The sequence below is a fragment of the Pseudomonas sp. P20 genome (assembly GCF_016463925.1).
Taxonomy (GTDB): Bacteria; Pseudomonadota; Gammaproteobacteria; order Pseudomonadales; family Pseudomonadaceae; genus Pseudomonas; species Pseudomonas aeruginosa.
In genome coordinates this window covers 634-58304 of record NZ_JAEMVM010000001.1, presented here as the reverse complement: position 1 = coordinate 58304, position 57671 = coordinate 634, and the positions used below count along the sequence as shown (strand labels likewise).

Genomic DNA, 57671 nt, shown 5'->3' with positions numbered 1-57671 from the left:
GCGTCGCCAGGCCGTAGACCACCAGCAGCAGCGGTACGGTCGAGGCGGAGAAGCCGCTGACCTCGGTGAGGATCGGCACGAAATAGGTGAAGCCGGCGAAGGTGGCGCCGATCAGCAGCAGACTGGTGGCGTAGACCCACCATAGATGGGCGTTCCTGAACACCTTCAGTTCCTCGCGCAGCGAGCCGCTGCCCGCCGACCCCGGGATCGCCGGCATCAGCTGCAACACCAGCAGGCCGACCAGCACCGCCACCAGCGCCACCGCGAAGAAGCTCGCGCGCCAGCCGTACCATTCGCCCAGCCAGGTGGCGACGGGCAGGCCGAGCACGGTGCCGACCATCAGGCCACCGAGCACCAGCGACGACGCGCGGCCGAACTGGTTGCCTTCGACCAGTTCGGCGCAGGCGGTCAGCGCCACGCCGAAGAAGGCCGCGGCGGCGACCGCGGTGACCAGTCGCGCCGCGACCATCACCGCATAGCCCGGCGCCAGGGCGCCGATGACCTGGCCGACCACGAACAGCGCGATCAGGCCGAGCAGGGCGTTCTTGCGCGGCACCCGGAGCAGGGCGGTGGTCAACAACGGGCCGCCGACGGCCATCGCGCCGGCGTAGAAGGTGACCAGGTAGCCGATCGCGGCGAAGGACACGCCGAATTCGGCGGCCAGCGCCGGCATCAGCCCGGCGACCATGTATTCGCTGGTGGTCAGGGCGAAGATCGCGGCACCGAGCACGTAGACAATCAAAGGCATGTTTCCAGCTCCCGAGCGGTTCAGACGACGATGAAGCGAGCCACGGCGAGCTGCCCGTGCCGTGGCCGCGCGATGAATGCACGACGGCGACTCATGCCGCCGACGAACCGAAGCCCTGGTCGGCGCCTTCGGGCAGCACCGTCACGCAGTGGGCGAACAGGTTCGAAGCGCTGCGCACCACGGTCAGCCCGCACTCGGCGAGCAGGGCGTGGAGGCAGGCGCGCGAATACGAGCGCGAGTAGAAGCCGTCGCTGCCGGTGAACACGGTGCCGTCGTCCCGCGCGTGCAGCTCCAGGCCCTGCACCCCGCAACGGCGGTAGTAGCTCTGGCGGACGCGGGTGGCCTCGGCGCTGTCGCCGAACACCGAAACCACCGCCGCCACGCTGCGCTCGGCGAGGGAGTCGAGCAGCCGTTTCGGCTCGCGGAAGTTGCCCAGCAGGTTGAACGGCAGCAGGTAGAGTGCGCGCGAGCCGACCGAGGCACCGCGCCTGGTGTGGTTGAGGATGTCGTCGACCACCGTGTCCGCGCGATCGCTCATGCCCTCGCGCTCGATCCGCGTGCGCAGCGTCTCGATCGCCCGCTGGTCGAGGTCGACGCCGAGATAGCGGGCATTGAGCAGGCGCGCGATTTCCAGCGCCCGGCCGTCGTAGCAGCCTAGCTCGACCAGTGCGTCGCAGCGCAGGTAGGCCATCGCCTCGAAGGTCATCAGGCTTTCCATTTGCAACAACGGCAGCACGTCGTCCGGAAAGTTGGCCAGGGTCATTATCGTCCTCGGTCCGAACTCCAGCTCGTAGAAAGCCGACTCCCGATGCGTCCCGATCGTGAGATCCATGTTCTGACTCACCTCTTCCTCCAGCGAATCTCGCTCTGGTGTTGGTTGATCGAAGGCGATGCGCGTTCCCATGTCCCGGCACCGCCTTCGCCTGGCAGAGAAGCGACGGAACGCCGGCGTTCGCTGGCCTCAGGCGGCGCGGTGCTTCTCGACCAGTTGGAACAGTTCGTCCACCGTTTCCAGCAGGTCGAGTTCGTCGTCGACCCCGGTGACGCCGAACTCCTTGCGCAGCTTCAGCGACAGCTCGCTGACCACCAGCGAATCGAAAGCCAGGTCTTCCATCCTGCTGTCCCGGCTGATTTCCTCCTTCGGCACGCCGCTGGCGACGCTGAGCACGGTGAGGAGATGGTCTTCCATGTCGTTGGGCATTGTTCTTCCCTCTTCAGTCCATTGTCGGAACGATCTTCGGCCAGCGCAGGGCGACCGAACCCCAGGTCAGTCCGGCACCGAAACCGGTGAGGACCATGTTGCCGCCGTCGCGCAGGATGCCTTGGCGCAGGCCGTGGGCCAGGGCCAGGGGAATCGAGGCGGCGACGGTATTGCCCACCTCGGCGATGTTGCTCACCACCCGCTCGACGGGAAGGTCGAGCTGGTCGGCGACCGCCGCGAGGATGCGTGTGTTGGCCTGGTGCGGGACCAGGTGATGAAGGTCCGAAGCTTGCCAGCCGACCCGGTCGAGCACCCGCCGCACCGAGTCGCTCATCTGCGTCACCGCCTGGCCGAACACTGCCTTGCCGTCCATCCGGAAGTAGTTGGAGGCCTGTCCGGAACTGCGTTCGGCGCGACTCACGGCGGGGGTCATCAGCAGGTCGAACTGGTGGCCGTCGCTGCCGAGGTCGAAGGCCAGCAGCGCGCCTTCTTCCTCAGCATCGCCGGCACGCAGCACCACCGCTCCGGCGCCGTCGCCGAACAGTGCGCGGGTCGAGCGATCGGCGGGGTCGAGGGTATGGCTGAAAGTGTCCACCCCGACCAGCAGCGCGCTGTCCGCCAGCCCGGCGCTGATCAGCGAGCCGACGCTGGCCAGGCCGTAGACGAAGCCGGTGCAGGCGGCGGACAGGTCGAACGCGAGCGCGCCGACCAACCCCAGGCGCGCTGCGACCCTGGGCGCGGTGGCCGGGCAGCAGAAGTCGCCGGTGCTGGTTGCCAGCACCACCGCATCGACTCGCTCCAGCCCCGCCGAGGCGAGCGCGGCGGAGGCCGCCCGCAGGGCCAGGTCGCCGCTGCCGAGGTCTCCGGCGATATGCCGCTGGCGCACGCCGGTGCGGCTGCTGATCCAGGCGTCGGAAGTGTCCAGCTCGGCGGCGAGCATGTCGTTGCTGAGTACGGCCTCGGGCAGGTAGCTGCCCAGGCCGCAGACCACGGCGGCGCGCGGCATGGCTCAGGCTCCCTGGACGATCTTGGCGGCGGCCTCGACCCCGCCCAGGGCCTCGAGGTGCCGCAGCGGATTCCAGAAGTCGCGGTAGAGCAGGATCTGTCCGTCGCGGGTGCGCAGCACCGAGATGTAGTCCTGCGCCAGCTTGCCGCCGGAAACGGTGGCCACGCCGTCGCCATGGAATTCGCCGATGGCCAGGTCGGGGTCGGCGGTCTCGTAGAACTGCACGTCGGTGAAGCGCACGGTCAGGTGCTCGGGAAACAGACGCATATGCGCCCAGATGGTTTCGCGGCCCTCGAAGCGGGTCTTCCAGCCTGGCGGGGCGTAGGGGAATTCGAGTACGCCTTCCGGATGGAACAGGTCGCACCAGCCACGGGCATCGCCGTTTTCCAGGAGGCGCAGGCTGTGGACGAGAATTTCCTTGGCATTCATTGGGCGATCCTCTCGATCGGGTTGGCGTGGGAGGCGGTGTTCGCCGGGGCGCTGCATCCGGTGCGCACCGGCACGCTGATCAGGGCGCGGAGGAAGGTGATCGGCAGCCACTGCAGCTCCGCGTGGGGCACCGCCAACTGGAGGTCGGGGAAGCGCGCGAGCAGGCGCTGGATGGCGATCCGCCCCTCCAGCCGGGCCAGCGAGGCGCCGACGCAGTAGTGCACGCCGAAGCCGTAGCCGAGATGGCCATCGGTGTTGCGGGTGAGGTCGAGGCGGTCGGGATCGTCGAAGCGCTCGGCATCGTGGTTGGCGGTCAGGTTGGAGACCAGGATGTATTCGCCGGCGGGAATGGTGACCCCGTCCAGTTCCACGTCTTCCACGGTGAAGCGCAACATTGAGGCGCGCACCGGACTGTCGTGGCGGACCAGTTCTTCCATGGCGTTGGGCAGGAGTTCCGGCTGCGCCCGCAGCAACGCCAGTTGCTCCGGGTTGACCAGCAGGGTGACCAGCGCGTTGCCGATCATGTTCATGGTGGTCTCGAAGCCGCTCATCATCAGCAGGTGGGCCATGGAGACGAGTTCCGCTTCGCTCAACTGGCCGCTCTCGTCGGCGGCCTGCACCAGCCCGCTGTAGACGTCGTCGGCCGGCTGCCGGCGCTTGGCCTCGAGCAGCACGCGCAGGTAGTCGACCTGCGCATCGGCCAGGGCCTGGGCCTCCTCCGGCGACAGCAGTTCCGCCTGGCGCTCCCAGGACTGGCGGGCGTGTTCGCGCTCGGCCTCGGGAATGCCCAGCAGCTCGAAGATCACCGCGATGGTCAGCGGGATCGCGAAGTCGGCCATCAGGTCGGCCTGTTCGCGGCCGGCCATGGCGTCCAGCAATGCCTCGGTGATCCGTTCTATATGCGGTTGCAGGCGCTCCACCTGGCGCGGGGTGAACGCGCGGCCAACCAGCGAGCGCAGGCGGGTATGGTCCGGCGGGTCGAGGTTGAGCATGTGGTGGCTGAGTCCCTCGCCGATCCCCGCGCGCGGGCTGCCGGTACGCTTCGCGTAGAGTTCGGCGGCCTGCCGGGCGTCGCGGCGGACGCCCGGATGGTTGAGGACCTTGCGCGCGTCGCGGTAGCGCGTCACCACCCACACCGGATGCTCGGCGGCGCGATGCGCGGGACGCGGCGCGCCGTCCACCTGCAGGCCGTCGTAGAGCGCGTGCAGTGGCGAGATCAGTTCCTCGCCCAGTCTCAGTTTGCGATCAGGCACGTTGCTCCTCCTTCGCCGCCGGGGCGGCGGTGACGATGGGGCGGAACATCCCGTCGATCACGCTATCGGGCAGCAGCCGCGCCAGCAGGGTACCGCGGCGCACGTCGGCGCCCACCCGGTAGCGGGTCCGCGGCTTGGCCGCGGTGAGCGCGGCATGCACCGCGGCGGCGACATCGGCGGGCTTGGTCGCGCTGTTGCGCGCGCCGTCCTCGTTGGCCTGGAGGAAGCGCAGGTAGGTATCGCGATAGAGGTCGGCGACGGCGTCGGGGGCGTCGGCCAGGGCGCGCTCGCCCTCGCTGGCGATCTTGCCCCAGATCGGCGTCCAGATCGCCCCGGGGCTGACCACCGAGACCTGGATGCCCATGGGTGCCAGCTCGCGGCGCAGGGCGTCGCTCACTCCCTCCTTGGCGAACTGCGCGGCGGAGTAGGCGCCCAGGTAGGGAATGGCGACCGAGCCGAGGCCCGAGGTGACGTTCACCAGGCGCGCCGCGCCGCCACGGCGCAGCAGCGGCAGGATCGCCCGGGTCACCGCGAGCTGGCCGATCAGGTTGACTTCCAGCTGGCGCCGCAGCAGGTCGCTGGAGACGCATTCCAGCGGCGCGGAAATGCAGATCCCGGCGTTGTTCACCAGGCCCCAGAGCCCGGTATCGCCGACTTTCTCCGCCACCTGCGCGGCGGCCCGGCCAATGGATTCCTCGTCGGTGACATCGATCAGCAGCGTGCTGATCCGGCCGGACGGGCAGGCGTTCGCCAGGCGCTCGCCATCCTCCTGGCGGCGCACCCCGGCGATCACCTGGAAACCCTGTTCGGCCAGGTGCAGCGCGGTTTCCCGGCCGAGGCCGCTGGAGGCGCCGGTGATCAGTACGTGGCGGCCCTGGGGCGAGAGAGGTTTGCTGGTGAATAACATGTCATTGCTCCTCGAGGGCGGATCGTTGGGGGGCGTGGATCGCCGACAGCAGGGTGCCCAGGCAATCTTCGGCCAGGCGTTCGGCGCGTTCGCCGGGGACCGCTTCGTCGATATAGGTGAAGTTCCAGAACAGCCGGCCATGGCTGGAGTTGATGGCGGCCACGAAGTAGCCGTTCACCGAGATGCCGGTGAGGAACTGCGCGTCGGAGAGGCGCAAGGCGCCGATCCGCTCGGGGAACGGATAGCGACCGATGTTGGAGGAGCACAGGTTGATCGGCCCTTCGGCTTCCATGAAGGCCATGAATGGCCGCGCGTCGGCCATGCAGCGCGGCGCAGCGCTGGCGACCAGGGTGACCAGGTTGAAATGATGGCCCTGGCGACGGCGTTCGCCGAGGTCGTCGGTGAGCGCGCGGGCGATCTCCCAGAACGGCCGGGCGATGTCCAGCACCACCGGTACCGTGGCGACGTAGGTGCCTACTTCGTCGGGGCGCACCGGCGGCTCCAGTTCGTCGCGGAAGTCGATCGGCGAGCCGATGGCGATGTGGCTAGGGCGGCGCTGGTGGTCGTGGCCGGCGGCGATGGCCAGCGCCGCGGTCAGCGCGCCGTGTACCGTGGTGCCGTGTTCGCGGGCGCGTCGTTGCAGCTGTTCCAGCTGCGCGCCGTCCAGCTCCCGGTGCAGCAGGCGGGTACGCCGCGCTTCCAGCGGCACCGGGTTGCTCGGCTCGATCCGGCCCGGGCGGTGGCGGCCGACCAGCGCTTCGTCCCGGGCGGTCTGCTCGGCCAGGCGCGCCGCGCCTTCGTCGCCGGTGAAGCGGCGCGGACGCAGATCCTCCGCCGGCGGCAGGGCGCTGGCGGTCCAGGGTTGCGCGGCGGGGTCGGCGGCCAGGGTCAGCCATTGTTCGGCGAGGGTCAGCACGGTAGTGCCGTCGGCGATGATGTGCGGTACCACGACCAGCAGGTCGTGGGCGCCGGCGTCGGTGGCGATCGCCACGGTACGGATCAGTGGCCCGCTGTCCGGATCGATGCGTTCCGGCAATTCGCGCTCGTTGATTTCCCGCAGCCATTGCTCCTCGCCGCCGCCGCGCACCTCGCGCAGCGGGATGGGCCGCTCGCAGGGCACCCAGCGCGGATCGAGCCCGGCATCGTGCTCGATCCGCGCGCGCAGCAGCGGATGCCGCGCCTGCAGCGCGTCGAGGCCGCGGCGCAGGTCGTCGATGGACAACCGGCCATGGACCCGCACCCGGGAAATCACGTTCAGCGCGGAGAACTGGTCGCTGAGCCAGTACCAGCGTTCCACCGCGGACAGCGGGCGTCGTATCTCGGCCATCATTCGACTCCTGGGAAGGTCAGTGCCAGTTCGTTCTGCCGGGCGAAGGTTCGCTCCGGAGCGAAGCGGAAGTAGAGATCGCGGGCGACGGTGCGCAGCGGATGCTCCAACTGCTCGATGCGGCTCAGCGCCCGCGAGGTCTCGACCATCGCCCTGGCGCGGTCGCGACGGCGGTTCTCGTAGGCGCGCAGGGCGGCTTGCGGGTCGTCGATGGTGGCCAGGCAGTGGGCCAGCACCGCGGCGTCTTCGATGGCGATGGCGGCGCCCTGGCCGAGGCTGGTCAGCATCGGATGCGCGGCATCGCCGAGCAGGGTCACCGGGCCGTCGCCCCAGCGCTCCAGGAACGGTCGGTCCTGGGCCGGCAGGCTGCTGATGTCGGCCTCCGGGGTCGCCTCGATGACCGCCTGCACTTCGTCGGCCCAGCCGGCGTAGAGGCGCTGGATGCCCGCCTTGCCGCCGCGCCAGTCCTTCGCCTGTTCGGCCGGCATGTTGCGGGTGCCCCACCAATAGACGTTGCCTTCGCCGATGTCGGCGAGACCGAAGCGCTGCCCACGGCCCCAGTAATGGGCGACGTAGCCCGGCGTCACCTTCGGATGGCGGAACGCCGGCGTGGCGCGCCAGATCACGTAGTGCCAGTCGGTGGGACGCTCCGGGCCGGTCATGGTGGCGCGGATCGCCGAGTTGAAGCCGTCGGCGCCGATCAGCACGTCGGCGTGCACTTCGCGGCCGTCGCTGCAGAGCACGGTGACGCCTTCGCCGTCGGCGTGGCGCAGGTAGCCGGTGGCGCTCACGCCCAGTTCGATGCGGCAGTCGCGGGCCTGTTCCAGCAGCGCCTGCTGCAGGCTCGCGCGGTGGATCGCCAGGCTCGGCTGGCCGAGCTGACGGGCCAGGCCGCCGAAGTCGATGGCGCGGATCGGTCGCCCGCGCCGGGTGAGGAACCGCAGCGAGTCGAAGGCCTGGGCGCGGGTAAGGTCAGGGCGCACGCCGACCCTCTCCAGGGCGGTCAGCGCGTTGGGCATCAGCGACAGCGCCGAGCCGACCGCGCGCAGCTCCCTGGCCCGCTCGTAGAGTTCGACCTCGAAGCCGGCGGCCTTCAGGCAGGCGGCCGCGGCGAGCCCGCCGATGCCGGCGCCGGCGATGACGATCTTCAGGGGGTGTCTGCTCATGGGCGGGTCCGTTCGCTGGAGGTGGAGGGTTCGAGCAACGCGGCGATCTCTGCCGCGACCGTCTCGACATAGGGTTCTTTCATCAGCACCAGGTGGTCGCCGGGGACGTCGATCACATCGAGGCGGCCACTAGTCCAGTGCTGCCAGCCGTTCTTCGGGTCGCCGTAGTGGGTGCCGGCGGCGTCGTGCATCGGCTTCAGCGCCAGCGGCAGCGGGCCGTCCGCGCGCAGCAGGGTCATGTCCTGGTCGCTGACTTCCGGGCGATAGCCGATGAGTGCCTGCCAGCTCGCCCGGAACAGCTCGTAGAGCCGCTGCACGGTGGCGCGCGGGGTGCCGGCGGGAAGTACGCCGGCCTCGATGGCGCGTTCGACGATGTGGTCGAGCTTCTGCTCCAGGCTCGCGCCTTCAGGCAGCGGCTCGACCTCCTCGTCGCTGCGCTCGAACCAGACCAGTTCCCAGTAGAAGAACAGCAGCAGGGCTTCGTCGCTGGCGCTGCCGGCGTGGTTGCGGTCGACGGTGATGGAGTCGAGCACGATCAGTTGGGCGACCGCCTGCGGGTCGAGCGCGCGCAGTTGCCGGGCCATCTCGTAGGCGACGAAGCCGCCGAACGACCAGCCGCCGAGGTAATAGGGGCCTTCCGGCTGCACCCGGCGGATCGCCGCGAGGTAACTGGCGGCGATGTCCTCGAGGACCGCCAGCGGCGTACTGCCCTGGCCGGTGCCGGCCGCCTGCAGGGCATATACCGGCTGGTCCGGCGGCAGTGCGCGGACCAGCGGCAGGTAGCAGAGCACGTGGCCGCCGAGCGGGTGGACGAGGAACAGTGGCGGGCGGCTGCCGCCGGCACGGATCGGTACCAGCGGGTCGAAGGCGCGCACCGCCGAGCGTTCCCGCAGGCGTTCGGCCAGGCCCTCCACGGTCGGCGTCTCGATCAGCGCGGCCATCGGCAAGTCGACGCCATAGCGCTTCTCGATCAGCAGCATGAAGCGCATCGCGCTGAGCGAGGTGCCGCCGAGGTCGAAGAAGCTGTCGCGGATGCCTACCCGGGGACGATCCAGCAACTCGCCGAGGAGTCCGGCCAGGGTGCGCTCGTAGTCGTCGCGCGGGGCCAGGTACTCGATGTTCGTCCCGTGCTCCAGCGGCAGTGCGCGCAGGGCGGCGTCGTCGCGCTTGCCGCTGGGGGTGAGGGCGAAGCCGTCGACCCAGGCGAAGTGTGCCGGCACCATGTGTTCCGGCAGTTCGCTGCGCAGTGCCTGCTTCAGTTCGGCGAGATCCACCGCCTCGGGCTCGCCGAGCAGGAAGGCAGCGAGGAATGCATCGTTGCCCTGGCGCTCGCGAGCCACCACCGCCGCGCCGCGCAGGCCCGGCTGGCGCTCGGCCTGGCGCATGATCGCCAGCTCGACCTCGGCCGGCTCGATGCGGAAGCCGCGGACCTTGACCTGGGTATCGGCGCGGCCGAGCCAGACGATCTCGCCGTTGCCGAGGATGCGCCCGAGGTCGCCGGTGCGGTAGAGCCTGGCGCCGGGGCGCCAGGGATGTTCGACGAAGCGCTCGGCGGTGAGTTCGGGGGCGCGGTGGTAGCCGCGCGCGAGGCAGTCGCCGCCGAAGTACAGCTCGCCGGTAACGCCGACCGGTACCGGGCGCAGCGCGGCGTCGAGCACCTGCACCTCGACCCCGTCCAGCGGCCGGCCGATCGGCGGCAGGTCCGGGTAGTGCGCCGGATCGCCGCTCAGCGAGTGGTAGGTGACCTGGTGCGTCTCGGTGGGACCGTACTGGTTCTCCAGCAGCAGCCCGGGCATCGCCGCGCAGAACGCGCGGACGTCTTCGGTGATGCGCAACTGCTCGCCGGAGGACACCACCACGCGCAGGGAGCCGGGGCGCACGCCCAGCGCGTTGGAGGCCTCGGCGAGGCGTTGCAGGGCGACGAAGGGCAACAGCACGCGCTGGACCTGGCGGCGTTCGAGGACATGCAGCAGCGCGGAGGGGTCCATCCGCTCGCGGTTGGAGATGAGTTGCAGCTCGCCGCCGCCGCACAGCGTGGAGAAGATCTCCTGGAAGGCCATGTCGAAGCTCAGCGGCGCGAACTGCAGGGTGCGCAGCCCCGGTACGCCGCTGGCGACGCGCAATTGCCACTGGGTGTAGTTGGCCCACATCCGGTGGCTAAGCTCGACGCCCTTCGGCCGCCCGGTGGAACCGGAGGTGAACAGCAGCATGGCCAGCTCGTCGAGCTGCGGCGCGGTGAAGGTCTCGGGCTCGATGTCGGCGACCAGTTCCTCTACCGGCAGCACCCGTTCCGCCGCGGCGACATGGGCGTGCTCGGGATGCGCGACCACCCGGAACGGCTGTGCGGTCTCCAGGATCAGTGCCAGGCGCTGCGCGGGATAGCTGACGTCCAGCGGCACGCAGACCAGGCCGGCGCGCAGGATGCCCCAGATCGTCGCGATCATCTCCGGCGAACGGTTCAGCGCCACTCCGATCGCATCGCCGCGGCGCGCGCCGGCGCGGACCAGGCGGGTGGCCACGCAGCGCGCCACATGGTCGAGGTCGCGATAGGTCCAGCGTTGCTCCTCGAAGGCCAGCGCGGCGCTGCCCGGCAGCGCCTCGACCTGGCGTTCGAACAGGCTGACGACGTCGACCAGCGGCTCGGGCTGGGAAGCGGCGTCGCGGCGAGGGGCGAGGAAGGCGAAGTCGGCGGCTTCGTCGGGATGCTCGGCGAGGCGCCACAGGAGCTCGACGAAGGTCGCGCCGATCAGCGCGGCCTGGCTGCGGCTGATGCCGCGGCCGTCGCTGTCGATGCGCAGGTACATGCCGTCGCTGGGCGTGGCGATCACGTTGACCAGCAGGGCGAAGTTGGTTTCTTCCCAGACGCGGAAGTCGCGCAGTTGCCACAGCGGTTCGAGGACATGCAGGTTGACGTAGTTGAAGGCGCTGCTCAGTTCGTCGCCGACGATCTGCTGGATGGCGCTGAGCGGATAGCGGCGATGGGCGTGTCCGTCGCGCTCCTGGCGGAACAGTGCATCGGCTACCTCGATCCAGCTATGCCCGGCAATCTCCGAGCGGACCGGCACGGTATTCAGGAACAGGCCGACCATGCGGTCGGCGTCGGGCAGTTCGGGGCGGCCGTTGCTGATCGCGCCGGTGACCACGCTGTCGCTGCGGGAGAACAGATGCAGGGTCAGGCAATGGGCGGCGAGCAGCAGCGATTTCAACGGCAGTCCGCGTTGCGCCGCAGTGGCCTTGAGTCGTTCGAGCAGCCCGTCCGGCAGCGTTTCGCGATGGCTGGCCGGACCTTGCGCGGCTTGCGGCTCGTGGGCGCCGAAGCCGTCGAGGCGGGTCATCCTCGCGCCCTCCAGCAGCCCGGTCCAGTACCCCACGGCGGCCGGCGAAGCCAGCGCGGCCAGCTCCTCGCGGACATGGCAGGCCAGCGCCGGCGCGGGGCCCGGCAGCGGCTCGCCACGGTAGGCGGCGACCAGCGCGACGATCAGGTTGGCCACGCTCCAGCCGTCGAGGATCGCATGGTGGAAGCTGAACACCAGGTCCAGGCCGTCCTCGCGGACGAACGCGGCGAACAGGAACAGCCCGGGCTGTTGCAGCGAATAGCGATGGAAGCGGCGTTGGCGGATGTGCTCGTCGAGCACCGTCCCGGCCTCCGGGTTGCCGCGCAGGTCCAGGATCAGCGGTTCGCTGCGCGCCTGGGTATGCACCAGTTGCAGCGGTTCGGATGCACCGCTGAGGTCGAACGACGAACGCAGCGCGGGATAGGCGGCGACCACCCGGTCCAGCGCGTGGCGGAACGCGGCTTCGTCCCAGGCCAGGTCGAAGCGGTAGTGGAACACGTCGTGGTAGACCGACGAGTCGGGGCGCTGGCGGCTATGGAAGAGCAGGCCGAGACTCAGCCGGCTGGTCGGGAAGGCGTCCTCCAGCCCTTCCAGGCGCGGCTTGTCGACTTCGGAAACCAGTTCGAAGGGCTGGTAGCTTCGCTCCGCGAGCGGACGCACCAGGCGCCCGGCGAGGCCCGCCACCGTCGGGTTGCGCATCAGGTCGGCGAGTTCGAAGCCCAGGCCGCGCCGCTGTGCGGCGGCGCGGATGCGCAGCATCAGGATCGAGTCGCCGCCGAGGGCGTAGAAGTCGTCGTGCACGCCGACCTCCGCCACGCCGAGGATATCGGCCCACACCGCCGCCAGTTCGGCCTCGGTCGCCGTGCGCGGCGCAACCGCCGCCACCTGTTCCGGCGGTGCCGGCAGTTGCCGGCGGTCGAGCTTGCCGTTGGCGCTGAGCGGGAGGCTGTCGATGCGCACGAAGAAGGCCGGCAGCATGAAGTCCGGCAGCGTCGCCGAAAGTCCGGCGCGCAATTGACCGGGGTCGAGTTCCGCCGCAGCCACGTAGTAGCCGACCAGGTGCGTGCCGCGTACCGCCGAATCGCGTGCCACGACCGCGGCGTCGCGTACGCCGGGAAGCGCGGCGAGGCGGTCGCGTACTTCGTCGGGTTCGACCCGGTTGCCGCGGATCTTCACCTGGTCGTCGGCGCGGCCGAGGTATTCGAGGTTGCCGTCGGCCAGCCAGCGGGCCAGGTCGCCGGTACGGTAGAGACGGCCGCCGGCGACGAAGGGGTCGGCGAGGAAGCGCTCGGCGTTCAGCTCCGGCCGGTTCAGGTAGCCGCGGGCGACGCCGACGCCTCCTATATATAGCTCGCCGACGGCGCCGAGGGGCTGCGGCCTGAGCGCGCGGTCGAGGACGTACAGGCGCAGGTTGTCGATCGGCCGGCCGATCGGGACCCGCGTGGGGTTGTCGCTGGCGCATTCATGGTCGGACACGTCGACGGTGGCCTCGGTCGGTCCGTACAGGTTGACCAGTCGCACGGCGTCGCCGAACAGCCGGCGGAAGCGCGCGACCTGCAACGGCGCGAGGGCTTCGCCGCTGCAGAACACCAGGCGCAGCGAGCTTGCCGCCGTGCGGGCGGTCGGGTCGCCGTCGAGCAGGTCGAGGAACGGCGTCAGCATCGACGGCACGAAGTGGATGACCGTGACCGCGTCGCGCTGGATGCTTCGCAGCATTTCCCGCGGGTCCTTCTCGGCGCCGGGCGGCAACAGCGACAGGCGGGCGCCGGTGAAGCTCCACCAGAACAGTTCCCAGACGGATACGTCGAACGTCACCGGAGTCTTTTGCAGAAGCACGTCGCGTTCGCCGATCGGATAACGACGCTGCATCCAGTTCAGGCGGTTGACCACCGAGCGGTGTTCGACCATCACGCCCTTGGGCACGCCGGTCGAACCGGAGGTATAGATGACATAGGCCAGGTCGTTGGGCGCCACGTTGGCCGCCGGCAGGTCGCCATTGCTCTGCGGCAGGCGTTCGAGGTGCAGCACGCGCGTCTCGCCGAGGCTCTCGCCGAGTGTCGCCGCGCGTTCGTCCACCAGCACCACGCGGGCGCCGCAGTCTTCCAGCAGCAGGCGGACGCGCTCCAGGGGATGGTCGGGATTGATCGGCACATAGGCGCCGCCGGCGCGCTGCACGCCGAGGATAGCCGGCAGCAGGTGGGGACCGCGGGCGACCAGTAGCGCTACCCGCTCGTCGGCGCTAACACCCGCTGCGCGCAGGGCGTCGGCCACGGCCTGGACCTTGGCGTCCAGCTCGGCATAGCTGAGCGTGCCGCCGTCGGCTTCCAGCAGTGCGGTGCGTTGCGGGGTACGCGCCACCTGCTCGGTGAACAGCGTGGGCAGGGTAGCCTGCTCGGGGAATGCCTGGTCGGTGGCGTTGCGGGTGTGGATCAGTTCCTCGCGCTCGGCGGCCGACAGCGGGTCGAGTTCGCCGAGGTGGCGCTCGCCGCCCTCCACCAGGGCGCGCAGGAAGGTTTCGATATGCCGCGCCGCGGCGTCCATGGGGAAGTCGGCGTCGAACACATCGCAGGCGTATTCGAAATCCACCTGCGCGTCGCTGTGCCCGTCGAACTCGGAGACCCAGATGGCCAACGCGTCCGGGTCATGGGCGTGGGTCTGCGCCACGGTCTCGACGCTGGCGTTCGGGATCGCCTGGGCGGCGGGCCAGCGCATGTAGGAAAGGGTGGTGTCGAACAGTGGCGAGGCGCCGCGCAACAGGTCGCCGAGGGGCATCTTCTGGTGGCGCAGCAGCGTCCGGGTCGCCTCGCGCAACTGCGCCAGGAATTCGTCGACGGTCTGTTCCGGCGCGGTGCGGATGCGTAGCGGCAGGGTATTGGCGAAGTGCCCGACCACTTGCTTGGCCGCGCGGTCGGCGCGGTTCAGCACCGGTACGCCGAGGACCACGTCGTCGTTCTGGTGGATCCGCGCCAGGTACAGCGCCACGGCGGCGGAGAGGAACAGGAAGGGCGATTCGCCGCGATCGCGGATCGCGTCGAGCAGCGCGCGTTCCAGCGTCAGCCTGTGGCGCGCGGTGCGGCGCAGCCCGGCCGGGCGCCTGCGGGTGAAGAGGGCCGGCTCCAGGCCCTCCAGGGCCTCGGCGAAATAGGCGCGGTCGCCGCGGTACTGTTCCGAACCGGAGTAGTCGTCGGTCTCGAACTGCGCCAGGAGGGAAGCCGTCGGCATCTGCGCCTGCGGCACGCCTAGCTCGCCCAGGTAGCCGGCGCGCACCCGGCTGAGGAATAGCTGCAGGCCCCAGGCGTCGCTGACGATATGGTGGGTGCGCACGTAGACGTAGAGCGCCTGGTCGCTATGCAGCAGGGCCAGGTCCACCAGGCTGCGGCCGTCCAGCGGGTAGGCGTGACGGAAGGCGTCGCGCAGCCAGGATCGCACGGCGGCCTCGGGGTCGCGGTCGGCGCGCAGGTCGACGTGGCGCGCCTCGAACTCGGCATCCGTGTCCAGCCACTGGTACGGCGTACCGTCCGTCTCGCCGAGGCGCAGGCGGAACGCCTCGGTGTCTCGCGCCGCCTGCAGCAGCGCCCGTTCCAGGGCCTGGGTATCGACCTCGCCGGTGAAGCGGTCGTAGCTGAAGATGGTGTACTGGTCGAGTTCCGGAAACTGCGCGGCGGCGACCCAGATGTCCCGTTGGTAGGGCGATAGCGGCAAGCGAGCGAAACGAACCATCCCTGCGTCCTCTTCAACAATCCATCGATTCGGCGAACACGGGCACCGCACGCCTCGCCGGACAGGTTCCACCCGTCGACGTTTCAGCGCGCCGTAGCCAGCGTGGTTGGCAGGGAAGCGGCGGCACCCGAAGCAAGAGCGGGGTGTACTATTACTTTTGGCAGGCTCGAAGAAATAGCTGTTAATTCTTGCAGGGTAATCGCGTTGTTAACTGTTAATTCTGGTAGGTATTTACGAGGCAACTTACAAATCTGTTAGGTTCCGGGAAACGTGCGTCGCGGCCCTGCATGGCTATGCTTCACGAGATTACCTTCGCCGGTCTTTTCGAAGTTGAAGCAAGCCTTTCGAAAGTGTCTGGCTGATGCATAATGGGCCGCTCGGAAGAGGCGCATTAACGGATATATATCCGCGCCCTGGCGAACAACGAACGCATGCCCTGAAAGGTTTGCCGGATGGATTACCAACAGTTCCAGGAGGTTGCATGAAAACCGATGACAAGGACCGCGAAGGCGGCGACTCCCACGGCGCCATCGGCGCCAAGCTGATGGAGTACGCGCTCAAGGTCAGGAAGGTGTTCGTCACCGGCGGGGTCGACGAGAAGATGGCCAAGGACGTCGTCCAGCAGCTGCACATCCTCGCCTCGATCAGCGACGATCCGATCTACATGTTCGTCAATTCCCCGGGTGGCCACGTCGAATCCGGCGACATGATCTTCGACGCGATCCGCTTCATCACACCGAAGGTCATCATGATCGGTTCCGGCAGCGTTGCCAGCGCCGGCGCGCTGATCTATGCCGCGGCGGACAAGGAAAACCGCTATTCGCTGCCCAATACCCGCTTCCTCCTGCACCAGCCGTCGGGTGGCATCCAGGGGCCGGCGAGCAACATCGAGATCTACCGCCGCGAGATCGTGCGGATGAAGGAACGCCTCGACCGGATCTTCGCCGAAGCCACCGGGCAGACGCCGGAAAAGATCAGTGCCGACACCGAGCGCGACTTCTGGCTGAACGCGGAGGAGGCCGTGCAGTACGGCCTGGTCAACAAGATCATCGTTTCGGAACGGGAGATCACGCTGCCTGGCCAGTGAGTTTCCGCAGGCCGGATAAATACGAAGGCGGGCGCGAAGAGCGTATTTCCCGATTCTCTTCTCGCTCGCTTTTCTTTCTTTAATTTCCGATCGATAGGGTAACTTTTCTTACTTTTATTTTGCTTGTTCTCAAAATGCCATCAGCAAGAATGGCTGGCTTTTGCAAAGTCTCACGTCGCGCGCCCGTTATTTTCAATCATTCTATCGAGCGACATTTTTCAGGCTTACGGAAATTACCTTCCATCTGCCGGCCTTGTTTGACTCGACCTGACGTAACAATGGACAAGCGCCGGGAAAGTTCCAGCTTCCGCGGCGCTTGCCGGTATTTCCAGTGAATTGTTTTCAGGCGTTCGCCGCGCGCCGGGCCGCCGGCGAGTTGGCCAGGTATTCCAGGGCTTCCTGGGTATTCGCCTCGTGCTCGGGGTGGTACCAGGGATTGAAGTAACGGGCGACGTCGCGGAAGGTGCGCGCGAGGTTCGGCAGCAGGCCCTGCTTGCCGAGCCGCCACCAGGTTCGTAGGAATCCCTGGCGCTTGGCGCCGCGCAGGCTCGGGTCCTGGTCGAGGAGGGTGCGGGTGCCGTCGGCGAGCAGGTAGACCAGTATCGCGATGACCAACAGCATGGTCAGTTGCCGGGTGACGAAGCTGCCGCCCAGATGCACGTGCAGGTCGTGGGCGACGCTGCGGTGCTCGACTTCCTCGGCGCCGTGCCAGCGCAGCAGGTCGAGCATCACCGGGTCGCTGCCGCGGCGATCCAGCTCCCGGGCCTCCAGCACCCACTTGCCTAGCACGCAGGTGAAATGTTCCACCGCGGCGATGATCGCGCAGCGCTGGCGCAGCCACCAGCCGTCGAGGGCGCGGGTCAGGCGGTTCTGCCCCAGCGGGTAGTCGCAGAGCAGGCGTTCGAAAAGGAAATCCATCTTGTCGGTGAACGGCTTGGAGTCGATGTCGAACCTGCTCAGGTAGCGCTGGATCGCGCCGTCGTGGGCCCGCGAATGCATCGCTTCCTGGCGGATGAAACCCTGCACGTCGTCGCGCAGGCGGGCGTCGCTAACCAGCGGCAGGGCCTTGTTGTAGAGGCGGCAGAACCACAGTTCGCCGGAAGGCAGGAGCATGTGCAGGACGTTCATCACCTGGGACGCTTCCGCTTCGCCGGGAACCCAGTGCAGGGGGGTATCGCTGAAGTCGAAGCGGACCTTGCGCTGGACCAGCTTGTGGTGGAATTCGCTCATGGCAGGCTCTCAGGAAGTCAGGTCGAAGCGCGCGAGAAACCGCGTGGCCCAGGGCGCGAAGCGCCATTGCAGGGCGCCGAGGTGCACCTCGCTGCCCACCGAGACCACCGCCTTGTTGCGCTCCACGGCGCGCACCAGCTTTTCCCCGACGGTGTCCGGGCTGAGCCGGCGTCGCTTGTAGAAGCGCTGGATCTTCGCCTGGCGCCGTGCCTGGCGTTCGGCGTCCATGCCGACGAAGCGGGTGGCATGGACAATGCCGGTATCGACGAAGCCCGGGCACACCGCGGTGACTCCGATCGAACGTCCGGCCAGTTCCGCCCGCAGGCATTCGCTGAGCATCAGTACCGCGGCCTTGCTGGTGGCGTAGGCGGGGTAGTTGCGCGACGGCGCGAAGGCCACGCCGGAGGCGACATTGACCAGGTGCCCCGGCTTGTTCGCCGCGATCATCTGCCGGCCGAACAGGCGGCAGCCGTCGATCACGCTCCACAGGTTGACCCGCAGCAGGCGCTCCCATTCCGCGGGCGAGGTGTCGAGCATCGGTCCGGCCATGCCGATGCCGGCATTGCTGACTACCACATCCGGGACTCCGAGGGTGTCGCGCACCCACTCGGCGAAGGTCTCCATGGCCTGGGTATCGCCGACGTCGACCTGGTAGACATGGGCCGTGGCGCCAAGGGCGCGGGCCAGTTCGGCGCTGCGTTCGGCGGCTTCCAGATCGAGATCGGCGGCGAGCAGGCTGGCGCCGCGCTCGGCGAAGCTGAGCAGGGTCGAACGGCCGATGCCGCCGCCGGCGCCGGTGACCACCACCAGCTTGCCGCTCATCGAGCGCGCGTCGGGCCGGACCTGGGCGCGTTGCAGGGCCGGCGACGACTCGCCGGTTTCCTGGGCGTCGATGAACTCGCCGAGCCAGCCGGCCAGTTGCTCCGGCTCGGCCAGCAGTTGCCAATGGCCGACGCTCGCCTCGCGCCGCCACAGGCGTGGCGCCCACAGGCTGAGGTGCTGGAACAGCTGGGCGCCGACGTAACGGTCGCGGGTCGGTACGATCAGTTGCACCGGCACTTCGGTGTGGCGCTTGCGCGGACGGAACAGGCTGCGGATGAAGTTGCCGCGGTACAGCTTGACCCCGTGCCGGCCGTCGCTGGCCTGGGTCGGGTTGACCTGCGGATGGCGGACGCCTTCGGCGTGCTTCAGGAACTGCGGCCAGAGCCGGGCCAGGCCGGCGCTCCAGAGCAGCTCGGGTACGACGGGGGTATGGAAGAAGGCGATGTACCAGGAGTGGAGCAACTGGCCGAATACCGCTTTCAGGGCCTTCGGACTGCGCTGCCTGAGGTGTTCGCGCATCCAGAAACCGACATGGTCCAGGCAGGGCCCGGAGATCGAGGTATAGGACGCGATCAGCGGTCGGCACTGCGGATCGGTGACGCTTTCCCAGGTCTGGATCGAGCCCCAGTCATGGGCCAGCAGGTGCACCGGGCGATCCGGGCTGGTGGCGCGAATCACCGCCTGCAGGTCTTCGCTGAGCCGTTGCAGGTGGTAGTCGCGGCTCCAGCGTGGCTTGTCCGAAGCGCCGGCGCCACGCACGTCGTAGGCGACGATGCGGTAGCGCCCAGCCAGTTGGCGGATCAGCGGCAGCCAGGTCTCGTGGTTGTCCGGGTAGCCATGCACCATCAGCAGCGTCGGCTTGTCGTTGTCCGGCGCGCCCCAGCAATGAACCGCCAGGCGCACGTCGCCGGACTGCACGAACAGCCGTTCCGGCTGCAGGTCGGGGAGGGCGAGGAGCGCGTTCATGCGGCCTCCCGTGCTTGCGGCAGCAGGCCGCGCGCCTGCCAGCGGCGGACGTGCGGCAGGTCGTCGTCGAGCCAGTAGGCGTCGTCTTCGGTGACCACCAGCAGTTCCTCGAACTTGGCGCCCACCCCGCGTAGCCCCAGGTGCGGTTCCACCGCCCAGAGACCGGGCGTCGGCGGGTGCTCGGAGCGCTTGCCGCTGGACCACAGCGGCGACCAGCCTTCGCGCTTGCCGGTGACCAGTGCGTTGCGCGTCAGGGTGTACAGGTTGCGCACGCCGAAGCGCGCCACCGAGGGACCGCGGCGGTTGCCGAGCTTTTCCACGCGATGGGCGAGCACTTCGAAGGGATAGGCCTTGTGCCGTGGCAGGGTGCCCTGGATCACGCAGAGCCGGTCGACCGCCTGGCTGACTTCGGCCAGGGGGCGCCGTTCGCGGACCAGGTCAAGGATGGTGCGTCGGTGTATCAGCAGGTCGTCCATCAGCCGCTCCTGCAACAGGTTGTGGCCTAGTGCGCCGGAGTAGCCGACATCGGCGGTATAGGCGCCGAGGGTCGGCGCGCAGTCGAGGATGAACGGCATGCCTTCCTCCAGGCGCTGCTTGCCGGGGTAGAAGGCCAGGTTGAAGCCACCGAGATGACGCAGGCCGTCGAAGCCCTTGAACGAGGTGCGGCTGCCGAACCAGGCGAAGGGCTGGTGGAACCAGTCGTCGACGCCATGATCCTGCAGCCAGGTCTTCATCAGCGCCGCGGCTTCCCTCTCGCTGATGCCGGCGCGCAGTTCGCCGTGGATGGTTTCGCAGCAGGTATAGGCCAGTCGCTGGACCTGGCGGAAGTGATCGAGATCGTCGGGAGTGGGTACCCAGGCGCCTTGGGACATGGCTCTCTCCAGGCTGGCTTGTCGTTATTGTGACATTGATTGATGTCATGGTTGATGCTGGCCCATAAGCAGGCGTTGCGCCAGCCCTGGGAAGTCTCTTCACGCCGGTGTTACGGCACTTGCTACCGGCGCCGGAAGGCCCGGGGCAGAAGGCTCGGGACGTTTCCCCCGGGTTTTGGCGGTGGTGCCGGAGAAGCGGCTGACCGACGAGTCCAGTCTTTGGTTGGCGCCCGCGCATCCGGACGCCGGCAAAGAGCGTTGCGCCCCCGGAGGTTGTGGCCGTTCGGCGGGCCTCGTTATGATCCGCCTCCATGAGCACACCCCTGACCCTCCTGCAGCGCCTGCTGCAACGTGGCGAGCAGCCGTCCGCCGAGGATGCCCGCGAATACAGCGTCGACGAACTGGCTCGCGCGGCCGGCAGCAGCGTGCGCAACGTACGCGCCTACCAGGACCGCGGCCTGCTGCCGCCGCCGGAGCGGCGCGGCCGGGTCGGCGTGTATTTCGACAGTCATCTCAAGCGCCTGCGGCTGATCAGCCAGTTGCTCGAGCGCGGCTATTCCAGCGCCAACATCAAGGAACTGCTGGAAGCCTGGGAACAGGGCCGCGACCTCGACCATGTGCTCGGCCTGGACCAGGCGATCATCGGCGAGTGGAACCTGGAGACGCCCGGCAGCATCGGCTTCGACGAACTCCAGGCGATCTTCGGCGACGAACTGAACGACCGGGTGATCGACAAGGCCCAGGCGCTGGGCCTGCTGCTGTTCGACGGCGAGCGCATGAAGATCCCCAGTCCACGGCTGTTCCAGGCCGGGCTGGAACTGTACCGCAGCGGCATCCCGCTGGAGGCGCTGCTCGATCAACTCGGCGAGTTGCGCAGCGACACCGAGCATCTGGCGGCGGGAATCGTCCGCCTGATCGTCACCCACCTGGTGGACGGCCGCGGCACCGACCTGCTGCCCGGGGCGCCGGACCTGCAGGAGCTGGCCAAGGTGTTCCTGCGCCTGCGCCCGCTGGCGGAACACGTGGTCCAGGTGGAACTGGCGCGCGGCCTCAAGCTGTCGGCCAACGAAATGCTCGGCGAGCGTGTCGGCGAGATGCTGCGCAAGCTGGAAAAGCCTTCCTGACTCTTCTTCAGATCTTCCGCGCCGCCGCCTGGATCTGTTCCCGCAGCCAGGCGCCGGCCGCTTCGCGCTCGGCGTCGCCGCGCCAGATCTGCACATAGTCGAAGCGCGGGATCGCCAGCGGCGGCTCGCAGAGCGCCAGTTCCTCGGGTAGCCGCAACCTTTCGAGGGTGCGTTCGGCGATGGTCAGTACCAGGTCGGTGCCGGCCAGCAGCGCCGGGGCCACGGTGAAGTGCGGCAGGGTCAGCGCCACCTGCCGGCGCAGGCCGCGTTTTTCCAGGGCGCTGTCGACTTCCTCGGCCGGGTTGTCCTGTAGCGAGACGCGCACGTGGCGGGCCGCCAGGTAGCGGTCGAGGGACAGGCCGTCGGGGCGGTCGAACAGGCTGCGCCGACAGACGCAGACGAAACGCTCCTCGAACAGGCGCCTGGCGCGCACGCCCTCCGGAAGCAGGGGGAATACCCCCAGCGCGCAGTCCAGCTGTCCTTCGGCGACCTGACGGGCGGTTTCCAGGCGCGGTTCCTGGACTATCCCGAAGCTCACCCCGGGCGCCAGCGCCTGTTGCTGGCGCAGCAGCGCCGGCAGCACCACCCAGGCGCCGTAGTCGGACATGCCCAGGCGGAAGTGGCGCCGGCTGCGCACCGGCTCGAAGGTCGGCCCGCCGATCACCCCGCGTACCTGGTCGAGGCTGGCCTGGAGCTTCGGCGCCAGCTCCAGCGCCAGGCTGGTCAACTGCATGCGGCTTTTCACCCGCACCAGCAGTGGATCGCCGAACAGTTCGCGGAGACGCCCGAGGGCGTGGCTGACCGCCGGCTGCGACATGGCCAGGCGCTGCGCCGCGCGGGACACGTGGCGCTCGCTGAGGAGCGCGTCGAGCACCACCAGCAGGTTGAGGTCGATACGGCGTAGGTCATGAATCTGCTGCATGGAAGGTGTACCAACTATCGATTTCCATTCGCGAAGTGGATAGCAAAAACTCTGCTCCAGAGGCAAGGGCCGGAGGAGGAGAATCAGCATGCCCAATTATCTGATGGTACTGATGGCAGTTTCGGTGGGCGGCATGGTGGTGCTGCAGGCCGGCAGCAACGCCTTGCTCGGGCGCCTGCTCGGCCATCCGCTGAGCGCCAGCCTGACTTCGCTGGGCGTCAGCCTCGGGGTGGTCAGCCTGGGCCTGCTGCTGGTGCGGGTGCCGCTGCCGGCTATCGCCAGCCTCGGCGGCGCGCCCTGGTGGAGCTGGCTCGGCGGGCTGTTCGGCGCGGCCTACCTGACGGTGGCGATCCTGGTCGCGCCGCGCCTGGGTGCCGCCACTTTCATCGCGTGCGTGGTGGCCGGGCAGATGCTGGTCTCGGCGCTCTGCGACCAGTTCGGCTGGGCCGGTTTCCCGGTGCGCCGTTTGTCCTGGGAGGGCTATCTCGGCCTGGCGCTGGTGGTGGCGGGGGTATTGCTCCTGCAATGGCGGGGAAGAGCGTGAGGAGAGTGCCGGCGAAGGCTGTCAAGTGGAATCTGGCCTAGACCAAAATCTTGATCTCAAATTGTGATGAAGTTGGCGTGAGTAGTTGTTGCAAAGCGTGTTGAAACCAAAGCGTCTTTTTCCCTCACTAGCGTCGTCGGGGTTCGAACAGCTTGCTGCCGAGTGAGCCTGCGGGCGTCATGGATGCGCTCGGCAGCCCTGTGCCACACCCTGACCTGGTGAGTCCCCCGATGATTTCGAAAAGCAGAAGAAGCTTCATCCGCCTGGCCGCCGGTACGGTCGGCGCCACCGTCGCCACCAGCATGCTGCCGTCGAGCATCCAGGCGGCCCTGGCGATTCCCGCGCACCGCCGGCATGGCAACCTCAAGGACGTCGAGCACGTGGTGATCCTGATGCAGGAGAACCGCTCCTTCGACCACTATTTCGGCACCCTCAAGGGCGTCCGCGGCTTCGGCGACCGCATGGCGATCCCGCTGCCCGATGGCCAGCGGGTCTGGCACCAGAAGGGCAGCAAGGGCGAGATCCTGCCCTACCACTTCGACACCAGCACCACCAGCGCCCAGCGCGTCGACGGCACCCCGCACACCTGGCCGGACGCCCAGCAGGCCTGGAACGAAGGGCGCATGGACAAGTGGCTGCCGGCCAAGACCGAGCGTTCCCTGGGCTACTACAAGGAGCAGGACATCGCCTTCCAGTTCGCGATGGCCAACGCCTTCACCATCTGCGACGCCTATCACTGCTCGTTCCAGGGCGGCACCAACCCCAACCGGCTGTTCCTCTGGACCGGCACCAACGACCCGCTCGGCCAGCACGGTGGTCCGGTAACCACCAACGACCACGACAGCAACGGCCCGGTGGAGCAGGGCTACACCTGGACCACCTATCCCGAGCGCCTGCAGGCTGCCGGCATCACCTGGCGGGTCTACCAGGACATGGCCGACAACTTCTCCGACAACCCGCTGATCGGCTTCCGCCAGTACCGCGCCGCGGCGCCTGACTCGCCGCTGATCGTCAACGGCCTGAGCACCTGGAAGCTCGATGCGCTGAAGCGCGACGTGCTGGCCAATAGCCTGCCGCAGGTGTCCTGGATCGTCGCCCCGGCCAAGTACTCCGAACACCCCGGCCCGTCCAGCCCGATCTGGGGGGCCGAGTACACTTCCTGGGTACTCGACGCGCTGACCGCCAACCCGGAGGTCTGGAGCAAGACCGCGCTGCTGGTGATGTTCGACGAGAACGACGGCTTCTTCGACCACGTCGCCCCGCCGGCCGCGCCGAGCCTGAACAAGGACGGCACGCTGCGTGGCAAGACCACCGCCGACGCCACCCTCGAATGGCACACCAAGGGCGATATCCGTTATCGCAACCAGCCCTACGGCCTCGGCCCGCGGGTGCCGATGTACGTGATCTCGCCGTGGAGCAAGGGCGGCTGGGTCAACTCCCAGGTGTTCGACCACACCTCGGTGATCCGCTTCCTGGAGCAGCGCTTCGGGGTCATGGAGCCGAATATCAGTCCCTGGCGTCGTGCCGTCTGCGGCGACCTGACCTCGGCGTTCAACTTCGCCAACCCGAACAACGAGCCGTTCCCCGAACTGCCCGACACCAGCCAGGCCGACGCCATCGTCGCCAGCCAGATCAAGCTGCCGAAGCCGAAGCCGCCGGCGGTGGCCGCCATGCCCAAGCAGGAAATGGGCATCCGTCCGGCCCGCGCCTTGCCCTACGAGCTGGGCGTGCATGCGCGCTACCGCAGCGGCGGAGATGCGCTGAGCCTGACCTTCGCCAACACCGGCAAGGCCGGCGCGGTGTTCCAGGTGTTCGACCTGCTCGACAGCGAGAACCCGCCGAAACGCTACACCGTCGGCGCGCGCAAGCGCCTGCACGACAGCTTCCAGGGCGACGCCAGCGGCGACTACCACCTGGAAGTGCACGGTCCGAACGGTTTCCTCCGGGTCTTTCGCGGCAACCTGCGGCGCGACCTGGCGGAGCGCAAGGCGCCGCTGCCGGAAGTGCGGATCGACTACGAGCCGCTGTTCGGCAACCTGCGCGTGCAACTGATCAACCGTGGCCGCCATCCGGTCAAGCTGACGGTCAAGGACAACGTCTATCGCCAGGGCGAGCGGCGTACCGTCAACGTGCCGCCGGGACAGCGCCGGGAAGTCCGCTATTCGCTGCGCAGCAGCGGCAACTGGTACGACTTCAGCGTCAGCGCGCAGGGGGCGGACAGCTTCCTGCGGCGTTTCAGCGGTCGCATGGAAGATGGTCGCTCCGGCTTCAGCGACCCGGGCATGGGCCTGGGCACGCTGACCTTCTGACCCGGACGGCCGCGCCGGCTCCCTGCAATGGGGCGGCCGGCGCGGACGGCCTGCGCCCTAGTCGAGGGGAACCGGGTAGAGGGTATTGAGGATCCACTTGCCGTCCTTCAGGACGAAACCGTACGAAATCTCCTTGGCCATGTACGTATCCCAGCGCGTGCAGACGCCCTGGCCGTCGGCCTGCTTGCAGGAGTAGGCATCGATCTTGCCCATGTGCAGCTTCTCCAGGGAAACCACCTGGAACTTGCTGTTGCCGCTGCAGGCCACCGGATTGTCGATGTATCCGTACTGGCGCCAGGCCGCGTCGTAGTTGCCTCTCGACTTGAACAGGGTCTTGTCTTTCTGCGACGAGCCGGACGGCGGCGTCATCCCGTAGATGTGCTGGGTCACGTGGCCGCCCATCGAGGTATTGCGCGTGGCGTCGGCGCTTTGCTGCACGCTGGTGATGTCGCGGCAGGCGGCGGCGTTGGCCGAGGAGGCCAGCAGCAGAAGGGCGGAGAAACCCAGGCCGGCGACGCACTGGCGTGCGTCGGGGCGGGGCAGTGAAAAGCGGTTCATCGGCGGCTCCTGTGAGATGGATTGCTTATGAAGGAACGCCGCCGCGCAGTTTTCGTGAAGATGCCTCAGTCGCGATAGCGTGGTGGCGGCGCGTAGCCGCCGCCGTTCCGGGCGTCGGCGGGAAATGCCTGCGGTCCGTCGGCCGGCACCGCGCGACCGCTGGCCGGAGCGTCCAGCTCGAACAGGGCCACGCCGATCACGCCGAGGTTGCGGCTGTCGCCGGCCGCGCTGTTGCTGGCGTAGGCATCGTCGGGGCTGGCGAAGCGGAACGCCGCGACTTCCCGTTCGTTCTTGCGGAAGCCCTCGATCACCAGGCTCTCGCCCGGTTCCAGCACATAGCCGCGGTTCTTCAGGCTGCCCGGCTGGCCGTTGAGCACGTCCAGGCCGTCTACCGTGGAGACCACCTCGTAGGTCGCGCTGCCGAGGTTGTTCAGCCACAGTCGGTAGCGCTGGCCTTCACGACCCTGCAATTGCAGGGTGCTGCGGTGCTGCACGAGGTCGAACTTGCCGCCATCCTCGTCGAGTACGGCGAAGCCCACCCTGCCCTTGGCCAGGGGCAGTTCCTTGATGGCACGTCCATCGAAGCGGCTCGCGCTGTAGAACACCTGGCGGCGATCGACCGGTTGCTCCGATAGACGTCGCAGGGCCACCGAGGTGACCGGCGAGGCGACGCCTTCGCCCCATTGGGTGCCGAGCCGCTGCTCGGTCGGCGCGCCGGCCTGCTGTTGGGGCAGGCTGCAGCCGCCGAGGGCCAGCAGGCCCAGCAGTAATGCGGATAGCAGTGGTTTGCGCATGGTTCCTTCCTCTCCCTGGACACCTGGAGGCGGGGTGCCTCCCTGATGGCTCCGAGCACCGATGATGCCCGATCTTCGGCGGGCTTCATAAATTTCCTCGAACGGGCGCGGCGGCGCGTTTTCCTATTGGCTGACCCAGCGCTGCCGCGCCCAGGCGCTCAGGCTGTCGACCCCGAGCACCAGGACCAGCATGGCCAGGATCACCGTGGCGGCCTGGGCCTGCTGGAACAGGCTCAGGCTGAAATAGAGCATCTGCCCGAGCCCGCCGGCACCGACGAAGCCGAGCACGCTGGCCATGCGGATATTGTTCTCCCAGCGGTACAGGGTATAGGCCACCAGTTGCGGCCAGACCCCCGGCAGGGTGCCATAGGCGAATGCCGCGAGGCGTCCGCTGCCGGCCAGGCGCAAGGCCTCGGCGGGCTGCGCCGGGGTGTTCTCCAGGGCTTCGGCGAACAGCCGGCCGAGCACGCCGCCGGTGTGCAGCGCCAGGGCGAGGGTCCCGGCGTTCGGCCCGAGCCCGGCCGCCAGCACCATCAGCGCGCCCCAGACCAGCTCCGGCACCGCGCGCAGCGCATTGAGCAGGAGTCGCGCCAGGCTCTGCGCCGGCACGCCGAAGCGACCTGCCGCCGGCAGCGCGAAGAGCAGGCCGAGCAGCGCCGCCAGCAGGGTGCCGATGGCCGACATGGCCAGGGTTTCCAGCAGCCCCCGGCCAATCGCCCGCAGGTGCGGAGCGGACAGGTCGGGCGGGAAGAACTCGCTGGCGTAGGCGGCCATCTGGCCCAGTCCCTTGCCGCTGAAAAGACCTGCGGTGTCCATGTCCAGATAGGCGAACGAGGCGCCCACCGCGGCCACCACCAGCAGCGGCCAGAGCAGCAGGCGCCAGGTCCGGCTCATGCCAGCCTCCCGCGCAGGAAGCGGCTCAGCAGGTCGGCGAGGAGGACCAGCAGGAGGAAGGTCAGCAGGATGCTGGCAACCTCGCCGCCGGCGAACATCCGCAGCGACAGGTCGATCTGCTGGCCGAGGCCGCCGGCGCCGACGAAGCCCATCACCACCGAAGCACGGATCGCGCACTCCCAGCGATAGACAGTGTAGGAAATCATTTCCCCGGCGGCGTTCGGCAGCACCCCGTAGGCGAACGCCGCCAGCCGCGATCCGCCGCCCAGCAGCAGGGCGCGGGTGGGGCGCGGATCCACCGACTCGAAGATTTCCGCGTAGACCTTGCCGAGCATGCCGGCATAGGTGATGGCGATGGCCAACACCCCGGCGGTGGGGCCCAGGCCCACGGCGCGGACGAACAGCAGCGCCCAGACGATTTCCGGCACGCTGCGCAGGAGGATCAGCAGGCCGCGCACCGGCCAGCGCAGTGCCCGTGCCCACCAGGCCGGCAGGCCGCCGCGCGGCAGTGCCGAGAGCGACAGGGCGCGGGTCGCCAGCAGTGCGGCGGGAAACGCCAGGAGCCAGGCCAGGGCCATGCCGGCGGTGGCGATGGCGAGGGTTTCCAGGGTGGCGCGGCCGAGCAGGGCGAGGAACCCGGGATCGTGTGCCGGCGGCCAGAAGCCGGCGAGGAAACCGCCCATGGTGCGCGCGTTGTCGCCGCTGAACAGGCCGGGGATATCCAGTTCGCTGAGGCGCAGCCCCGGCCAGAGCAGCAGCAACGCGGCCAGGGTCAGCAGCAGGCGCGGCAGGGCGGCGGGGTCGCGCGGCGGAGAAGCGGCGTTCAGCATCGTGGGATGTGCACCACGGCGGGTTCGCCGGCCGGGCTGGCGCGCTCGGCCTGCAGTTGTTCGTTGGCGTAGAGGGCGTCCAGCGCGGCGCGGTCGACTTCGCCGGCGGGCAGGTCGAAGGCGATGCGTCCGGCGCGCAGGCCGATCACCCGGGGGAAGTGTTGCAGCGCCAGGTCCACCGCGTGCAGGCTGGCCAGCAGGGTGCTGCCGCGCGCGGCGGCCTCGCGGTTGAGCAGGGCCAGGGTATGGCCGGCGAGCACCGGGTCCATGGCCGAGACCGGTTCGTCGGCGAGGATCAGCTCGGCGCGCTGGTAGAGCACCCGGGCGATGCCGACCCGCTGCAACTGGCCGCCGGAAAGCTGGTCGCAGCGCTGGAACAGCTTGTCGCCGAGATCCAGGCGTTGCAGTGCGTCGTGGGCGCCGGCGCGGTCCAGCGGATAGACCAGGCTGACCAGGCTCTTCCATAGCGGCCACTGGCCGAGGCGCCCGGCCAGTACCGCGCTGACCACCCGCTGCCGTGGCGGCAGCGGTGGTGCCTGGTGGACCAGGCCGATGCGCGCGCGCAGGCGTTGGCGGGCGGCGGCGGATAGCGCCCAGGGCTCCTCGCCGAGCAGTTCGACACGGCCGGCGCTGGGCCGCCATTGGCTGGCGAGCACCCGCAGCAGGCTGGTCTTGCCGGCGCCGGAAGGTCCGATCAGGGCTACCCGTTCGCCAGCGGCCAGGCGCAGGCGGATGTCGGCAAGGGCGCGTTGGCCGTCGGCGTGGACCAGGTCCACGCCGTCGAGGCTCAGGCTCACTTCAGCAGGCCGGCGGCGCGTGCGGACTCCTCGATGCCCTTGTAGTTGTCCGGATTGGTCTCGATGAAGCGGCTGGCGGCCTGCAGGTCGAGGATCTCCTTGTCGGCCGGTTTCGCCGGGTCGAGGGCGAGGAAGGCCTGCTTGATCTTCTCGGCCAGGGCCGGGTCGAGGTTGCCGCGCACGGTCCAGTTGTAGTCGTAGTAGGTCGGCGTGGTGGCGAAGACCTTGACCTTGGCGGTATCGACCTTGCCGCTGTCCACCAGCTTCTGCCAGACCGAGGCGTTCAGCACGCCGGCGTCGACCTTGCCGGCCTGGACCCAGGCTACGGTGGCGTCGTGGGCGCCGGAGTAGGCGACGCGGGAGAAGAACTGCTCGGGGACGATGCCGTCCTTCTGCATGAAGTAGCGCGGCATCAGGCTGCCCGAGGTGGAGGAGACCGAGCCGAAGGCGAAGGTCTTGCCCTTCAGGTCCTGCAGGGATTTCACCTGGGGATCGGCCGTGATGAATTTGCTGGTGAACTGCTGGTCCTGCTCGCGCTGCACCAGGGGAATGGCGTTGCCGGTCTTCAGCCGCGCCTGGACGAAGGTGAAGCCGCCCAGCCAGGCCATGTCCAGGCGGTCGGCGGCCAGCGCCTCGACCACCCCGGCGTAGTCGGCCACCGGGACGAACTTCACCGGCATGCCGAGTTGCTTCTCCAGATAGGCGCCGAGCGGCTTGAATTTGCGCAGTAGCTCGGTGGGCGCCTCGTCGGGGATCGCCGAGACCTTGAGTTCTTTCAGGGTTTCGGCGTGGGCGAGCGCGGCGGACAGGGACAGGGCGATGCCGGCGGCGAGCGCCAGGGAGCGTTTCAACATGGGAGAGTTCTCCGGTTCAATGGCGGAAAAAACCCGGGGAGTATAGTGGTGCGCGGCCCGCTTGGGCAGCCGTCGCGGCGTTGCTCGCCGGCGCCTCGCGGGTAATATGGCGCTCCCCGTGCCCATTCGCTGCGTATTGGAGTTCGCCATGTCCGCTTCCCTGCCTTCCCTTGCCTTCGCCGGTCTCGGCCTGATGGGCGTGCCCATGTGCCGCCGGCTGCTGGCCGCCGGCTATCCGCTGGCGGTGTGGAACCGTTCGCCGGGCAAACGCGAGTTGCTCGCGGCCGAGGGCGCGAAAGCCGTCGAGGTCCCGGCCGAGCTGGCCGCCGACGCGGAAATCCTGATGCTTTGCCTGGCCGATACCGCGGCGGTGCGCGAAGTGGTGTTCGGCGCCGGCGGCATCGTCGAGAACGCCAGGCCCGGGCAGTTGCTGGTGGACTTCTCCAGCGCCGAGCCGGCCGCCACCCGCGAGATGGCCGCCGAGCTGGAGGCGCGCTGCGGCGTGCGCTGGGTCGACGCGCCGGTCTCCGGCGGCACGCCGGGCGCGGAAAGCGGCAGCCTGGCGATCATGGCCGGCGGACGCGCAGCGGATATCGAACGCCTGCGGCCGGTCCTCTCCCGGCTTGGCCAGCGCCTGACGCGCATGGGCGAGGTGGGCGCCGGGCAGGTGACCAAGGTCTGCAACCAGATGATCGTTGCCTGCAACGCCCTGGTGATCGCCGAAGTGGTGGCGCTGGCGGAGCGGGCCGGGGTCGACGCCAGCCTGGTCGCTCCGGCGCTGGCGGGCGGCTTCGCCGACTCGAAGCCGTTGCAGATCCTCGCCCCGCAAATGGCCGAGAGCCGTTACGAGCCGGTCAAGTGGCACGTACGGACCCTGCTCAAGGATCTCGATACCGCGGTGAAGCTGTCCCGCGAGCAAGGCGCGGCCACCCCGATGAGCGGGTTGGCCGCGCAGTTGATGCGTCTGCACGGCAGCCAGGGCTATCTCGAACGCGATCCGGCGACCCTGGTGGAGCAATACCGGACCGCCGTCGAGTGAACCTCAGGCCTGGTTCAGGCTGCGCAGCGGCGGCGCGGCGTCGAAGCGGTAGGCGCGGAGGAACTCTTCCAGGGCCGCCAGCGGCAGCGGCCGGCTGAACAGGTAGCCCTGCACCAGCTCGCAATGGTTCTCCCGCAGGAACGCCAGTTGCTGCGGGGTCTCCACGCCCTCGGCGACGACTTTCAGATGGAGCTTCTGGGCCATCGCGATGATCGCCTGGGCGATTTCCATGTCCCGCTGCGAGGCGGGGATGTCCATGATGAACGAGCGATCCACCTTCAGCGCGTCCAGCGGCAGGCGCCGCAGGTAGGCGAGCGACGAATAGCCGGTGCCGAAGTCGTCGATCGACAGGCTGACGCCCAGCTCGCGGAGGCGTTCGAGCAGCGGGATGGTCTGGTCGATGTTGTACATCAGCGCGTCCTCGGTCACCTCCAGTTCGAGGAAGCACGCCGCCAGCCCGGCCTGCTCCAGCGCATGACGGACTTCGTCGACCAGGCTGGCCCGGCCGAGATTGCTGGCGCAGCAGTTGACCGCCACCCGCAGCCGTTCGTGGCCGGCCAGGTGCAGGCTGCGCAGGTCGCGGCAGGCGCGTCGCAGCACCCAGTCGTCGAGCTGGTCGATCATGCCGTTGGCTTCGGCCAGGCCGATGAAGCGGTCCGGACCGAGCAGGCCCTGGGTCGGATGGCGCCAGCGCACCAATGCCTCCAACTGGTGTACCTCGCCGTCGGCGAGGGCGAGGATCGGCTGGTAGTGCAGCTCCAGTTGGTCGTCGCGCAGGGCTTGGCGCAGTTCCTCCTCCATCTGCAGTTCCTGGGTCGCCCGCACCAGCAGTTGCCGGCTGAAGAACTGCGCGTTGTTGCGCCCGCAGGCCTTGGACTGGTGCAGGGCCAGGCCGGCGTTCTTCAGCAGCTCCTCGCACTGCTCGCCGTCGTTCGGGTAGAGGCTGACGCCGACGCTGGCGGTCATCACCAGGGTGCGCCCGTCCAGGGCGATGGGTTCCTTCATCTTCTGCATCAGGCGTTGCGAGAGGATGTGCGCCTCGTGGTCCTGGGTGAGGTCGGCGAGCACGCAGAACTCGTCGCCGGCGAAGCGCGCCACCACGTCGCTATCGCGCAACACGCTGCGGATGCGTTCGGAGACGATCTTCAGCAGTTGGTCGCCAGAGTCGTGGCCGAGGGAATCGTTGATCCGCTTGAAGTGATCGAGGTCGAGGAACATCACCGCCAGGCCCTTGCCTCTCAGGCGACAGTTCTCCAGGTGCTGGACGAACACTTCGTTGAATGCCGTGCGGTTCTGCAGGCCGGTCAGGCTGTCGTAGCGAGCCATCTGGCGCAGCGAGGCGTGGGCGTGGTCGAGCTGGTTGAGCAGGGCGTTGACCCGGCTGTTTTCGCTGAGCCGGCGCTCCCGTTGTTTCTCCGACCATGCGGCCCAGATGCCGCAGGCGGCGATGGCGCTGGCGAGCACTCCGGTGAGCCAGCCCAGGCGCAGCGAGTCGGCGCTGGCTTGCAGTTCCAGCGGCGTGCCGGCGGGTACGCTGAGCACCAGCGCGGCCATCCCGGTGAAATGCATGGCGGCGATGGCGCCGGCCAGCAGCAGGCTGGCGATCAGTTTCATGTAGCGGTAGCGCGCGCTGCGCCGGCCGCGCAGGTAGGGGACCGCGGCGAGGGCGGTGAAGGCGGCGCCGATGGCGATCAGTACCGAAAGGGCGAACAGCGATGGCTGGTAGTACTGGGTGGCCACCGAGCGCATCGCCGCCATCCCGGTGTAGTGCATGGCAGCGATGCCCAGGCCGATGCAGCAGGCGGCGAGCAGGCAGGGCAGCAGGCCGAAGCGCGGGCGGGCGGTCATGTACATCGCCAGGTACGAGGCGGCGACGGCGATCAGCAGCGACAGGCCGGTGATCGGCAGGTCGTAGCGCAGGGCGATCGGCGCGTGGAACGCGAGCATGGCGACGAAATGCGTGGCCCAGATGCCGCTGCCCAGGCAGAACGCCCCGATCCATTGCCAGAGGCGCGGGTGGCTCAGGCTGTTGCCGACCCGCTCGACCATGTCCAGTGCCGTGTACCCGGCGAGGCAGGCGACGAGGAAGGCGAGCGCCACCAGCGACGGCGAATAGGTGCAGTTCTGCAGCACGTAGCCGTCGATGGGAGACTCTCCGAGGAAGCGCAGGCCTTGCCAATCCATAGCGGTGTCTCCCTGGACACGGAAAACCCGCGGACGGCGCGGGTGCGGGCTGGGGGTGGCATTGTGCTTCCAGTATAGATAGCGGGAGCCACCTGCAAGGTCGGCATGGAAGGAAGTCGCTGGCCGCCGACATACGGCCGGTTTCGGCATTTTCCCGGGGAGAAAAGGCATAGCTGAGCTTGTTCCGGCTCCATCGCCACGGGCATGATCGCTGCGCCCGCGAGGGCTCGCGAGGCTTCACGAAATTTTGACCAGGCGCCCGATAGAGTTCGGCCGCCCCGCCACGGGGGGTGGCGGCGGTCCGTTACGTTTCAGGAGTTGCTTCAATGGGTGGGGGTATCAAGCGTTTCTTGCCGGCTATCGGTTCGACCCGGCTGGTGATGCTGTTCGCGCTGGTTCTGGTGGTGTTCTACAACGCGGCGACCTGGAAGGCCCTGCATGGCCTGGTGCCGCTGCAAGGCTTGAAGGGCTTCGCGTTCTTCGCCTCGTTCGCGGCGTTCCTGTGGGCCGCCTTCACGCTCCTGCTGACCCTGGTTTCCTTCCGCCCGCTGCTCAAGCCGGCCTTGACCCTGGTCGCCCTGTGCTCGGCCGGCGCGACCTACTTCATGGGCAGCTACGGCATCAGCATCGACACGGTGATGGTGCAGAACGTCTTCGAGACCAACGCCACCGAGGCCGGCGACCTGGTCAACCCGACCCTGCTCGGCTATCTGCTGTTGCTCGGTGTCCTGCCTTCGCTGCTGATCTGGCTCTGGCCGGTACGCTACCGGCCGTTCTTCCGCGGCCTGCTGAACAAGATCCTGACGCTGCTCGGCTGCCTGCTGATCGTCGCGGTAATGGTAGGCAGCTTCTATTCCACCTACGCCCCGATCTTCCGCGAGGAAGACAAGCTGACCCACTTCATCAACCCGACCAACTACATCTATGCGGTGGGCAAGTACGCCAAGCAGCGCCTGGTGATCAAGGAGCACCTGGTGGTCGAGCCGATCGGCCTGGACGCCCGCCAGGCGCCGGCTGCGCTGCAGCGACAGAAGAAATCGCTGCTGGTGTTCGTGGTCGGCGAGACCGCCCGTGCCGATCATTTCTCGCTGAACGGCTACGCCCGCGAGACCAACCCGGAGCTGAGCAAGCAGGACATCGTCAACTTCACCCAGGTCCGTTCCTGCGGCACTTCCACCGCGGTCTCGGTGCCCTGCATGTTCTCCCAGTACCCGCGCGAGGACTACAGCGACAAGAAGGCCAAGACCCACGAAGGCCTGCTGGACATTCTCCAGCGTGCCGGCGTGCAGGTGTTGTGGCTGGAGAACAACAGCGACTGCAAGGGCACCTGCCTGCGGGTGCCCAACCGGGACATCCCGAAGACCCAGCCGAGTCCGTTCTGCGACGGCAAGAACTGCCTGGACGAGTCGCTGCTGGTAGGCCTGCAGGAGTACATCGACGGGCTGCAGGACGACGCCATCATCGTCCTGCACTCCGATGGCAGCCACGGTCCCGAGTACTACGAGCGCTACCCGAAGGAGATGGAGCGCTTCCAGCCGGTATGCCGGACCAACCAGCTCGGCAGTTGCAGCAAGGAAGAGCTGGTGAACGTCTACGACAACACCATCCTCTATACCGACCACTTCCTGACGAAGGTGATCGAATTGCTCAAGCGGAATGCCGACAAGCGCGATACGGCGATGATCTACGTGTCCGACCACGGCGAGTCGCTGGGCGAGAATGGCGTCTACCTGCACGCGGCGCCCTATTCGATCGCGCCCCAGGCGCAGATCCACGTGCCGATGGTCATGTGGTTCGCCCCGCAGGCGCTGGGCAACTGGGGCATCCAGCGCAGTTGCCTGGACGGCAAGCGCGACGACAAGGACCTGAGCCACGACAACCTGTTCCACTCGGTGCTCGGCCTGCTGGACGTACAGACTTCGTTGTACCAGCCGGCGCTGGACATCTTCGCCAGTTGCCGCGCGCCCAGGGCAGCCCAGTGAGCGACGGGGGCTGAAAGAAAAAAGGCCGTGGAGGATTCCCCCCACGGCCTTTTTCGTCGGCTTTCGCCTTATTTGTCGCGGACCAGCAGGACCGGACGCGAAGCCACGCGGATCAGGCCTTCCGCCACGCTGCCGAGCATCAGGCGGCGCATGCCGCGACGACCATGGGTGCCCATGACCACCACGTCGGCATCGCTGGCCTGGGCCTCGAGCTCGATGCGCTCGGCGATTTCCTCGCTGGCGCGCTCCTGGCAGACGCGATCGAAGGTGGCGCCTTCGACGTTGCTCGCCTCGACCTTCTCGCGGGCCTTGGCCAGGACGTCATCGGCGGCTTTCAGCGCGGCTTCGCGCAGCGGCTCGGGGTTGTAGTACACCGCGTAGTCGGGAAGGTGGCGCAGCGGGCTGTCGACGATGGTGATGACGCGCAGCTTGCCGCCGCTGAGGCCGGCCAGCTTGATGGCCTCTTCCAGGGCGCGGTCGGAGACCGGGCTGCCGTCCACGGCTACCAGAATGCGATCGTACATAAGGTGTCCCTCCAGAGTGAGTGTCCGCCCGCCGGGCGTTCTTGAAACTTCAAGGACACTGTAGACCCTCGCGGCCGGCGGACCTTTGCCGGAGGTCAATAAGTCGCAGGGCGACCGTCGCGATTCCGCTGCGACGCCTGGCTCGCGGCCCGGCGGGGGCCGGGGAACGGGGCGAACGGTCGCCGCGCGGCCATTCGCCGTTGCGGCCTTCGCTGGAAATGAAATGAAAGAAGCCATGGGGGATGCCCATGGCTTCTCGTTTCGCGCAGCCGTTGCCGGGCGTCAGCCGGCGACCAGGATGCGGATCGCCTCGAGGCGCAGGGAGGCCTTGTCGAGCAGGGCCAGGCCTTCCTCGCGCTGGGTGCGCAGGCTGTCCAGCTCGCTGTCGCGGACGCTCGGGTTGACCGCCTTGAGCGCGGTCAGGCGCGCCAGTTCCTCGTCCATGGCGGCGGCGAACTGCTGTTTGGCCCTGGCCACGCGTTCCTCGTGGCGCGGGACGATCTTGCCCTCGGCCACGTCGAACTGCTTGGCCAGCACATCGCGCTGGGCCTGGACGAACTTGTTGGCGCTGACCCGTGGCACGCTTTCCAGCTGGTCGTTGAGGGTTTCCAGGGACACCCGGCCGGCCAGGTCGTTGCCGTTGGCGTCGAGCAGGCAGCGCAGGGCCTGCGGCGGCAGCCAGCGGCCGAGCTGGAGGGCGCGCGGTGCCACGGCCTCGCTGACGAACAGGAGTTCGAGCAGCACGGTGCCAGGCTTCAGCGCCTTGTTCTTGATCAGCGCCACCGAGGTGTTGCCCATCGAGCCGGACAGCACCAGGTCCATGCCGCCCTGAACCATCGGATGTTCCCAGGTGAGGAACTGCATGTCCTCGCGGGCCAGCGCCTGGGCACGGTCGTAGGTGATGGTCACGCCTTCGTCGTCGCCGAGGGGGAAGCCGGCGTCGAGCATCTTCTCGCTTGGCTTGAGGATCAGGGCATTTTCCGAATGGTCTTCGCTGTGGATGCCGTAGGCGTCGAACAGGCGCTCCATGTAGATCGGCAGGGCGAAGTCGTCGTCCTGTTCCTCGATGGCCTCCACCAGCGCCTCGCCTTCGCCGGCGCCGCCGGAGTTCAGCTCGAGCAGGCGGTCGCGACCGCTGTGCAGCTCCGCTTCGAGGGCTTCGCGACGGGCGCGGCCTTCGGCGAGCAGCGCGTCCCAGGCCTTGTCCTCGCCGCCGTCGAGCAGCGGCAGCAGGCGCGGGCCGAACTCGTGTTGCAGGGCGTTGCCGGTGGGGCAGGTATTGAGGAAGGCGTTCAGCGCCTGGTGGTACCACTGGAACAGGCGCTGCTGGGCGCTGTTCTCCAGGTGCGGTACGTGCAACTGGATGGTGTGTCGCTGGCCGATCCGGTCGAGGCGGCCGATGCGCTGCTCGAGCAGGTCCGGGTGGGCCGGCAGGTCGAACAGCACCAGATGGTGGGCGAACTGGAAGTTGCGGCCTTCGCTGCCGATTTCCGAGCAGATCAGCACCTGGGCGCCGAACTCTTCGTCGGCGAAGTAGGCGGCGGCGCGGTCGCGCTCGAGAATGCTCATGCCTTCGTGGAACACCGTGGCGGAGATGCCCGAACGCAGGCGCAGGGCGTCTTCCAGGTCGAGGGCCGTCTCGGCGTGGGCACAGATGACCAGGACCTTGAACTGCTTGAGCATCTTCAGGGTATCGATCAGCCACTCGACGCGCGGGTCGAAGCGCCACCAGCGGTTGTTGTCGTCGCCGTCTTCCCACTGCTGCTGGAAATTCACTTCCGGATACAGGTCCGGGTGTTCGCCGGCCGGCAATTCCTCGTACTGGCTCGGCATCGGCAACGGATAGGCGTGCAGTTCGCGCTGGGGGAAGCCCTGCACGGCGGCACGGGTGTTGCGGAACAGCACGCGACCGGTGCCGTGGCGGTCGAGCAGCTCGCGGACCAGGCGCGAGCGAGCTTCTTCATCGCCGCCCTCGACGCTGGCCAGCAGCTCGTCGCCCTCGCTGCCGAGGAAGCCGTGGATGGCCTTGCGCGCGCCGGCGGAAAGACTGCCGTGGTCGAGCAGTTCCTGCACCGCTTCGGCGACCGGGCGATATTGCTCGCTCTCCCGGCGGAACGCTTCGAGGTCGTGGAAACGATTCGGATCGAGCAGGCGCAGGCGCGCGAAGTGGCTGTCCTGGCCGAGTTGCTCCGGGGTCGCGGTGAGCAACAGGACGCCGGGAATGATCTCCGCCAGTTGCTCGACCAGCGCGTATTCGGCGCTGACCTGGTCCTGGTGCCAGACCAGGTGGTGGGCTTCGTCGACCACCAGCAGGTCCCAGCCGGCGGCGAACAGGGCGTCCTGGGCGCGTTCGTCTTCCTTCAGCCACTCCAGGGCGACCAGGGCCAACTGGGTGTCCTCGAAGGGATTGCTGGCATCGCTTTCGGCGAAGCGCTCCTTGTCGAACAGGGCCACCTGCAGGTTGAAGCGCCGGCGCATCTCCACCAACCACTGGTGCTGGAGGTTTTCCGGGACCAGGATCAGCACCCGCCCGGCGCGGCCGGAGAGCAACTGGCGATGGATGATCAGGCCGGCCTCGATGGTCTTGCCCAGGCCCACTTCGTCGGCCAGCAGGACGCGCGGCGCCATGCGGTCGGCGACTTCGCGGGCGATGTGCAACTGGTGGGCGATCGGCTGGGCGCGGGCGCCGCCGAGGCCCCAGAGCGAGGACTGGAGCAGTTGGCTGCGGCGTTCGAGAGTGTGGTAGCGCAGGGAGAACCAGGGCAGGGGATCGATCTGTCCGGCGAACAGACGGTCGCTGGCGAGGCGGAACTGGATGAAGTTGGAGAGCTGGGTTTCCGGCAGGGTGCGCTGCTCGTTCTGCGCGGTGAGGCCGTGGTACACCAATAGGCCCTCGCTTTCCTCGACCTCGCGAACGGTCATCTTCCAGCCTTCGAAGTGCGTCACTTCATCGCCGGGGGCGAAGCGCACGCGGGTCAGCGGCGCATTGCGCAAGGCGTATTGGCGGGTATCGCCGGTCGCCGGATAGAGCACGGTGAGCAGGCGGCCATCCTGGGCCAGGATGGTCCCCAGGCCCAATTCCGCTTCACTGTCGCTGATCCAGCGTTGCCCCGGTTGATACTGCGCCATGTCCACCTCCCAAAAAAGCCGGGTATGGTACCGCAACGCGTGGCGTTGAGCGACGCTTGGCGATGGATTGCGTGTTGCGCCACGGCTTCGTCGGAGAGCCGTCTGTCGGTACGGGAGCGACCGCCTGGCGGCTGGTTCTCAAGTCGAGCGGCGGGTCGACCGATAACCCTTGTAGAAGAACGCCGCAAACCGGCACGCTGCGAGAACCCATGACGCGGCACTACCCAGAGAGGTTGCCTGCATGCTTCCGCCGATCCCCCAGGGCCTGATCCCGGTCACCGTCCAGCAGGACCCGCCCAAGCCCCGTCCGGCCACGCCGCCGGTCGCGCCGACCCAGGCTGGCGCGGGCAGCGATGGCGTCGCCTTGCGCCAGGAGCGCGACGAGGAAAGCTGGCTGGAAGAGGAATACCGCCGTCGCCAGCGCCGCCAGGGCGGCGAGGCGCACGCGCGGAGCGACGAGGGGGACGAGGCGCCGGCTGACGAGGCGGGGGAGAGCGCCCAGGCGGACGAGCTGCCGCGCAAGGGACAATTGATCGACATCGAAGTGTAACCCTGGTTTTCCAGGCTTCAGCAGCGGCCTTGCGGCGTAGTAACCTGCGGCCCATGGACCTGTTCGCCGACGCACCCCTGACCCTGCCGGACGCCGACCTGCGCTATCTCCCGCATTGGCTGGATGCGCCGCTGGCGAGCGCCTGGCTGTTGCGCCTGGAACAGGAAACGCCCTGGGAACAGCCGATCCTGCGCATCCATGGCGAGGAGCATCCGACCCCGCGCCTGGTGGCCTGGTACGGCGACCCTGACGCCGCCTACCGTTATTCCGGCCAGGTCCACCGGCCGCTGCCATGGACCGCGTTGCTCGGCGAGATCCGCGAGCGCGTGGAGCGCGAGGTCGGCCAGCGGGTCAACGGCGTGCTGCTGAACTACTACCGCGACGGCCAGGACTCCATGGGCTGGCACAGCGACGACGAGCCAGAGCTGCGCCGCGATCCGCTGGTCGCCTCGCTCAGTCTCGGCGGCAGCCGCCGCTTCGACCTGCGGCGCAAGGGCCAGACCCGCATCGCCCACTCTCTGGAACTGACCCATGGCAGCCTGCTGGTCATGCGCGGCGCAACCCAGCATCATTGGCAACATCAGGTGGCGAAGACCCGCCGCTCCTGCATGCCTCGTTTGAACCTGACCTTCCGCCTGGTGTACCCCCAGCCATGAACGACGACGACAAGGTGATCGACCTCAGCGCCGAGCGCGACAAGCGCATCCACGACGTGCACGAGAAGCGCCTGCAGGAGGTCCGCAAGGCCTTCGAACAGGTGTTGCCGCTGGGCAAGCCGCGGAAGAAGCCGAAAGGCAAGCCGAAGAAGCGCTGAAGCCTCCGCCGCCGCGTTCGCCGGCGGCGCATTCCTGCGGGCAACGTGCGGCGATCGGGCAGGTTTTTCCCGGTTATCTGCGGCGTCCGACCGCATTCTCCCTCCTGCGAAACTTGACCTGGGTCAGTGTCATGCACCTGGCCGAAAAAGCCCGTCCGGGCGATTGATCCAGGTCAATATTGCGCCGCCGCGCCTCGCTAATCTGAGCCCATCGAGCAACACCCAACCGGCAACTGGAGGCCATCAACATGTTCATCGACGAAGTGGTTCTCGCAGGGATTCTTACAGTAGGCCTCATGGTCGCTTTCTTCGGTGGGGTCGGTTACTTCATCTGGAAGGATTCCCATAGCCGCAAAGGCTGATCCTCCCGGATACACAGAGCACGCAAGGCACTTAGGGCGACTTCGGTCGCCCGTTTTTTTGCGCCTGGAAAAACACCGGCGCAGCGATCGGGATACTACGAATGTCGCTGGACGATATTGTTAGCAGCCTAATAATATAGGCTGCACATATCGCCTCGGCGTTCGCCGGCTATCTATGCTGATGTAGACCCCGTTTCGGAAGACCCTGTGCCCATTCACTGGAAGCCGTTCCTGGCACCCTCGACGCTGGCGCTCAAGTTCGCCATCAAGACGCTCCTGGCCGGCGGCCTGGCGTTGTGGTGCGCCTTTCGCTTCGACCTGGAGCAGCCGCAATGGGCGCTGATGACCGTGCTGATCGTGTCCCAGCCGTTGTCCGGCATGGTGGTGGCGAAGGGCTTGTTCCGCCTGCTCGGCACCCTGGTCGGCACCGCGATGTCGGTGTTGATGATCGCGCTGTTCGCCCAGGCGCCCTGGTTGTTCCTGCTGGCCATCTCGCTCTGGCTGGGGCTCTGCACGGCGGCCTCGACCTCCCTGCGCAACCACGTTTCCTATGCCTTCGTACTTTCCGGCTATACGGTAGCGATCATTGGCCTGCCGGCGGTGGACCAGCCGCTGCTGGTCTTCGAGCAGGCGGTGGCGCGTTGTACCGAGATCTGCCTGGGGATCATCTGCGCCTCGGCGGTCAGTGCGATCCTCTGGCCGCAGCGGGTCGAGCAGAACCTCGACAAGCAGGCCCACGCCACCTGGCTGCTGGGCATGCAGGCCGCGCGCGGCGAGATCGACCCGCGCCAGCGGCAGCCGCAGGGGCTGCTCAACGCGCTGAGCAAGATCGTCGAGGTCGATGCGCAGCGCGACCATGCCTGGTTCGAAGGCGAGCGCGGGCGCCGCCGGGCCGGCGCCCTGGCGTTGCTCTCGCGCGACCTGCTCAGCCTGTTGCGCACCGCGCGCGGCGTGGCCCGGCAACGGGCGCGGCTGAGCGAAGAGGAAGAGCGCCGGGTGGAGCGCTGGCTGGCCGCGCTGGCCAGCGCCCTGGAAGGAACTGATCCGGCGTCGATGCAGGCGCTGCGCGAGGAGTTGGCGCAGGTCGCGGTCGAGCCGCAGTGGAGCAACGACCAGCGTTACCTGCTGACCCGCTGCTCGGTGCTGCTGCTCAAGGCGGTGAATGCCGAGAAGGGCATGCGCGCGGTGGCCAGCGGCGAGGTCGAGGGGCGGGTGGGCAGCGCCGGCACCCTGTCCTGGCACCGCGACCTGCAGATGGCGCTGTTCTACGGCGCGCGTAGCGCCCTGGCGTTGCTCGGGCTGTCGGTCTACTGGATCTATACCGCGTGGCCGGCGGCGTCCGGCGCGATGCTGCTGGCGGCGGTGGTGTGCAGCCTGTTCGCCAACCGCGACAACGCGGTGGCCATCGGCCTGAGCTTCCTGCGCGGCATCGTCTACGCGATCCCGGCGGCGATGCTGGTCAGCCAATGGCTGCTGCCGCAGTGGAATGGCTTCCCGCTGCTCTGCCTGGCGATGGGCGTGCCGCTGTTCTTCGCCACCCTGGGCATGGCCGTACCGGTTACCGCCGGCACCGCCACCTCGTTCGCGATCCACTTCATCGTCCTGGTCGCGCCGCGCAACCAGATGGACTACAACCTCGCGACCCTGCTGAATTCCGCCCAGGGCGTGCTGATCGGAGTCGGCTTCGCGGTGGTGATCTTCCGCTTGCTGACCTTGCGTCCGGGCTGGCTGACCCGACGCCTGCTGGACGCCACCTGCGTCGATCTCGGCCGCCTCACCCGGCGCCCGCTGGCGCAGGCGGAGAACTGGTTCGGCGGGCGCATGGCCGACCGCCTGTTGCGCCTGGCGCGGCACGCCAACCTGTTGCCGGAGCAGGAGCGGCGGCGTTGGGACGATGGCCTCCTGGCGCTCGACCTGGGTAACGAACTGATCCACCTGCGGGCCTGCCTGGAAGGCGCCCGTGGCGTCCTGCGCAAGGCGCGCGACCGCTTCCTCGGGGAACTGGGCGAACTGCTTGAGGCCGGTCCCGCGGGTCCGCGCAGTGACCGCCTGGAGCGGATCAGCCTGCCGTTGCGCGAAGCCCTGGAGCGTGACGCTCGCCACGACGACGAAGCCAGCCGCCTGGCGCGCGCGGCCCTGGCGCAACTGCTGTTCACCTGGCAGCAGTGGTGCCATCAGGAGGAAAGCCATGAGTCTGCATGAATCGGCCTGGGGCGGCGTCTACCTCAGCCCGCTGTTCGTCTATGCCCTGCTGGCGCTGGCGGCCACCGCCGCGCTGCGGGTGCTGATCCAGAAAACGCCGTTGCGTCGCTGGGTCTGGCACGAGGCGCTGTTCGACTGCGCCCTGTTCATTTTGATGTTGAGTGGCATTACCTGGGCGGCTACGACCTGAATCGTCGCCCCGAGAAGGAGATTCGCATGCGTGCATCGCTTCGCGTCGTCGTCACCCTGCTGGTGGTCGCTGCCGCTGTCCTCGCCGGCATCTGGCTCTGGCGCTACTACATGCTCTCGCCCTGGACCCGCGATGCCCGGGTGCGGGCCGACGTGGTGGTGGTGGCGCCGGACGTGTCCGGCTGGGTGACCGACCTGGAGGTCAAGGACAACCAGGTGGTCAAGGTCGGCGACGTGCTGATGCGCATCGACCAGGAACGCTACCAGGCCAACCTGGAGCAGGCCCGCGCCGTCGCCGAGACCCGTCACCAGCAATACCTGTTGCGCCAGAACGAGGCGGCCCGGCGCAGCCGCCTGGGCATCGGCGCGATCAGCGCCGAGGACAAGGAAAACGCCCAGATCAATGCCGCCATCGCTCGCAGCGAGTACCAGGAGGCGCTGGCCCAGGTGAAGATCGCCGAACTCAACCTCAAGCGCAGCGAGCTGCGCGCCGCGCGCAACGGCCAGGTGACCAACCTGCGCCTGGCCCAGGGCAACTACGCCACGGCGGGCCAGGCGGTGATGGCGTTGGTCGACCAGCAGTCCTTCTATGTGGTCGCCTACTTCGAGGAAACCAAGCTGCCCGGCATCCGCGTCGGCATGCGCGCCCAGGTCCGCCTGATGAGCGGCGATCAGCCGATCGACGGCACGGTGGAGAGCATCAGCAGCGGTATCACCGACCGCAACTCGACGCCGGACGGCCAGTTGCTGGCCAATGTCGAGCCGACCTTCAACTGGGTGCGCCTGGCGCAGCGTATTCCGGTGCGCATCCGCCTCGACCAGGTGCCGGCGGATGTCCACCTGAGCGCCGGGATGACCGCCAGCGTCACCGTGCAGGGGGACTGAACGGCAGCGCTTGCGTGGCGCCATCCAGCGTGCTGGCGCCAAGCGCGCAGGCCAGCGCCGCCAGCACCAGGGCGAGGCCGACCCAGGGCGTCGCGGCGACTCCCAGTGCCGCCACCACCAGGCCGCCCAGCGCCGCGCCGAGGCCCACGCCCAGGTGCATGGCCGAGGTGTTCAGGGCGACGCCGGCGGAACCGCTGGCCGGATCGCTGCGCAGCAGGAAGCTCTGCACCACCGGTGAGATCATCCAGCTGATCGCGCTCCAGACCATCAGTACCGGCAGGAACCCGATGCTGCCCAGGCTCAGCGGCACCGCCGCCAGCGCCAGGGCGAAGGCCGCCGGTACCAGACGCAGGGCGCGCCGGTGGCCGAGGCGGTCGGCCAGCCAGCCGCCGATATAGCCGCCGCTCAGCGCTGCCAGGCCGATCAGCAGGAGGATCAGGCTGATCTCGCTGGGCGAGCGAATACCGGCCATGCTCGCCAGGTACGGGGTGAAATAGGCGAACAGGGTGAAGTGCCCGCCGAGCAACAGGATCGATACCAGTTGCGCGAGCCACAGCGCGGGCTGGCGCAACTGCCGCAGGTAGCCTTCGCGGCCGGGCAGGTCGCCGGCCTGGCGTTGCGGCAGGTAGCGCCAGAGCAGCAGGCACAAGGGCAGCGAATAGACCGCGATGCCGGCGAAGATCCAGCGCCAGCCGAACCAGTCGCTGATCTGTACGCCCAGTGGCACGCCGAACACCAGCGAACCGCTGATGCCCATGAAGATCAGGCCGATCGCCCGGCCGCGCTGGGCCGGGGCGGCCAGCTCGGCGGCGAGCAGGCTGGCGAGGACGATCAGCAGCCCGCAACAGGCCGACATTCCCAGGCGAGCCAGGAGCAGGCCGAGATAGCCCGGAGCGAGGGCGGCGAGCGCGTTGCTGAGGGCGAACAGCAGCAGGGTCGCCAGCAGCAGGCGGCGGCGTTCGATGCGCCGGGTCAGCCAGCCGAGCAGCGGTGCGGCGAGGGCGAAGCCGAGGGAGAACAGGGTGGTGAGCTGGCCGGCCAGGCTGATGGAGACCCGCAGGTCTTCGGCCAGGGGCGGCAGGATGCCGATCAGGATGCTTTCCGCCAGGCCGGCGGCGAAGGTGGTCAGGGATAGCAACAGCAAGCGAAGGTCCATGGCGGCTCCGATTCCCGGTAAGGGGTTTCGGGCGGTGGAATGCCTTCGGTTATCCCTGGTGATTGAGGTAAGACAGCGGACAGGGTAGAGCAGCGCGCGGCGGCCCGGCAAGTCCGCCGGGCCGGATGGCCCGACGGTAGGGAAAGCCGCTCAGCCGATGCTGATCGGTGGCAGTTCGGCCAGCTCGACGCTGAGCTTCTCTTCCGGCGCCATGATCTCTGCTTCGCCGTCGACCACCTGCTTGCCTGCCTGGTTGAACACCCGCGTGGCTATGCGCACGCGGTTCTTCGGCAGCTTCTCGAGGACTTCCAGTTCGACCTTCAGGTCGTCGCCGAGCTTGACCGGACGGGTGAAGCGCAGGGTCTGGCCGAGATAGATGGTGCCTGGGCCGGGCAGCACGGTGGCGATCGCCGCGCTGATCAGGGCGCCGCTGAGCATGCCGTGGGCGATGCGTTCCTTGAACTGGGTGGTGGCCGCGTAGGCGGCGTCCAGATGCACCGGGTTGCGGTCGCCGGAGACTGCGGCGAACAACTGCAGGTCGCGCTCGGCGATGCTGCTGGTGTACTCGGCCTTTTGCCCGACCTCTAGCTCGGCGTAGGGAATGTTCTGGACCTGGCTCATGTTCTCTCCTTTGTCGAATGATCCCGGCGGTGGCGCAGGGCCTGTTCCAGCCAGTCGATCAGGTCTTGGGTGACCGCGTCGCGGTTGCTCTCGTTGAACAGCTCGTGACGGGCCTCGGGATAGGTCTTCAGGGTCACCTGGCGCAGCCCGGCACCGCGCAGGGCGTCGGCCAGGTCGCCCAGGCGCTTGCCCTGGCTGACCGGGTCGCGTTCGCCGCCGATGACCAGCAGCGGCAGGTCGGCATCGATCTGCCCCAGGTGGGTGGGCGGGGTGATATCGGCCAGGCCGCCGAGCAGGTCCACCCACAACTGGTTGCTGCAGCGGAAGCCGCACAGCGGGTCGGCCACGTACCTGTCGACTTCCTGCGGATCGCGACTGAGCCAGTCGAAGGCCGTGCGATTGGGCTTGAACGCCTTGTTGAACGAGCCGAACGAGAGGAAGTCGATCAGCGCGCTCTTGCCCAGCGGCCCCTGGCGCCAGCGCTCGAAGCGGGCGATCAGGCGGGCGATCCGGTAGAGCGCTTGCGGCTGGTAGTTGGAACCGGAAAGGATCGCCCCTTGCAGGCTGCAGCTGTGGTGCAGCAGGTAGGCCATGGAGATGTAGCTGCCCATGCTGTGGCCCAGCAGGAAGATCGGCAGTTCCGGGTGCTGCTGGCGGATATGGTGGTTCAGGCTGGCCAGGTCGCCGACCACCTTGCCCCAGCCGCCCTGGTCGGCGAAGTGGCCCAGCTCGTCGGCTTCGGCGGTCCGGCCGTGGCCGCGCTGGTCGATCGCATAGAAGTGGTAGCCGGCAGCGTTCAGCGCGGCGGCGAGACGCTCGTAGCGACCGGCGTGCTCGGCCATGCCGTGGGACAGCATCACCGCGCCGACGGCCGTTGCGCTCGGCCAGTGGCGGGTGTACAGCGGGGTTTCGTCGCTGGCGGGGAGCCAGTAGGCAGCGGCGGGCATGTTCGTTCCTTGTGCCGGGCGGACGCGTTCCGGCGCATTCTAGCAGCGTACGCGGCTTCGTCCCGGAAAAGCGCCACCCTTGGGCACGGGCCGCTCTGGAATGGCGGGCGGCGAAGAGCGACAGGCTGGAGATTCACACTATCAATAAGGGCAGGAGGAGTATTTGCGCTGTCCGACGCAACTGCTAAGTTGCCCGATGCCCCGCACATGCGGGCCAGACCCGCTCAGGTAAGAGGACAAGAATAAATGCAACCTGAATTCTGGAACGACAAACGCCCGGCCGGCGTACCCGACAGTCTCGACTTCGCCGCCTACCGTTCCGTGGTCGAGGTCTTCGAGCGCTCCTGCAAGAAATTCGCCGACCGCCCGGCCTTCAGCAATCTCGGCGTGACGCTCAGCTACGCCGAACTCGATCGTCTGTCCGCCGCCTTCGCCGCCTACCTGCAGAAACAGACCGATCTCCAGCCCGGCGACCGCATAGCGGTGCAGATGCCCAATGTCCTGCAATATCCCATCGCGGTGTTCGGCGCCTTGCGCGCGGGGCTGGTGGTGGTCAACACCAATCCGCTGTACACCGCCCGCGAAATGCGCCACCAGTTCAAGGACGCCGGCGTGCGTGCGCTGGTCTACCTGAACGTGTTCGGCAAGCTGGTCGAGGAAGTGCTCCCGGATACGCGGATCGAGTACCTGATCGAGGCGCGCATGGGCGACCTGTTGCCGGCGCTGAAGGGTTGGCTGGTGAACAGCGTGGTGAAGTCGGTGAAGAAGATGGTCCCCGATTATCGCTTGCCCCAGGCGCTGCCGTTCAGGCAGGCCTTGAAGCAAGGCCAGGGCCATGCCCTGCAGCCGGTCAGGGTCGGCCTGGAGGATGTCGCCGTGTTGCAGTACACCGGCGGCACCACCGGGGTCTCGAAGGGGGCGATGCTCACCCACGGCAACCTGGTGGCGAACATGCTGCAGGTCCACGCCCAGCTTTCCCAGCTCGGCAAGGATGGCCTGCCGCTGATGAAGGAGGCGCAGGAGGTGATGATCGCGCCGCTGCCGCTCTACCACATCTATGCCTTCACCGCGAACTGCATGTGCATGATGGTCAGCGGCAACCATAACGTGCTGATCACCAACCCGCGCGACATCCCCGGTTTCGTCAAGGAACTGAAGAAGTGGCGTTTCTCCGCGCTGCTCGGCCTCAACACCCTGTTCGTCGCGCTGATGGAGCACCCCGGGTTCAAGGACGTCGATTTCTCCAACCTGAAGCTCACCAACTCCGGCGGCACCGCACTGGTCAGCGCCACCGCCGAGCGCTGGAAGGGCGTCACCGGCTGCACCGTGGTGGAAGGCTATGGCCTCACCGAATGCTCGCCGGTGGTGACCACCAACCCCTACGGCGAGCAGGCACGCCTGGGTACGGTGGGGATACCGGTCGTGGGCACGGCGCTCAAGGTGATCGACGAGCAGGGCAACGAGCTGCCTGTCGGCGAACGTGGCGAACTCTGTGTGAAAGGTCCGCAAGTGATGAAGGGGTACTGGCAGCGTCCCGAGGCCACCGAGGAGATTCTCGATGCCGAAGGCTGGCTGAAGACCGGCGACATCGCGGTGATCGACGAGGACGGCTTCGTGCGCATCGTCGATCGCAAGAAGGACCTGATCCTGGTCTCCGGCTTCAATGTCTACCCCAACGAGATCGAAGACGTGGTGATGGCCCATCCGAAGGTGGCCAGTTGCGCGGCAGTGGGCATTCCCGACGAGAAGTCCGGCGAGGCGGTGAAGCTGTTCGTGGTGGCCCGCGACCCCAGCCTGTCGGTCGAGGAACTCAAGGCCTACTGCAAGGAAAACCTCACCGGATACAAAATTCCGCGACAGATTGTGCTCAAGGATGCATTACCGATGACGCCTGTGGGTAAAATCCTCCGTCGTGAGCTGCGCGAAATCGCCTGATAGCCTTACAAGGCTCTGAAACGGGCATTTGCCGGGGACAGGAAAGACCGTGACCGAGACTAATGTCTCGGTCATTTTTTTGACCGAATAGGTCATGTTTGGTGCTGGTCTGCCTCTGGCAAAGCTGATAATCTCGGCGCGCCTAATAGCCCTGGGTCCAGGGTTAGCGAGCAGATCACAACAAGATGCCGCCATGAGCGGTGAAGATTAGCTGTTGCTTAGGAGTGGGCTTCCATGATCGAAAACTTCTGGAAGGACAAGTACCCAGCGGGTATTGCTGCCGAGATCAATCCCGACCAGTACCCGAACATCCTGTCGGTACTGAAGGAGTCCTGCCAACGTTTTGCCACCAAGCCCGCGTTCACCAACCTGGGCAAGACCCTGACCTACGGCGAGCTGTACAAGCTGTCCGGCGACTTCGCCGCCTACCTGCAGCAGCACACCGATCTCAAGCCCGGCGACCGCATCGCCGTCCAGTTGCCCAACGTCCTGCAATACCCGATCGTGGTCTTCGGCGCCATGCGCGCCGGCCTCATCGTGGTCAACACCAACCCGCTGTACACCGCGCGCGAACTGGAACACCAGTTCAACGACTCCGGCGCCAAGGCGGTGGTCTGCCTGGCCAACATGGCCCACCTGGTCGAGGGCGTACTGCCGAAGACCGGCGTCAAGCAGGTGATCGTCACCGAAGTCGGCGACATCCTGCCGCCGCTGAAGCGCTTCATCGTCAACTTCGTGGTCAAGCACATCAAGAAGATGGTGCCGGCCTACAGCCTGCCGCAAGCCACCAAGCTGACCGACGCGCTGGCCAGGGGCGCCGGCAAGTCGTTCCAGGAAGCCGCGCCGCAGGCCGACGACGTCGCCGTGCTGCAATACACCGGCGGCACCACCGGGGTCGCCAAGGGCGCCATGCTGACCCACCGCAACCTGGTGGCCAACATGTTGCAGTGCAAGGCGCTGATGGGCGCCAACCTCAACGAGGGCTGCGAGATCCTCATCGCGCCGCTGCCGCTGTACCACATCTATGCCTTCACCTTCCATTGCATGGCGATGATGCTCACCGGCAACCACAACATCCTGATCACCAACCCGCGCGACCTGCCGTCGATGCTCAAGGACCTCGGCCAGTGGAAGTTCACCGGCTTCGTCGGCCTGAACACCCTGTTCGTCGCCCTGTGCAACAACGAAACCTTCCGCAAGCTGGACTTCTCCGCGCTGAAGCTGACCCTCTCCGGCGGCATGGCGCTGCAACTGGCCACCGCGGAGCGCTGGAAGGAAGTCACCGGCTGCGCCATCTGCGAAGGCTACGGCATGACCGAGACCGCGCCGGTGGTATCGGTCAACCCGTTCCAGAACATCCAGGTCGGCACCATCGGTATCCCGGTGCCCTCGACCCTGTGCAAGGTGATTGGCGACGACGGCCAGGAAGTGCCCCTGGGCGAGCGCGGCGAACTCTGCGTGAAGGGTCCGCAGGTGATGAAGGGCTACTGGCAGCGCCAGGAGGCCACCGACGAGATCCTCGACGCCGATGGTTGGCTGAAGACCGGCGATATCGCCATCATCCAGGAAGACGGCTACATGCGCATCGTCGACCGGAAGAAGGACATGATCCTGGTCTCCGGCTTCAATGTGTATCCGAACGAACTGGAAGACGTGCTGGCGACCCTGCCGGGCGTCCTGCAGTGCGCCGCGATCGGCATCCCCGACGAGAAGTCCGGCGAGTCGATCAAGGTCTTCGTGGTGGTCAAGCCGGGGGCGACCCTGACCAAGGAACAGGTCATGCAGCACATGCATGACAACCTGACCGGCTACAAGCGGCCGAAGGCCGTGGAGTTCCGCGACAGCCTGCCGACCACCAACGTCGGCAAGATCCTGCGCCGCGAACTGCGCGACGAAGAGCTGAAGAAAGCGGGCCAGAAGTAAGTCCGCCGTTGCCTGAAGAAGCCCCGCCGATGCGGGGCTTCTTCGTTGCAGGCAGTCGGTTGCGGGGTGAGCGGGCCTGTGCGGACGTGCCGGCAGCGCATCACCTGCCGGAGGAACCCCCCATGGCCCGCCTCGATCCTGCCCTGGCCGAAGAAATACGCCGTCTGCCGATCAGCCGGCGTCTGGAACTGACCCAGGCATTGCTGCATCGCGCCGGCCTCGAGGTGGAGCGCCAATGGCTGCGAGTGGCCGAGGATCGCCTCGCCGACTGCCGGGCGGGGACCGCCGATGCGCTGCCGCTGGCCGAGATGCTCAAGCGACTGGGGCGCTGAGAGGGCCATCGCCCACCTGCAGCGTCGGCCGTATCGCGGCAGCGAGCGTTAACCGGGATTCTTCCTCTTCCGCTCAAATCTGCGACAATTCCGAATATTTTTCGCCTCGGCAGTGGCCGGAGCTTCTCCCGTCCTCCGCGACTGCGGCACGCTCACAGCATTCGAAAAGCCTAGATGACCGACCAGACTCCTTCCCTCGACCAACTCGTCCGGCGCCTCGACCAGGCCCAGATCAGCGACCGCCACCGCTTGCGCCGGCAGCTCCACGAACTGCGCAAGCAGCCCGACGACGCGCGCCTGGCGCAGTGGGTCGAGCGCTTCCAGACCTCCTGCGCCAAGGTCGAGGCGCGGCGCGCCAGCGTGCCGGCGATCCGCTACGACGACAGCCTGCCGATCGCCGCCAAGCGCGACGAGATCAAGGCCGCTATCGCCGCCCACCAGGTGGTGGTGATCGCCGGCGAGACCGGCTCGGGCAAGACCACCCAGTTGCCGAAGATCTGTCTGGAGCTGGGTCGCGGCATCCACGGCCTGATCGGCCATACCCAGCCGCGTCGGCTGGCGGCGCGCAGCGTGGCGACGCGGGTCGCGGAAGAGATCGGTACGCCGCTGGGCGCGCTGGTCGGCTACCAGGTGCGCTTCGAGGACCAGAGCGACGACAGCACCCTGGTCAAGCTGATGACCGACGGCATCCTCCTGGCCGAGACCCAGCATGACCGCTACCTGGAGCGCTACGACACGCTGATCGTCGACGAAGCCCACGAGCGCAGCCTGAACATCGACTTCCTCCTCGGCTACCTGAAGACCCTGTTGCACCGGCGTCCGGACCTGAAGCTGATCATCACCTCGGCGACCATCGACCTGGAGCGTTTCTCCCGGCATTTCGACGGCGCCCCGGTGATCGAGGTTTCCGGCCGCACCTATCCGGTGGAGACCTGGTACCGGCCGTTGGCGGCGGAAACCGACGAGGAGGGCAACCGGGTCGAGGACGACCTGTCGGTGGACCAGGGCATCCTCGCCGCCCTCGACGAGATCGCCGCCCACGAACGCGAGGTCGGCAAGCGGCCCGGCGACGTGCTGGTGTTCCTCCCCGGCGAGCGGGAGATCCGCGACGCCGCGGAGATGCTGCGCAAGGCCAACCTGCGCCACACCGAGGTGCTGCCGCTGTACGCGCGACTGACCCCGGCCGAGCAGCAGAAGATCTTCCAGCCGCGCCCGGGACGCAAGATCGTGCTGTCCACCAACGTCGCGGAAACCTCGCTGACGGTGCCGGGCATCCGTTACGTGATCGACAGCGGCACCGCGCGGATCAGCCGCTACAGCTACCGCGCCAAGGTCCAGCGGCTGCCCATCGAGGCGGTGTCGCAGGCCAGCGCCAACCAGCGCAAGGGCCGTTGCGGACGGGTCGAGCCGGGCATATGCGTGCGTCTCTACAGCGAGGAGGACTTCAACGCGCGTCCGGCCTTCACCGACCCGGAAATCCTCCGCACCAACCTGGCCGCGGTGATCCTGCAGATGCTGCACCTGCGCCTCGGCGACATCGAGGCGTTCCCCTTCATCGAGCCGCCGGACGGCAAGGCGATCAAGGACGGCTTCACCCTTCTGCAGGAACTGTCGGCGGTCAACCGCGAAGGCCAGCTGACCCCGCTGGGGCGCCAACTGGCGCGCCTGCCGATCGACCCGAGGCTGGGCCGCATGCTGCTGGAGGCGGCCCAGCAGGGTAGCCTCGAGGAAGTGTTGACGGTGGCCAGCGCGCTGTCCGTGCAGGACCCGCGCGAGCGTCCGGTGGAGCGGCAGCAGGCCGCCGACCAGGCGCACGCGCAATGGAAGGACCCGGATTCCGACTTCGCCGCGCTGATCAATCTCTGGCGTGGCTTCGAGGAGCAGCGCCAGGCGCTGGGTTCCAATGCCCTGCGCAGCTGGTGCCGGAAGAACTTCCTCAACTACCTGCGCCTGCGTGAGTGGCGCGACGCCCACCGCCAACTGACCCTGATCTGCCGCGAACTGAAGCTGCCGTTCGGGCGTCCGGCCAAGGCCGAGGCGCGCAAGCCGGAGGCGAAGAAAGGCGCGTCGGCCGACAACGAACGCGAGGTACCGGGGATCGATTACGCGGCGGTCCACAAAGCGATCCTGTCCGGCCTGCTCAGCCAGATCGGGCAGAAGGCCGAGGAAGGCGACTACCTCGGCGCTCGCCAGCGACGTTTCTGGATCCATCCGTCCAGCGGCATCGCTCGCAAGCGCCCGCAATGGATCATGGCCGCGGAACTGGTGGAGACCACCAAGCTGTTCGCCCGAATGGTCGCGAAGATCGAGCCGGACTGGCTGGAGCCGCTGGCCGGGCACCTGATCAAGACCAACCACTTCGAGCCGCACTGGGAGAAGCGTCGCGGCCAGGTGGTGGCGTTCGAGCAGGTCACCCTCTACGGCCTCATCGTCATCGGTCGACGTCCGGTGCACTACGGTCCGATCGACCCGCCGGTGGCGCGCGAGCTGTTCATCCGCGAAGGCCTGGTGCGCGGCGAGATCAACAGCCGCGCCAAGTGCCTGAGCGCCAACCGGCAGTTGCTGGAAAAGCTCGACGAGCTGGAAGCCAAGGCACGCCGGCGCGACATCCTGGCTGACGAGGAAACCCTGTTCGCCTATTACGACGCGCGCCTGCCGGCGGATATCTACCAGACCGCCAGTTTCGAGAAATGGTACGCCCGCGAGCGGCAGAATCAGCCGGACCTGCTGCTGATGCGCGAGGAAGACGTGCTGGCCCGCGAAGCCAGCGAAGTCACTGCGGCGCAGTACCCGGATCGCCTGCGCCTGGGCGACCTGCACCTGTCGCTGAGCTACCAGTTCGAGCCCGGCACCGCGCGCGACGGCGTCACCGTGCGGGTACCGGCGCCGCTGCTGCCGCAATTGCCGGCCGAACGCATCGACTGGCTGGTGCCCGGCCTGCTCTACGACAAGGCGGTGGCGCTGGTGCGCAACCTGCCGAAGGCGATCCGCAAGAGCTTCGTGCCGGTACCGGACTTCGTCCGCGCCGCCCTGGAGCGCATCACCTTCGGCGAAGGTTCGCTGCCGCAGGTGCTGGGCCGCGAGCTTCAGCGCATGACCGGCGTGCGGGTAGCCGACGAGGCCTGGGCCGAGGCGGCGACGCAGTTGGACGATCACCTGCGGATGAACATTGAGGTGGTCGACGCCCAGGGCAAGTTCCTCGGCGAGGGCCGCGACCTGGCCGAACTCACCGCGCGTTTCGCCGAAGCCAGCCAGGCGGCGCTGGCGATACCCCAGGCCGACAAGGAACAGCAGCGTCCGGTGGAGGCCAAGGCCTTCGCCAGCGTCGCCGAGAAGGCCCAGCAGAAGGTCGCCGGATTGTCGATGACGGTATACCCGGCGCTGGTGGAGGAGCAGGGCGAGGTCAAGGAAGGGCGCTTCCCGACCCAGGCCGAGGCCGACTACCAACACCGCCGCGCCCTGCAACGACTGCTGTTGCAGCAACTGGCCGAGCCGGCCAAGTACCTGCGCGCCAAGCTGCCGGGGCAGACCGAGATGGGCCTGCTGTACCGCGAGCTGGGACGGGTCGAGGCGCTGGTCGAGGACATCCTCCTGGCCAGTCTCGACAGTTGCGTGCTGCAGGGCGAAAGCCTGCCGCGCGACGGCGCCGCCCTGGCCGCGCTGGCCGAGCGCAAGCGCGCTGCCTGGAACGAGCACGCCGAGCGCCTGGCACGCCTGGTGCTGGATATCCTCAAGCTCTGGCACGGCCTGCAGAAGCGCTTCAAGGGCAAGGTCGAGCTGGCCATGACCGTGCCGCTGAACGACGTCAAGGGCCAACTGGCCAACCTGGTGTATCCGGGGTTCGTCCGCGCCACCCCGCTGGAGTGGTTGAAGGAGTATCCGCGTTACCTCAAGGCCATCGAGCAGCGCCTGGACAAGGTCGCCGGCCAGGTCCAGCGCGACCGGGTGTGGAGCGGCGAGCTGGGCGAACTCTGGGCGCAATACCAGGCGCGCCTCGCCAAGCACGCCCAGGAAGGCAAGCGCGACGCCGAGTTGCAGGTGTATCGCTGGATGCTGGAGGAGTACCGGGTCTCGCTGTTCGCCCAGCAACTGGGAACCCGGCTGCCGGTCTCGGACAAGCGCCTGGCCAAGCAGTGGAGCCAGGTCGAGGGCTAGTTCCAGGGATACCGCGCGAAATGAAAAAGGCGCGCCGGTCGAAACCGGCGCGCCTTTTTCGTTCTGGTCCGATCAGTCGCGCAGGTTCAGTGCGCGACGGATGGTGAAGAACAGGTCGGTCTGGTCGGTCAGGCCGGTGACATTGGCGGCCTGCGGGCCGTAGGCGGCGATGCGCAACTGGGTGCCGGTGTGCTCCTGGGAGCCTTCCTCGGAGTTGCCGTAGCTGATCGCCAGCGGCGCGCCGTCCTTGGTCGTGAGCAGTTGGGTCAGCCCCGGCGCGGCGGTTTCCGGCGGGATGATCTGGCTGGAGTGGGCGTGGTCGGCGGTGACGATCACCAGGGTCTCGCCATCGGCCTTGGCGAAGGCCAGGGCCTTCTGCACGGCTTCGTCGAGGTCGACGGTCTCGCCGATCTGGCCGCACGGATTCGCGGCGTGGTCCTGCTTGTCGATGGACGCGCCCTCGACCTGCAGGAAGAAGCCGTTCGGATTGTCCTTCAGCAGCTCGATGGCCTTGCTGGTCATTTGCGCCAGGGTCGGGATGTCGGCGGTGCGCTTCGGGTTCGCCTCGCAGCTCACCGCCGGCTGGTTCAGGTTGCCGTGGTAGGTGGCGGTCGGACCGAGCCAGCGCACTGGCATGTTGCCCGGCGCGAACAGGCCGATCAGCGGCTGCTTCTGGTTGGCGCGGCGCACGGCTTTCAGCTCGTCGAGGTTCTCGACGATCCGGTAGCCGCGGGCTTCGGCCTGGGCGCGGAGGGTCTTGCCGGCATAGCGGCCAGCCTTGGCGGTTTCCGCGAAGGTCGCGGCGCCGCCGCCGAGAACCACGTCAGGGCGGGTCTTCAGCCACTGCTCGGTGATCGAGCCGGCGCCGCCGTTCTCCAGGGCATTGCTCGGGCACTGCTTGCTGGTGGCCTCGGGACCGTAGCACTTGCGAGCGGTGACGTGGGCGAGCAGGGCGGCGGGGGTGGCGTCCTGCAGCTCGGCGGTGGAGACGTTGCCGGTGGCCTTGCCGTTGAGCTTGGCCAGCTCCAGCAGGTTGCGGTGCGGCTGTTCGTGGATATCCACGCCGATCGCGCCGTTGTACGACTTGACCCCGGTGGTCCAGGCGGTGGCGGAGGCGGCGGAATCGGTCACGTAGTCCGGCAGGCCGCTGTCCTTGTGCAGGGAGTAGTGGGTGTACTGGCCGGTCAGCGGCAGCGCATCGATACCCTTGAAGTAGCCGCCCGCGCCGCGCGCGTAGTTGCGCGCCACGGTGATCTCGGAGTCGCCCATGCCGTCGCCGATCAGCAGGATCACGTTCTTCGCCTTCTTCTTCGACAGCGACTGCTTCAGGGCCTGGGTCAGGTCCTGCTCGACGCGCCGTGCGCCGCCGTACTCGCTGAGTTCGCCACGGGCCTGGCGGTTGAACAGCGACGGATCGTCCTGGCGCGCCTGGGCCGGCAAGGCGCTGCCGAGCACGGCCATGGAGACGGCAAGAGAGAGGGCGAGGGGATAACCTGGGGTCATGACGCATTTCCCTATGTTGAGGAGGTGGCTGTGCGAGACGGCGGGGCCATCCGGCGAGTGCTACGAAAGTAGGGAAGGGTGATGACGGGCTTGTGACAATTTCTTTCGAAGTGTGTGGCGCGCGCGACGCATCACGTCGTGACGAGCGGGGAGCGAGCCGGTATGGTGCGCAGGTCTATTCCGGTTCGTTCAAGGAAAGCCTCCATGAGTCTGCACGGCGTTTACGATTCCCAGAACATCTTCGCCAAGATCATTCGCGGCGAAGCTCCCTGCTACAAGGTCTACGAAGACGAGGACGTGCTCGCCTTCCTCGATCTGTTCCCGCAGTCCTACGGGCATACCCTGGTGATTCCCAAGCACGCCGAGGCGCGCAACCTGCTCGAGATCGATGCGCAGAACCTGGCCAAGGTCATGGCCGTGGTCCAGCGCCTGACCCGCGCCCTGGTCGAGGAGGTGCAGCCGGACGGCGTGCAGGTCGCCCAGTTCAACGGCGCCCCTGCCGGGCAGACGGTCTTCCACATCCATTTCCACGTCATCCCGCGCTTCAGCGGCGAGAATCTCGGCATCCATGCGGCGAAGCAGGGCGACCCGGAAGTGCTCGCACAACTTCAGGAGCGTTTGGCGCAGCGTCTGCAAGGCTGATTGCGCATGGGCCGGCCCGGTTCGGGGGCGGTCCTTCGCTCGTCGGATTTCTCTGAAATATTTTGTTACATACTGTCGAGGGTCAGGCGCGCCGCGGTTTTCCGGCGATGTGCGCAACAATTTGCACAGTTTTTTTGACGTAGCATCCGCGACATCCCGCTCTTCGGAGCGACCACGGCGAACAGGGACGCCAGCCGTGCAGGTTTTTCGAGCAACAGGGGACAGCGGATGTTCAACCCGGCCAACCAGACCCACTTCAGCCTCACCCTCGACGGCCTCCGCCACGACCTGCAGGTCCTCGCCTTCAACGGCCACGAAGGCATCAGTCGCCCCTACCGTTTCGAACTCGAACTGGTCGGAGAGCGCGCCGGCCTCGACCTCGAAACGTTCCTCCACCGGCCCGCCTTCCTCGCCTTCACCCCGCAGGGCCAGGGTGTCCACGGCCTGGTCTACGGCGCTGCCCAGGGCGATGCCGGCAAGCGCCTGACCCGCTATCGCCTCACCCTCGTCCCGCACCTGGCCTACCTCGCCCAGCGCAACAACCAGCGGATCTTCCAGCACCTCACGGTGCCGCAGATCGTCGCCCTGGTCCTCGAGGAGCACGGCATCCTCGCCGACGCCTACCGCTTCCAGCTCGGCACCCGGTATCCCGAGCGCGAATACTGCGTGCAGTACGACGAAAGCGACCTGCATTTCGTCCAGCGCCTCTGTGCCGAAGAGGGCATCCATTTCCATTTCCGGCACAGCGCCGAGGCGCACCTGCTGGTGTTCGGCGACGACCAGACGGTGTTCCCCCGCCTGGGCCGTCCCACCGCCTACGTGCACGACAGCGGGCTGGTCGCCGACGAACCGGTGATCAAGCGCTTCAGCCTGCGCCTGGCCAGCCGCACCACGCGCACCAC

At 67.8% G+C, this 57671-nt stretch carries 46 protein-coding genes (1 of these 46 running past the window's edge); 19 read left to right on the top strand and 27 right to left on the bottom strand.

Annotated features, from left to right (window positions below):
- From JHD77_RS00225 to JHD77_RS00180, 10 genes are all read right to left on the bottom strand, one after another.
- Nucleotides 1–748: the 5' portion of an MFS transporter gene (locus JHD77_RS00225; protein ID WP_003106206.1), read on the bottom strand. The gene continues 419 nt to the left of window position 1, outside the view; 748 of the gene's 1167 nt are visible here — the first part of the coding sequence; the start codon lies at nt 746–748; the stop codon falls past the left edge of the window.
- A 91-nt stretch (nt 749–839) separates the two neighbouring features.
- Nucleotides 840–1592, bottom strand: a complete 753-nt coding sequence (locus tag JHD77_RS00220; RefSeq protein WP_003130295.1) for an SAM-dependent methyltransferase — start codon at nt 1590–1592, stop codon at nt 840–842.
- A 117-nt stretch (nt 1593–1709) separates the two neighbouring features.
- The gene (locus JHD77_RS00215; RefSeq protein ID WP_003106204.1) at nt 1710–1949 is read right to left on the bottom strand and encodes an acyl carrier protein; all 240 of its coding nucleotides are present in this window, start codon (nt 1947–1949) and stop codon (nt 1710–1712) included.
- A 13-nt stretch (nt 1950–1962) separates the two neighbouring features.
- Nucleotides 1963–2955, bottom strand: a complete 993-nt coding sequence (locus JHD77_RS00210) for a beta-ketoacyl-ACP synthase III (protein WP_003091712.1) — start codon at nt 2953–2955, stop codon at nt 1963–1965.
- Nucleotides 2956–2958: 3 nt separating this feature from the next.
- Nucleotides 2959–3384, bottom strand: a complete 426-nt coding sequence (locus tag JHD77_RS00205; RefSeq protein ID WP_003091711.1) for a nuclear transport factor 2 family protein — start codon at nt 3382–3384, stop codon at nt 2959–2961.
- On the bottom strand, nt 3381–4637 hold the full coding sequence (locus JHD77_RS00200; protein WP_003106199.1) for a cytochrome P450 family protein: 1257 nt from the start codon (nt 4635–4637) through the stop codon (nt 3381–3383). The genes JHD77_RS00205 and JHD77_RS00200 overlap by 4 nt, the downstream gene beginning before the upstream one ends.
- On the bottom strand, nt 4630–5544 hold the full coding sequence (locus JHD77_RS00195; protein ID WP_003106196.1) for an SDR family NAD(P)-dependent oxidoreductase: 915 nt from the start codon (nt 5542–5544) through the stop codon (nt 4630–4632). The genes JHD77_RS00200 and JHD77_RS00195 overlap by 8 nt, the downstream gene beginning before the upstream one ends.
- A gap of 1 nt (nt 5545) precedes the next feature.
- Entirely contained in the window at nt 5546–6874 is a 1329-nt protein-coding gene (locus JHD77_RS00190; protein WP_004365980.1) for a condensation domain-containing protein, read from the bottom strand.
- A complete protein-coding gene (locus JHD77_RS00185; protein WP_003091709.1) occupies nt 6871–8037 on the bottom strand; it encodes an FAD-dependent oxidoreductase in 1167 nt (388 codons plus the stop codon). Before JHD77_RS00185 ends, JHD77_RS00190 begins: the two co-directional genes overlap by 4 nt.
- Entirely contained in the window at nt 8034–15092 is a 7059-nt protein-coding gene (locus tag JHD77_RS00180) for an amino acid adenylation domain-containing protein (protein ID WP_191519415.1), read from the bottom strand. Before JHD77_RS00180 ends, JHD77_RS00185 begins: the two co-directional genes overlap by 4 nt.
- Before the next feature lie 481 nt (nt 15093–15573).
- Between JHD77_RS00180 and JHD77_RS00175 the strand changes: the two genes are divergently transcribed.
- Complete coding sequence (locus JHD77_RS00175) at nt 15574–16179, top strand: ATP-dependent Clp protease proteolytic subunit (protein ID WP_003091706.1); 606 nt, start codon at nt 15574–15576, stop codon at nt 16177–16179.
- Nucleotides 16180–16521: 342 nt separating this feature from the next.
- On the opposite strand, the gene JHD77_RS00170 is transcribed toward JHD77_RS00175, so the two are convergent.
- From JHD77_RS00170 to JHD77_RS00160, 3 genes are read right to left on the bottom strand one after another with little or no spacing between them, the layout of a single operon-like run.
- Nucleotides 16522–17409 carry a metal-dependent hydrolase gene (locus tag JHD77_RS00170; RefSeq protein WP_003113144.1) on the bottom strand — a complete coding sequence of 296 codons (888 nt, stop codon included), beginning with the start codon at nt 17407–17409 and terminating at the stop codon, nt 16522–16524.
- Nucleotides 17410–17418: 9 nt separating this feature from the next.
- On the bottom strand, nt 17419–19197 hold the full coding sequence (locus JHD77_RS00165) for an SDR family oxidoreductase (RefSeq protein ID WP_191519416.1): 1779 nt from the start codon (nt 19195–19197) through the stop codon (nt 17419–17421).
- A complete protein-coding gene (locus JHD77_RS00160; RefSeq protein WP_003091703.1) occupies nt 19194–20069 on the bottom strand; it encodes a M24 family metallopeptidase in 876 nt (291 codons plus the stop codon). The genes JHD77_RS00165 and JHD77_RS00160 overlap by 4 nt, the downstream gene beginning before the upstream one ends.
- 311 nt (nt 20070–20380) lie before the next feature.
- Between JHD77_RS00160 and JHD77_RS00155 the strand changes: the two genes are divergently transcribed.
- A complete protein-coding gene (locus JHD77_RS00155) occupies nt 20381–21193 on the top strand; it encodes a MerR family transcriptional regulator (protein ID WP_003113147.1) in 813 nt (270 codons plus the stop codon).
- A 7-nt stretch (nt 21194–21200) separates the two neighbouring features.
- Here the strand turns inward: JHD77_RS00155 and JHD77_RS00150 are convergent, their stop codons facing one another.
- Entirely contained in the window at nt 21201–22115 is a 915-nt protein-coding gene (locus JHD77_RS00150; RefSeq protein WP_003113148.1) for a LysR family transcriptional regulator, read from the bottom strand.
- A gap of 88 nt (nt 22116–22203) precedes the next feature.
- Between JHD77_RS00150 and JHD77_RS00145 the strand changes: the two genes are divergently transcribed.
- Nucleotides 22204–22659: a DMT family transporter gene (locus JHD77_RS00145; RefSeq protein WP_003162218.1), complete on the top strand. Its 456-nt coding sequence runs from the start codon at nt 22204–22206 to the stop codon at nt 22657–22659.
- A gap of 230 nt (nt 22660–22889) precedes the next feature.
- Nucleotides 22890–24968, top strand: coding sequence for a phosphocholine-specific phospholipase C (locus JHD77_RS00140; protein WP_003113149.1), 2079 nt, complete (start codon nt 22890–22892; stop codon nt 24966–24968).
- Nucleotides 24969–25025: 57 nt separating this feature from the next.
- On the opposite strand, the gene JHD77_RS00135 is transcribed toward JHD77_RS00140, so the two are convergent.
- From JHD77_RS00135 to JHD77_RS00110, 6 genes are all read right to left on the bottom strand, one after another.
- On the bottom strand, nt 25026–25526 hold the full coding sequence (locus JHD77_RS00135; protein WP_003091690.1) for a hypothetical protein: 501 nt from the start codon (nt 25524–25526) through the stop codon (nt 25026–25028).
- 65 nt (nt 25527–25591) lie between these two features.
- Nucleotides 25592–26320, bottom strand: coding sequence for a hypothetical protein (locus tag JHD77_RS00130; protein ID WP_191519417.1), 729 nt, complete (start codon nt 26318–26320; stop codon nt 25592–25594).
- Between the two features lie 123 nt (nt 26321–26443).
- Complete coding sequence (gene phnE, locus JHD77_RS00125; RefSeq protein ID WP_003091685.1) at nt 26444–27214, bottom strand: phosphonate ABC transporter, permease protein PhnE; 771 nt, start codon at nt 27212–27214, stop codon at nt 26444–26446.
- On the bottom strand, nt 27211–28044 hold the full coding sequence (locus JHD77_RS00120) for a PhnE/PtxC family ABC transporter permease (protein ID WP_003113153.1): 834 nt from the start codon (nt 28042–28044) through the stop codon (nt 27211–27213). The genes phnE and JHD77_RS00120 overlap by 4 nt, the downstream gene beginning before the upstream one ends.
- Nucleotides 28038–28841, bottom strand: coding sequence for a phosphonate ABC transporter ATP-binding protein (locus JHD77_RS00115; protein WP_003119655.1), 804 nt, complete (start codon nt 28839–28841; stop codon nt 28038–28040). The genes JHD77_RS00120 and JHD77_RS00115 overlap by 7 nt, the downstream gene beginning before the upstream one ends.
- Complete coding sequence (locus JHD77_RS00110; RefSeq protein WP_003113155.1) at nt 28838–29695, bottom strand: putative selenate ABC transporter substrate-binding protein; 858 nt, start codon at nt 29693–29695, stop codon at nt 28838–28840. The genes JHD77_RS00115 and JHD77_RS00110 overlap by 4 nt, the downstream gene beginning before the upstream one ends.
- A gap of 148 nt (nt 29696–29843) precedes the next feature.
- Between JHD77_RS00110 and JHD77_RS00105 the strand changes: the two genes are divergently transcribed.
- A complete protein-coding gene (locus JHD77_RS00105; RefSeq protein ID WP_003113156.1) occupies nt 29844–30734 on the top strand; it encodes an NAD(P)-dependent oxidoreductase in 891 nt (296 codons plus the stop codon).
- Nucleotides 30735–30737: 3 nt separating this feature from the next.
- Here the strand turns inward: JHD77_RS00105 and JHD77_RS00100 are convergent, their stop codons facing one another.
- Nucleotides 30738–32918, bottom strand: a complete 2181-nt coding sequence (locus JHD77_RS00100; RefSeq protein ID WP_003158321.1) for a putative bifunctional diguanylate cyclase/phosphodiesterase — start codon at nt 32916–32918, stop codon at nt 30738–30740.
- Between the two features lie 326 nt (nt 32919–33244).
- Here JHD77_RS00100 and JHD77_RS00095 point away from each other — a divergent pair, with 326 nt between their 5' ends.
- A complete protein-coding gene (locus JHD77_RS00095; RefSeq protein WP_003091675.1) occupies nt 33245–34900 on the top strand; it encodes a phosphoethanolamine transferase in 1656 nt (551 codons plus the stop codon).
- Nucleotides 34901–34968: 68 nt separating this feature from the next.
- On the opposite strand, the gene JHD77_RS00090 is transcribed toward JHD77_RS00095, so the two are convergent.
- Nucleotides 34969–35424 (bottom strand): universal stress protein, encoded by a 456-nt coding sequence (locus JHD77_RS00090; RefSeq protein WP_003091672.1) that lies wholly within the window; start codon nt 35422–35424, stop codon nt 34969–34971.
- Nucleotides 35425–35706: 282 nt separating this feature from the next.
- Entirely contained in the window at nt 35707–38559 is a 2853-nt protein-coding gene (gene rapA, locus JHD77_RS00085) for an RNA polymerase-associated protein RapA (RefSeq protein ID WP_003119658.1), read from the bottom strand.
- Between the two features lie 235 nt (nt 38560–38794).
- On the opposite strand from rapA, the gene JHD77_RS00080 reads away from it, so the two are divergent.
- The 7 genes from JHD77_RS00080 to JHD77_RS00055 all read left to right on the top strand — a co-directional run bounded on the left by JHD77_RS00080 (nt 38795) and on the right by JHD77_RS00055 (nt 43555).
- Nucleotides 38795–39103: a hypothetical protein gene (locus JHD77_RS00080; RefSeq protein ID WP_003091664.1), complete on the top strand. Its 309-nt coding sequence runs from the start codon at nt 38795–38797 to the stop codon at nt 39101–39103.
- A gap of 53 nt (nt 39104–39156) precedes the next feature.
- Entirely contained in the window at nt 39157–39759 is a 603-nt protein-coding gene (locus JHD77_RS00075; protein ID WP_003115462.1) for an alpha-ketoglutarate-dependent dioxygenase AlkB family protein, read from the top strand.
- A complete protein-coding gene (locus tag JHD77_RS00070) occupies nt 39756–39917 on the top strand; it encodes a hypothetical protein (RefSeq protein WP_003091659.1) in 162 nt (53 codons plus the stop codon). The genes JHD77_RS00075 and JHD77_RS00070 overlap by 4 nt, the downstream gene beginning before the upstream one ends.
- Before the next feature lie 248 nt (nt 39918–40165).
- Nucleotides 40166–40279 (top strand): cytochrome c oxidase subunit CcoM, encoded by a 114-nt coding sequence (ccoM, locus tag JHD77_RS32815; protein WP_003091657.1) that lies wholly within the window; start codon nt 40166–40168, stop codon nt 40277–40279.
- A 207-nt stretch (nt 40280–40486) separates the two neighbouring features.
- Nucleotides 40487–42481, top strand: a complete 1995-nt coding sequence (locus JHD77_RS00065; protein WP_003107446.1) for an FUSC family protein — start codon at nt 40487–40489, stop codon at nt 42479–42481.
- Nucleotides 42468–42671, top strand: coding sequence for a DUF1656 domain-containing protein (locus tag JHD77_RS00060; protein WP_003091655.1), 204 nt, complete (start codon nt 42468–42470; stop codon nt 42669–42671). The genes JHD77_RS00065 and JHD77_RS00060 overlap by 14 nt, the downstream gene beginning before the upstream one ends.
- Before the next feature lie 26 nt (nt 42672–42697).
- Nucleotides 42698–43555, top strand: coding sequence for an efflux RND transporter periplasmic adaptor subunit (locus JHD77_RS00055; RefSeq protein WP_003091654.1), 858 nt, complete (start codon nt 42698–42700; stop codon nt 43553–43555).
- Here the strand turns inward: JHD77_RS00055 and JHD77_RS00050 are convergent.
- The 3 genes from JHD77_RS00050 to JHD77_RS00040 all read right to left on the bottom strand — a co-directional run bounded on the left by JHD77_RS00050 (nt 43536) and on the right by JHD77_RS00040 (nt 46279).
- Nucleotides 43536–44711, bottom strand: coding sequence for an MFS transporter (locus JHD77_RS00050; RefSeq protein WP_003117592.1), 1176 nt, complete (start codon nt 44709–44711; stop codon nt 43536–43538). The genes JHD77_RS00055 and JHD77_RS00050 overlap by 20 nt on opposite strands.
- A gap of 150 nt (nt 44712–44861) precedes the next feature.
- Complete coding sequence (locus JHD77_RS00045; RefSeq protein ID WP_003117593.1) at nt 44862–45332, bottom strand: MaoC family dehydratase; 471 nt, start codon at nt 45330–45332, stop codon at nt 44862–44864.
- The gene (locus tag JHD77_RS00040; protein WP_003117594.1) at nt 45329–46279 is read right to left on the bottom strand and encodes an alpha/beta hydrolase; all 951 of its coding nucleotides are present in this window, start codon (nt 46277–46279) and stop codon (nt 45329–45331) included. The genes JHD77_RS00045 and JHD77_RS00040 overlap by 4 nt, the downstream gene beginning before the upstream one ends.
- Before the next feature lie 246 nt (nt 46280–46525).
- Between JHD77_RS00040 and fadD2 the strand changes: the two genes are divergently transcribed.
- The 4 genes from fadD2 to hrpA all read left to right on the top strand — a co-directional run bounded on the left by fadD2 (nt 46526) and on the right by hrpA (nt 54624).
- Nucleotides 46526–48214 carry a long-chain-fatty-acid--CoA ligase FadD2 gene (gene fadD2 / locus JHD77_RS00035; protein WP_003091644.1) on the top strand — a complete coding sequence of 563 codons (1689 nt, stop codon included), beginning with the start codon at nt 46526–46528 and terminating at the stop codon, nt 48212–48214.
- A 234-nt stretch (nt 48215–48448) separates the two neighbouring features.
- Nucleotides 48449–50137 carry a long-chain-fatty-acid--CoA ligase FadD1 gene (gene fadD1, locus JHD77_RS00030; protein ID WP_003091643.1) on the top strand — a complete coding sequence of 563 codons (1689 nt, stop codon included), beginning with the start codon at nt 48449–48451 and terminating at the stop codon, nt 50135–50137.
- A 122-nt stretch (nt 50138–50259) separates the two neighbouring features.
- The gene (locus tag JHD77_RS00025; protein WP_003091642.1) at nt 50260–50469 is read left to right on the top strand and encodes a hypothetical protein; all 210 of its coding nucleotides are present in this window, start codon (nt 50260–50262) and stop codon (nt 50467–50469) included.
- A 174-nt stretch (nt 50470–50643) separates the two neighbouring features.
- On the top strand, nt 50644–54624 hold the full coding sequence (gene hrpA, locus JHD77_RS00020) for an ATP-dependent RNA helicase HrpA (protein WP_003105494.1): 3981 nt from the start codon (nt 50644–50646) through the stop codon (nt 54622–54624).
- Nucleotides 54625–54696: 72 nt separating this feature from the next.
- Here hrpA and phoA read toward each other — a convergent pair whose 3' ends face one another.
- The gene (gene phoA / locus JHD77_RS00015) at nt 54697–56127 is read right to left on the bottom strand and encodes an alkaline phosphatase (protein WP_003112133.1); all 1431 of its coding nucleotides are present in this window, start codon (nt 56125–56127) and stop codon (nt 54697–54699) included.
- Between the two features lie 204 nt (nt 56128–56331).
- Between phoA and JHD77_RS00010 the strand changes: the two genes are divergently transcribed.
- Entirely contained in the window at nt 56332–56769 is a 438-nt protein-coding gene (locus tag JHD77_RS00010; protein ID WP_003105490.1) for an HIT family protein, read from the top strand.
- Nucleotides 56770–56997: 228 nt separating this feature from the next.
- A partial coding sequence (tssI, locus tag JHD77_RS32255) for a type VI secretion system tip protein TssI/VgrG (RefSeq protein ID WP_031756884.1) occupies nt 56998–57671 on the top strand: 674 nt, incomplete at its 3' end.

Bases quoted from the DNA above. Each gene is read 5' to 3' on its own strand.
- JHD77_RS00215 (WP_003106204.1), bottom strand. From the start codon at position 1,949: ATGCCCAACGACATGGAAGACCATCTCCTCACCGTGCTCAGCGTCGCC.
- JHD77_RS00210 (WP_003091712.1), bottom strand. From the start codon at position 2,955: ATGCCGCGCGCCGCCGTGGTCTGCGGCCTGGGCAGCTACCTGCCCGAG.
- JHD77_RS00205 (WP_003091711.1), bottom strand. From the start codon at position 3,384: ATGAATGCCAAGGAAATTCTCGTCCACAGCCTGCGCCTCCTGGAAAAC.
- JHD77_RS00195 (WP_003106196.1), bottom strand. From the start codon at position 5,544: ATGTTATTCACCAGCAAACCTCTCTCGCCCCAGGGCCGCCACGTACTG.
- JHD77_RS00190 (WP_004365980.1), bottom strand. From the start codon at position 6,874: ATGATGGCCGAGATACGACGCCCGCTGTCCGCGGTGGAACGCTGGTAC.
- JHD77_RS00185 (WP_003091709.1), bottom strand. From the start codon at position 8,037: ATGAGCAGACACCCCCTGAAGATCGTCATCGCCGGCGCCGGCATCGGC.
- JHD77_RS00180 (WP_191519415.1), bottom strand. From the start codon at position 15,092: ATGGTTCGTTTCGCTCGCTTGCCGCTATCGCCCTACCAACGGGACATC.
- JHD77_RS00175 (WP_003091706.1), top strand. From the start codon at position 15,574: ATGAAAACCGATGACAAGGACCGCGAAGGCGGCGACTCCCACGGCGCC.
- JHD77_RS00170 (WP_003113144.1), bottom strand. From the start codon at position 17,409: ATGAGCGAATTCCACCACAAGCTGGTCCAGCGCAAGGTCCGCTTCGAC.
- JHD77_RS00165 (WP_191519416.1), bottom strand. From the start codon at position 19,197: ATGAACGCGCTCCTCGCCCTCCCCGACCTGCAGCCGGAACGGCTGTTC.
- JHD77_RS00160 (WP_003091703.1), bottom strand. From the start codon at position 20,069: ATGTCCCAAGGCGCCTGGGTACCCACTCCCGACGATCTCGATCACTTC.
- JHD77_RS00155 (WP_003113147.1), top strand. From the start codon at position 20,381: ATGAGCACACCCCTGACCCTCCTGCAGCGCCTGCTGCAACGTGGCGAG.
- JHD77_RS00150 (WP_003113148.1), bottom strand. From the start codon at position 22,115: ATGCAGCAGATTCATGACCTACGCCGTATCGACCTCAACCTGCTGGTG.
- JHD77_RS00145 (WP_003162218.1), top strand. From the start codon at position 22,204: ATGCCCAATTATCTGATGGTACTGATGGCAGTTTCGGTGGGCGGCATG.
- JHD77_RS00140 (WP_003113149.1), top strand. From the start codon at position 22,890: ATGATTTCGAAAAGCAGAAGAAGCTTCATCCGCCTGGCCGCCGGTACG.
- JHD77_RS00135 (WP_003091690.1), bottom strand. From the start codon at position 25,526: ATGAACCGCTTTTCACTGCCCCGCCCCGACGCACGCCAGTGCGTCGCC.
- JHD77_RS00130 (WP_191519417.1), bottom strand. From the start codon at position 26,320: ATGCGCAAACCACTGCTATCCGCATTACTGCTGGGCCTGCTGGCCCTC.
- phnE (WP_003091685.1), bottom strand. From the start codon at position 27,214: ATGAGCCGGACCTGGCGCCTGCTGCTCTGGCCGCTGCTGGTGGTGGCC.
- JHD77_RS00120 (WP_003113153.1), bottom strand. From the start codon at position 28,044: ATGCTGAACGCCGCTTCTCCGCCGCGCGACCCCGCCGCCCTGCCGCGC.
- JHD77_RS00110 (WP_003113155.1), bottom strand. From the start codon at position 29,695: ATGTTGAAACGCTCCCTGGCGCTCGCCGCCGGCATCGCCCTGTCCCTG.
- JHD77_RS00105 (WP_003113156.1), top strand. From the start codon at position 29,844: ATGTCCGCTTCCCTGCCTTCCCTTGCCTTCGCCGGTCTCGGCCTGATG.
- JHD77_RS00100 (WP_003158321.1), bottom strand. From the start codon at position 32,918: ATGGATTGGCAAGGCCTGCGCTTCCTCGGAGAGTCTCCCATCGACGGC.
- JHD77_RS00095 (WP_003091675.1), top strand. From the start codon at position 33,245: ATGGGTGGGGGTATCAAGCGTTTCTTGCCGGCTATCGGTTCGACCCGG.
- JHD77_RS00090 (WP_003091672.1), bottom strand. From the start codon at position 35,424: ATGTACGATCGCATTCTGGTAGCCGTGGACGGCAGCCCGGTCTCCGAC.
- JHD77_RS00080 (WP_003091664.1), top strand. From the start codon at position 38,795: ATGCTTCCGCCGATCCCCCAGGGCCTGATCCCGGTCACCGTCCAGCAG.
- JHD77_RS00075 (WP_003115462.1), top strand. From the start codon at position 39,157: ATGGACCTGTTCGCCGACGCACCCCTGACCCTGCCGGACGCCGACCTG.
- JHD77_RS00070 (WP_003091659.1), top strand. From the start codon at position 39,756: ATGAACGACGACGACAAGGTGATCGACCTCAGCGCCGAGCGCGACAAG.
- ccoM (WP_003091657.1), top strand. From the start codon at position 40,166: ATGTTCATCGACGAAGTGGTTCTCGCAGGGATTCTTACAGTAGGCCTC.
- JHD77_RS00060 (WP_003091655.1), top strand. From the start codon at position 42,468: ATGAGTCTGCATGAATCGGCCTGGGGCGGCGTCTACCTCAGCCCGCTG.
- JHD77_RS00055 (WP_003091654.1), top strand. From the start codon at position 42,698: ATGCGTGCATCGCTTCGCGTCGTCGTCACCCTGCTGGTGGTCGCTGCC.
- JHD77_RS00050 (WP_003117592.1), bottom strand. From the start codon at position 44,711: ATGGACCTTCGCTTGCTGTTGCTATCCCTGACCACCTTCGCCGCCGGC.
- JHD77_RS00045 (WP_003117593.1), bottom strand. From the start codon at position 45,332: ATGAGCCAGGTCCAGAACATTCCCTACGCCGAGCTAGAGGTCGGGCAA.
- JHD77_RS00040 (WP_003117594.1), bottom strand. From the start codon at position 46,279: ATGCCCGCCGCTGCCTACTGGCTCCCCGCCAGCGACGAAACCCCGCTG.
- fadD2 (WP_003091644.1), top strand. From the start codon at position 46,526: ATGCAACCTGAATTCTGGAACGACAAACGCCCGGCCGGCGTACCCGAC.
- fadD1 (WP_003091643.1), top strand. From the start codon at position 48,449: ATGATCGAAAACTTCTGGAAGGACAAGTACCCAGCGGGTATTGCTGCC.
- JHD77_RS00025 (WP_003091642.1), top strand. From the start codon at position 50,260: ATGGCCCGCCTCGATCCTGCCCTGGCCGAAGAAATACGCCGTCTGCCG.
- hrpA (WP_003105494.1), top strand. From the start codon at position 50,644: ATGACCGACCAGACTCCTTCCCTCGACCAACTCGTCCGGCGCCTCGAC.
- phoA (WP_003112133.1), bottom strand. From the start codon at position 56,127: ATGACCCCAGGTTATCCCCTCGCCCTCTCTCTTGCCGTCTCCATGGCC.
- JHD77_RS00010 (WP_003105490.1), top strand. From the start codon at position 56,332: ATGAGTCTGCACGGCGTTTACGATTCCCAGAACATCTTCGCCAAGATC.